This window comes from Alteromonas sp. KS69, assembly GCF_003989595.1.
GTDB lineage: Bacteria > Pseudomonadota > Gammaproteobacteria > Enterobacterales > Alteromonadaceae > Alteromonas > Alteromonas naphthalenivorans.
The window spans coordinates 173,015-230,685 of record NZ_PYHU01000008.1 but is presented as its reverse complement, the minus strand read 5'-3'; the positions used below and the strand labels follow the sequence as shown (position 1 = coordinate 230,685).

At 43.4% G+C, this 57,671-nt stretch carries 51 protein-coding genes and 1 other RNA gene (1 of these 52 cut by a window edge); 26 read left to right on the top strand and 26 right to left on the bottom strand.

The genetic code is table 11. The features are described from left to right. The 5 genes from C7Y69_RS08170 to C7Y69_RS08145 form a co-directional block, all read right to left on the bottom strand. On the bottom strand, positions 1-1,749 hold the 5' portion of the coding sequence (locus tag C7Y69_RS08170; protein ID WP_126872363.1) for a TonB-dependent receptor domain-containing protein. 1,092 nt of this gene lie to the left of the window's left edge; 1,749 of the gene's 2,841 nt are visible here — the first part of the coding sequence; its start codon is at positions 1,747-1,749; its stop codon lies beyond the left edge, outside the window. A 1,098-nt stretch (positions 1,750-2,847) separates the two neighbouring features. Further along, on the bottom strand, positions 2,848-3,309 hold the full coding sequence (locus C7Y69_RS08165) for a hypothetical protein (protein ID WP_013783870.1): 462 nt from the start codon (positions 3,307-3,309) through the stop codon (positions 2,848-2,850). Between the two features lie 3 nt (positions 3,310-3,312). After that, a complete protein-coding gene (locus C7Y69_RS08160; RefSeq protein ID WP_013783871.1) occupies positions 3,313-3,789 on the bottom strand; it encodes a type II toxin-antitoxin system HicB family antitoxin in 477 nt (158 codons plus the stop codon). Between the two features lie 376 nt (positions 3,790-4,165). After that, positions 4,166-5,230 (bottom strand): tyrosine recombinase XerC, encoded by a 1,065-nt coding sequence (xerC, locus tag C7Y69_RS08150; RefSeq protein ID WP_013783872.1) that lies wholly within the window; start codon positions 5,228-5,230, stop codon positions 4,166-4,168. Positions 5,231-5,234: 4 nt separating this feature from the next. Further along, positions 5,235-5,411 (bottom strand): hypothetical protein, encoded by a 177-nt coding sequence (locus C7Y69_RS08145; RefSeq protein WP_013783873.1) that lies wholly within the window; start codon positions 5,409-5,411, stop codon positions 5,235-5,237. Between the two features lie 93 nt (positions 5,412-5,504). On the opposite strand from C7Y69_RS08145, the gene C7Y69_RS08140 reads away from it, so the two are divergent. Then, on the top strand, positions 5,505-6,443 hold the full coding sequence (locus C7Y69_RS08140; protein WP_126872362.1) for a hypothetical protein: 939 nt from the start codon (positions 5,505-5,507) through the stop codon (positions 6,441-6,443). A 47-nt stretch (positions 6,444-6,490) separates the two neighbouring features. On the opposite strand, the gene C7Y69_RS21710 is transcribed toward C7Y69_RS08140, so the two are convergent. From C7Y69_RS21710 to ssrA, 3 genes are all read right to left on the bottom strand, one after another. Continuing rightward, complete coding sequence (locus C7Y69_RS21710) at positions 6,491-6,892, bottom strand: SEC-C metal-binding domain-containing protein (protein ID WP_083820139.1); 402 nt, start codon at positions 6,890-6,892, stop codon at positions 6,491-6,493. A gap of 31 nt (positions 6,893-6,923) precedes the next feature. Further along, positions 6,924-8,561 (bottom strand): replication endonuclease, encoded by a 1,638-nt coding sequence (locus C7Y69_RS08130; RefSeq protein ID WP_126872361.1) that lies wholly within the window; start codon positions 8,559-8,561, stop codon positions 6,924-6,926. Between the two features lie 167 nt (positions 8,562-8,728). Next, positions 8,729-9,086: a transfer-messenger RNA gene (gene ssrA, locus C7Y69_RS08125) on the bottom strand. A 130-nt stretch (positions 9,087-9,216) separates the two neighbouring features. On the opposite strand from ssrA, the gene C7Y69_RS08120 reads away from it, so the two are divergent. Then, complete coding sequence (locus C7Y69_RS08120; RefSeq protein WP_244360232.1) at positions 9,217-10,548, top strand: NADH:flavin oxidoreductase/NADH oxidase family protein; 1,332 nt, start codon at positions 9,217-9,219, stop codon at positions 10,546-10,548. A gap of 51 nt (positions 10,549-10,599) precedes the next feature. On the opposite strand, the gene smpB is transcribed toward C7Y69_RS08120, so the two are convergent. Further along, positions 10,600-11,079 carry an SsrA-binding protein SmpB gene (gene smpB, locus C7Y69_RS08115; RefSeq protein WP_013783878.1) on the bottom strand — a complete coding sequence of 160 codons (480 nt, stop codon included), beginning with the start codon at positions 11,077-11,079 and terminating at the stop codon, positions 10,600-10,602. A 213-nt stretch (positions 11,080-11,292) separates the two neighbouring features. On the opposite strand from smpB, the gene C7Y69_RS08110 reads away from it, so the two are divergent. Both C7Y69_RS08110 and C7Y69_RS08105 read left to right on the top strand, forming a co-directional pair. After that, positions 11,293-11,724, top strand: a complete 432-nt coding sequence (locus C7Y69_RS08110) for a type II toxin-antitoxin system RatA family toxin (RefSeq protein ID WP_013783879.1) — start codon at positions 11,293-11,295, stop codon at positions 11,722-11,724. Next, the gene (locus C7Y69_RS08105; RefSeq protein ID WP_126872359.1) at positions 11,721-12,080 is read left to right on the top strand and encodes an RnfH family protein; all 360 of its coding nucleotides are present in this window, start codon (positions 11,721-11,723) and stop codon (positions 12,078-12,080) included. Before C7Y69_RS08110 ends, C7Y69_RS08105 begins: the two co-directional genes overlap by 4 nt. 154 nt (positions 12,081-12,234) lie before the next feature. Here C7Y69_RS08105 and C7Y69_RS08100 read toward each other — a convergent pair whose 3' ends face one another. Then, a complete protein-coding gene (locus C7Y69_RS08100) occupies positions 12,235-12,714 on the bottom strand; it encodes a MarR family winged helix-turn-helix transcriptional regulator (protein ID WP_057791558.1) in 480 nt (159 codons plus the stop codon). A gap of 34 nt (positions 12,715-12,748) precedes the next feature. Next, entirely contained in the window at positions 12,749-14,719 is a 1,971-nt protein-coding gene (locus C7Y69_RS08095; RefSeq protein WP_126872358.1) for a BCCT family transporter, read from the bottom strand. A gap of 297 nt (positions 14,720-15,016) precedes the next feature. Here C7Y69_RS08095 and C7Y69_RS08090 point away from each other — a divergent pair, with 297 nt between their 5' ends. Together C7Y69_RS08090 and C7Y69_RS08085 are read left to right on the top strand one after the other, a co-directional pair. Further along, positions 15,017-17,725: a TonB-dependent receptor gene (locus tag C7Y69_RS08090; protein WP_126872357.1), complete on the top strand. Its 2,709-nt coding sequence runs from the start codon at positions 15,017-15,019 to the stop codon at positions 17,723-17,725. Between the two features lie 119 nt (positions 17,726-17,844). Beyond that, positions 17,845-19,815 (top strand): tetratricopeptide repeat-containing sulfotransferase family protein, encoded by a 1,971-nt coding sequence (locus tag C7Y69_RS08085; protein WP_126872356.1) that lies wholly within the window; start codon positions 17,845-17,847, stop codon positions 19,813-19,815. A 6-nt stretch (positions 19,816-19,821) separates the two neighbouring features. Here the strand turns inward: C7Y69_RS08085 and C7Y69_RS08080 are convergent, their stop codons facing one another. From C7Y69_RS08080 to atpD, 9 genes are all read right to left on the bottom strand, one after another. Beyond that, positions 19,822-20,739: a F0F1 ATP synthase subunit gamma gene (locus tag C7Y69_RS08080; RefSeq protein WP_013783885.1), complete on the bottom strand. Its 918-nt coding sequence runs from the start codon at positions 20,737-20,739 to the stop codon at positions 19,822-19,824. Positions 20,740-20,833: 94 nt separating this feature from the next. After that, positions 20,834-22,402: an alternate F1F0 ATPase, F1 subunit alpha gene (locus C7Y69_RS08075; RefSeq protein WP_013783886.1), complete on the bottom strand. Its 1,569-nt coding sequence runs from the start codon at positions 22,400-22,402 to the stop codon at positions 20,834-20,836. A 9-nt stretch (positions 22,403-22,411) separates the two neighbouring features. After that, complete coding sequence (locus C7Y69_RS08070) at positions 22,412-23,278, bottom strand: F0F1 ATP synthase subunit B (RefSeq protein ID WP_126872355.1); 867 nt, start codon at positions 23,276-23,278, stop codon at positions 22,412-22,414. Positions 23,279-23,281: 3 nt separating this feature from the next. After that, positions 23,282-23,560 (bottom strand): F0F1 ATP synthase subunit C, encoded by a 279-nt coding sequence (locus C7Y69_RS08065; protein ID WP_013783888.1) that lies wholly within the window; start codon positions 23,558-23,560, stop codon positions 23,282-23,284. After that, positions 23,560-24,270 carry a F0F1 ATP synthase subunit A gene (locus C7Y69_RS08060; protein ID WP_126872354.1) on the bottom strand — a complete coding sequence of 237 codons (711 nt, stop codon included), beginning with the start codon at positions 24,268-24,270 and terminating at the stop codon, positions 23,560-23,562. The genes C7Y69_RS08065 and C7Y69_RS08060 overlap by 1 nt, the downstream gene beginning before the upstream one ends. Then, positions 24,260-24,586: an ATP synthase subunit I gene (locus C7Y69_RS08055; protein ID WP_013783890.1), complete on the bottom strand. Its 327-nt coding sequence runs from the start codon at positions 24,584-24,586 to the stop codon at positions 24,260-24,262. The genes C7Y69_RS08060 and C7Y69_RS08055 overlap by 11 nt, the downstream gene beginning before the upstream one ends. Positions 24,587-24,600: 14 nt before the next feature. Next, the gene (locus tag C7Y69_RS08050; RefSeq protein ID WP_013783891.1) at positions 24,601-25,011 is read right to left on the bottom strand and encodes an AtpZ/AtpI family protein; all 411 of its coding nucleotides are present in this window, start codon (positions 25,009-25,011) and stop codon (positions 24,601-24,603) included. 4 nt (positions 25,012-25,015) lie between these two features. Further along, a complete protein-coding gene (locus C7Y69_RS08045) occupies positions 25,016-25,405 on the bottom strand; it encodes a F0F1 ATP synthase subunit epsilon (RefSeq protein ID WP_013783892.1) in 390 nt (129 codons plus the stop codon). Beyond that, positions 25,395-26,804, bottom strand: coding sequence for a F0F1 ATP synthase subunit beta (gene atpD, locus C7Y69_RS08040; RefSeq protein ID WP_041452513.1), 1,410 nt, complete (start codon positions 26,802-26,804; stop codon positions 25,395-25,397). The genes C7Y69_RS08045 and atpD overlap by 11 nt, the downstream gene beginning before the upstream one ends. Positions 26,805-27,264: 460 nt before the next feature. Between atpD and C7Y69_RS08035 the strand changes: the two genes are divergently transcribed. The 4 genes from C7Y69_RS08035 to C7Y69_RS08020 all read left to right on the top strand — a co-directional run bounded on the left by C7Y69_RS08035 (position 27,265) and on the right by C7Y69_RS08020 (position 28,928). Continuing rightward, positions 27,265-27,591, top strand: a complete 327-nt coding sequence (locus tag C7Y69_RS08035) for a YceK/YidQ family lipoprotein (RefSeq protein ID WP_013783894.1) — start codon at positions 27,265-27,267, stop codon at positions 27,589-27,591. Between the two features lie 135 nt (positions 27,592-27,726). Further along, positions 27,727-27,936: a hypothetical protein gene (locus C7Y69_RS08030; protein ID WP_126872353.1), complete on the top strand. Its 210-nt coding sequence runs from the start codon at positions 27,727-27,729 to the stop codon at positions 27,934-27,936. A 287-nt stretch (positions 27,937-28,223) separates the two neighbouring features. Beyond that, positions 28,224-28,526 carry a hypothetical protein gene (locus C7Y69_RS08025; protein WP_013783896.1) on the top strand — a complete coding sequence of 101 codons (303 nt, stop codon included), beginning with the start codon at positions 28,224-28,226 and terminating at the stop codon, positions 28,524-28,526. Between the two features lie 117 nt (positions 28,527-28,643). Continuing rightward, positions 28,644-28,928: a hypothetical protein gene (locus C7Y69_RS08020; RefSeq protein ID WP_126872352.1), complete on the top strand. Its 285-nt coding sequence runs from the start codon at positions 28,644-28,646 to the stop codon at positions 28,926-28,928. Between the two features lie 146 nt (positions 28,929-29,074). On the opposite strand, the gene C7Y69_RS08015 is transcribed toward C7Y69_RS08020, so the two are convergent. Continuing rightward, positions 29,075-30,268, bottom strand: a complete 1,194-nt coding sequence (locus tag C7Y69_RS08015) for an MFS transporter (RefSeq protein WP_013783898.1) — start codon at positions 30,266-30,268, stop codon at positions 29,075-29,077. Between the two features lie 217 nt (positions 30,269-30,485). Beyond that, positions 30,486-31,589 carry an NADH:flavin oxidoreductase gene (locus C7Y69_RS08010; RefSeq protein ID WP_013783899.1) on the bottom strand — a complete coding sequence of 368 codons (1,104 nt, stop codon included), beginning with the start codon at positions 31,587-31,589 and terminating at the stop codon, positions 30,486-30,488. A 390-nt stretch (positions 31,590-31,979) separates the two neighbouring features. Here C7Y69_RS08010 and C7Y69_RS08005 point away from each other — a divergent pair, with 390 nt between their 5' ends. The 3 genes from C7Y69_RS08005 to C7Y69_RS07995 are packed head-to-tail and all read left to right on the top strand — an operon-like array spanning position 31,980 to position 33,860. Further along, positions 31,980-32,630: an energy transducer TonB gene (locus C7Y69_RS08005; RefSeq protein WP_126872351.1), complete on the top strand. Its 651-nt coding sequence runs from the start codon at positions 31,980-31,982 to the stop codon at positions 32,628-32,630. 52 nt (positions 32,631-32,682) lie between these two features. Further along, positions 32,683-33,249, top strand: a complete 567-nt coding sequence (locus C7Y69_RS08000; protein ID WP_260563453.1) for a sigma-70 family RNA polymerase sigma factor — start codon at positions 32,683-32,685, stop codon at positions 33,247-33,249. Then, a complete protein-coding gene (locus C7Y69_RS07995) occupies positions 33,246-33,860 on the top strand; it encodes a hypothetical protein (RefSeq protein ID WP_126872350.1) in 615 nt (204 codons plus the stop codon). The genes C7Y69_RS08000 and C7Y69_RS07995 overlap by 4 nt, the downstream gene beginning before the upstream one ends. A 176-nt stretch (positions 33,861-34,036) precedes the next feature. Here the strand turns inward: C7Y69_RS07995 and cdd are convergent, their stop codons facing one another. Then, positions 34,037-34,444: a cytidine deaminase gene (gene cdd / locus C7Y69_RS07990; protein WP_126872349.1), complete on the bottom strand. Its 408-nt coding sequence runs from the start codon at positions 34,442-34,444 to the stop codon at positions 34,037-34,039. A gap of 128 nt (positions 34,445-34,572) precedes the next feature. On the opposite strand from cdd, the gene nlpI reads away from it, so the two are divergent. Further along, the gene (gene nlpI / locus C7Y69_RS07985; RefSeq protein WP_126872348.1) at positions 34,573-35,466 is read left to right on the top strand and encodes a lipoprotein NlpI; all 894 of its coding nucleotides are present in this window, start codon (positions 34,573-34,575) and stop codon (positions 35,464-35,466) included. A 13-nt stretch (positions 35,467-35,479) separates the two neighbouring features. Beyond that, positions 35,480-37,300 (top strand): tetratricopeptide repeat protein, encoded by a 1,821-nt coding sequence (locus C7Y69_RS07980; RefSeq protein ID WP_260563451.1) that lies wholly within the window; start codon positions 35,480-35,482, stop codon positions 37,298-37,300. Here C7Y69_RS07980 and cysZ read toward each other — a convergent pair. Beyond that, on the bottom strand, positions 37,245-37,994 hold the full coding sequence (gene cysZ, locus C7Y69_RS07975; protein ID WP_126872387.1) for a sulfate transporter CysZ: 750 nt from the start codon (positions 37,992-37,994) through the stop codon (positions 37,245-37,247). The genes C7Y69_RS07980 and cysZ overlap by 56 nt on opposite strands. Positions 37,995-38,263: 269 nt before the next feature. Between cysZ and smc the strand changes: the two genes are divergently transcribed. From smc to ligA, 3 genes are all read left to right on the top strand, one after another. After that, complete coding sequence (gene smc, locus C7Y69_RS07970; RefSeq protein ID WP_126872347.1) at positions 38,264-41,731, top strand: chromosome segregation protein SMC; 3,468 nt, start codon at positions 38,264-38,266, stop codon at positions 41,729-41,731. Between the two features lie 19 nt (positions 41,732-41,750). Then, a complete protein-coding gene (gene zipA / locus C7Y69_RS07965; RefSeq protein WP_126872346.1) occupies positions 41,751-43,340 on the top strand; it encodes a cell division protein ZipA in 1,590 nt (529 codons plus the stop codon). Between the two features lie 191 nt (positions 43,341-43,531). Then, a complete protein-coding gene (ligA, locus tag C7Y69_RS07960) occupies positions 43,532-45,574 on the top strand; it encodes an NAD-dependent DNA ligase LigA (protein ID WP_126872345.1) in 2,043 nt (680 codons plus the stop codon). 191 nt (positions 45,575-45,765) lie between these two features. Here ligA and C7Y69_RS07955 read toward each other — a convergent pair whose 3' ends face one another. Then, positions 45,766-46,302 (bottom strand): DUF2062 domain-containing protein, encoded by a 537-nt coding sequence (locus C7Y69_RS07955; RefSeq protein ID WP_057791593.1) that lies wholly within the window; start codon positions 46,300-46,302, stop codon positions 45,766-45,768. A 69-nt stretch (positions 46,303-46,371) separates the two neighbouring features. On the opposite strand from C7Y69_RS07955, the gene C7Y69_RS07950 reads away from it, so the two are divergent. From C7Y69_RS07950 to C7Y69_RS07925, 6 genes are all read left to right on the top strand, one after another. Beyond that, on the top strand, positions 46,372-48,927 hold the full coding sequence (locus tag C7Y69_RS07950) for a DNA internalization-related competence protein ComEC/Rec2 (protein ID WP_126872344.1): 2,556 nt from the start codon (positions 46,372-46,374) through the stop codon (positions 48,925-48,927). Positions 48,928-49,019: 92 nt separating this feature from the next. Then, positions 49,020-50,765 carry a lipid A export permease/ATP-binding protein MsbA gene (gene msbA / locus C7Y69_RS07945; protein WP_126872343.1) on the top strand — a complete coding sequence of 582 codons (1,746 nt, stop codon included), beginning with the start codon at positions 49,020-49,022 and terminating at the stop codon, positions 50,763-50,765. A 9-nt stretch (positions 50,766-50,774) separates the two neighbouring features. After that, positions 50,775-51,776 carry a tetraacyldisaccharide 4'-kinase gene (gene lpxK, locus C7Y69_RS07940; protein WP_126872386.1) on the top strand — a complete coding sequence of 334 codons (1,002 nt, stop codon included), beginning with the start codon at positions 50,775-50,777 and terminating at the stop codon, positions 51,774-51,776. A 16-nt stretch (positions 51,777-51,792) separates the two neighbouring features. Further along, on the top strand, positions 51,793-51,987 hold the full coding sequence (locus tag C7Y69_RS07935) for a Trm112 family protein (protein ID WP_013783967.1): 195 nt from the start codon (positions 51,793-51,795) through the stop codon (positions 51,985-51,987). 7 nt (positions 51,988-51,994) lie between these two features. Next, positions 51,995-52,744 (top strand): 3-deoxy-manno-octulosonate cytidylyltransferase, encoded by a 750-nt coding sequence (gene kdsB / locus C7Y69_RS07930; RefSeq protein ID WP_126872342.1) that lies wholly within the window; start codon positions 51,995-51,997, stop codon positions 52,742-52,744. A gap of 249 nt (positions 52,745-52,993) precedes the next feature. Next, positions 52,994-53,653: an SDR family oxidoreductase gene (locus C7Y69_RS07925; protein WP_126872341.1), complete on the top strand. Its 660-nt coding sequence runs from the start codon at positions 52,994-52,996 to the stop codon at positions 53,651-53,653. Positions 53,654-53,797: 144 nt separating this feature from the next. Here C7Y69_RS07925 and rimO read toward each other — a convergent pair whose 3' ends face one another. Then, on the bottom strand, positions 53,798-55,240 hold the full coding sequence (gene rimO / locus C7Y69_RS07920; RefSeq protein WP_126872340.1) for a 30S ribosomal protein S12 methylthiotransferase RimO: 1,443 nt from the start codon (positions 55,238-55,240) through the stop codon (positions 53,798-53,800). Positions 55,241-55,433: 193 nt separating this feature from the next. Here rimO and C7Y69_RS07915 point away from each other — a divergent pair, with 193 nt between their 5' ends. Continuing rightward, positions 55,434-57,068 (top strand): esterase/lipase family protein, encoded by a 1,635-nt coding sequence (locus tag C7Y69_RS07915; RefSeq protein WP_126872339.1) that lies wholly within the window; start codon positions 55,434-55,436, stop codon positions 57,066-57,068. A 107-nt stretch (positions 57,069-57,175) separates the two neighbouring features. Beyond that, positions 57,176-57,649, top strand: a complete 474-nt coding sequence (locus C7Y69_RS07910; RefSeq protein ID WP_013783972.1) for a DUF2919 family protein — start codon at positions 57,176-57,178, stop codon at positions 57,647-57,649. The last annotated feature ends 22 nt before the right edge of the window (positions 57,650-57,671 follow it).

Here is a 57,671-nt window from a genome sequence, read left to right as displayed (position 1 = left end):
GCCTGGAAGGCCTTCAAGTAGCGGTATAGTAAGTTCTGTAAATACTTCAGATACGTCATACTCACCTTTGTCTTCGCCAAGAACATTGAAGAAGGTGCCAACTGCATTATTAGGCTCTTCAATTTCGCTTTTCTCTTTGCGATATTCTACACCTGCGGCAAAACCTACGTAGCCCGCTGGTAACTCATAAATACCAGAGTTCGCAATCGTTGCGCCAGCGTTGTACTGTTCAATTGTGCTGTTACCCACAGAGGTGGTATTCACATAATCAATAGCTTCTTGTGAAGGCTGACCGTAACCCATAATGTTAAGCGGAACACAGCCATCTGCACTGCCTGATGCACAAACAATGTTACCATTGTCGTCTTCAATAGCGTCTATTGCGTTATAGAAGTTCTGAAGAATCAGGTTGTTGCGGTTCTCACGCTCTAGCTCAGTTTTACCGTAGTTTACGAATGCTTCGTAGTTCCACTCATCATTGATGTAACCTTCAACACCAAGTACGTAGCGATAAGTTTCACGCTCGTCCGCCTCTGTACGACGACCTAAGTCGGTCATCATGCGGTTTAGCACGATACTATCAAGATCGTTTGCGTCCATGTACTCAGCAACGCTGTCGTCTAGGAATGCGTTGTTTCGAGAGATAGTCGTTTCATCGCTATAGAAGAAGAAAGCAGGCTGCCCCATAGAAATGGCGCGAGTACGGGCGTATTTAGCTTGCGCGTAAACGGTGGTGTCGTCGTTTAGTGTGTAGTTACCTTTAACATTTACGTTAGTACGGTCAAACTCAGGCTGTAGTTGCGTGAACTGGCCAAGGTTGAAAAAATCGCAGTTAGCGCAGAAAACGCCGTCTACTTGCTCGCCAATATAAATGTCTTTAAGTGAACCGTCAGCGTTGAAAGTTTTGGTTCCATCACCGAACACACCTGCGTTATTTAACACGTAGTAACCGGCGTTAGCCGTGTAGATATCATCAGGGTATGCGGTTGAATCTAGTTGGTCTTCACTGCGCTCGTAACCCATGATGCTTTCAAAACTCATGTTACGATAAGACGTGGCAGTCCACGGGTTGTCTAGCGCATCTAACGATTCTTGTGAGCTATATTCAGCTGCAAAAGCGATGTTACCGCGGTCGTTGTCGAAGTTGAAACCGTAAGACGCTTGATACTTATCGTTCTTATAGCCGTTTTCCTGCGCAAAACCTTGGGTTGCGCTAATGTCGAACCCTTCAATATTCTTTTTAAGAATGAAGTTAACTACACCGGTAACCGCGTCGGCACCGTAAACAGCAGATGCACCACCAGTTACAATTTCAACACGCTCAATCCATGAAGTTGGAATCGTGTTCGTATCAACTGCGGCTGTGCCTGCTGATGAAGATACGTGGCGTTTGCCGTCGACCAACACTAATGTGCGGTCTGTACCCATACCGCGAAGATCTAAAATGTTTAGCCCCGCAGTACCAATAAATTGTCCTGAGTTACCAAGCGAGAACGTGTTAGCTAAAGAGGGCAGTTCATTAAGCACCTCACCAATGTTCATCGCACCTGAGTTAAGCAGTGACTCGCCAGAAATAGCGGTAACCGGCGAAGGTGCAATTGCGCCCTGACGAGAAATACGTGAACCTGTAACTTGAATTTTTTCGACATCGGCGCCACTGGTCGCAGAGTCTTGCGCCAATACGTTGGCGGAGGTCAACGCGACGCTTCCAGCCAATGCTAACCGAACAGCAGTTGCAATATTTTTCATGTGTGTTCCTGGTAAATTAAATTTTCGTGCTTGTTATCAAATAAGGCCAAATTTTAGGCAAGCCTTAAAAGGTTATTTTGTGTTCAAAGTTATACTTGTGTCTAAGAGGGCGCGCATTCTAATGAGCATGAGCAGACGAAATCAATTTTTTACGAAGAAATGAATAACCCTTTTGGGAGTATTAACTTATTGTTGATTTTTATTTAAACATTAGGTTTTTGTTATATGCGGGATTTTTGGTTGAAAAATGAAAAATCTTTAGGTGTTAATTAAACTGGCGGTCAAATTTTGTTTATTTTGCGTAATTTTCATGCAGTAATTTCAGGTGTAAAACTTCAGAAATCCATCTTCTGAATCGGATAAGCTAATATTTAAATTGTTAGTGCGATATTTAACCTGCTTAAGATTAGTTCTGCATTTCATCTTAATACTTGGGCTGCTCATCGCATGGGGAGGAATGTTAATTGAGTTGTTATTAGTTGTTTAAAAAAGAAGGTTTAAATAAGAAGGTTTAAATAAGAAGGTTTAAATAAGAAGGTATAAATAAGAAGGTTTAAATAGGAAGGTTAAGATTACGCTAAAATTATCAGATTGATCATTCTCGTATCGTTCTCTAGTAGGAGAACTAATAAGGCTCAATTAGTAATACCGACCAATGTGTCATTCATAATTTTTCTCATTCTGGTTACTGGGATGATGCTTAAAGTGTATTGTATTTTGGCCGGTTTTTAGAGCCTGGTTATTTCAATCGTCACGTCTACATCTGGGCTCTCATCCCATGAATAGGTATCGGTATTCTCGTACTAACACTTAATAAAACCTTGGAACGTTTAACCGAGTGATAGCACTAATGCCACGAGCTTGGCTATGAAATTTAGTAAATTGAAAAGAGTATAAATAGTTTAATCTTCGTCGAGGGCAGTAAGCGCTTTATCTTTTCTGATTTTGTTAGTGAGGTAATAGTGGGGGGAATTCTGCTACAGCTTTAGGATATAGTGGGCTAGATAGCAAAAAGCCCCTAAAATAGGGGCTTAATACGAATTGGTGGAGCTGGCGGGATTTGAACCCGTAACTATTTTCATGATTTCAATTGCTTAGCTAACTCTCGTCACTGCTAATGTCACCAGAATATTGAGCCGGTACACTACTAAACTTAGTTGACCTTAACAATTGTCCCGCCTGTTCAATGTGAAATTGCTTACATGCCGCCATAACTAGATATCTGACATAGTCGGTTTCAACTAAGGATTGAACAGTATTCTCTACATCCTTTGAAACAGAAGTTATATCAACAGTGAATGAAGAAACTGCCTCGAGAGTTAAGGAGAACGCAATCTCTGAGTCTTCTAAATCATGACCAACAAATCCAGTTAATTCGGATTTAGACTCAAAATGTAATTCGATCACATTATTTTCCGAGTCTTCAGTAGTATCGATTTCTTCAAAATTAATTGCTAAAGAACTTTTAACTAAGCCTTTTTTGTTAGAGACATCTAATCTTTTATCATCGAATGATGAATGTAAGAGCTTTGATCTCAGTAAATCTAATTGAATGTTCATTAGTTAATGGCAGTCCTTTGAATCATAATCAACATTCTTGGCTGAGATTGATTTATTAGCATAACTAAAGGTAGCTTCTTCTCCAAATACTACGTCTTGAGTAGTAGAAGTCCTTGTGATGTGCGTAACATTCAAATTGATCACATCTCTAGTTATCAATTTTTCCTCGCAGGCTTTTTTGATAAAGTCATTAATTTTAATGCCCATCCTTTCGGATTGATAAGCAACCTGCCTGTGCAAGTCATTACCAAGCCGAACATTGAGTGAACCTTTAAATGTTTTATCTGGTTCAGCTCCTAATTCTTCACAAATTATCAAATAATCATCAACAGCACTTTTAAACTCTGCTTCTAGTTCCAATACTGTATCACCTGAAAAGGTAACTAGATCGTTAATATATAATATTTTCCCATAAAGATTTTTCTTATGAAGACACGTTTCTATTGAGCCTATGTACCCTTTATAATCTAAAACGTTCATATCGCACCTCTACAAATATCCATATTCTTTCAACTTCTGTACAACATCATTAAGTGCACTTTGACAAACGGGATCACTGCCGTGCGGCTTATGAAGGATAATTTTATTCATTGATTCATCGAAGAAAATAATCCTACTCCCGCTGGTTTTCCCTCTATTGTGTAATGTAAAACCGAGATTTTGTAAAAAGCTACTGAGTTTAGAAAATCTGCAGTCGCTCGGTACCGGTATTCTTTGTATGTAAATCTTGAATTTGTCTTGACTTCCCACTTCCGTACTCGCATCGGTTCCATGTGATAATAGTGCAACTAAAAAATAGTTGCAAAGAATTTGTTGTGTTCTTGTGCCGAATCGTACAAGAAATACGACTAAATAACTAAGACTCGTTTATCCATCTTCCATAAACTTTTCGAATCATTCCCCAATCAGCATGACCCATTTGCTTTGCAACCCACATAGGATTTTTGCCAGATGATAGCATCATTGATGCATAAGTATGCCTACATTGGTAAGGGTAACGATAAGGAATATTTAGCTTTTTAAGAGCAGGTTTCCAAGTGTATTTACGTAACCCGTCAGCATATTTGTACTCTTTCATAGTCTTTGGGTCAATAAATACTCTTTTCGAATTAAAGAACTTTGATGATTCTATTGATGTAAGAGCCTGTAATGCCAAGCAGTGCAATTCTATAGTTCGAATGCTTCCAGCAGTTTTAGGTACTTTCTCTTTTCCAGAAGTAATATTAACCCGTATGTGTGCCAAACGTTTTTCTATATCAACGTCTTCCCAACGAAGTCCAAGTAATTCACCAGTCCGCAAGCCTGTATAAAATGCAAATTGAAAAAACTCTTTATAGGGGGACTGTAACGCATTAAGTATTTTTTTGATCTCAGACTTATTGAAGGGCTTTGGTTCATTAATTTTTTGTTTGTACCTTTCAATGCGTTCGACTGGATTTGAGTCGATTACACCATCAAAGTATGCACGCTTGAAGATCTGACTAAGCACATTGCGAGTTTCATTAATTGATTTACCAGAGAGTAAGCATTCAGATGCCCATTCATCAAACATACTAGCTTTAAACTCATTTAAAATCAGGTGTCCCCAATTAGGCTTAATGTATGAATTGTATTTTTGTGTATAGCCCCGAATAGTTGTATGTGACCAGTTTCGCTGCTTTTGTTTAAACCAAATGTTTGAATAATCGTGAATAGTGTAAGTACAGCCATTATCAAAAGCTTTTTGCATTATCTTGCTGTTGGGAAAGCGACTCGCAATTGCTTTGTCGTTTAGTGAAATCGCCATCTTGTAAATAGCTTCTTGTTCCTCAATTCTTTTTGCAGCGGTTTTATTATGTGGGGCGGGTATCGTTTCTCTGAATCTTTCATGGTTAAGAGTGAAGTCTATTACATATCCGCCGTTTACAGCTTTAACACTCATTTTGTTATTCTCCTTTCATCCATTGGTAAATCATTTCAACGATAAAAATCAATCTGCCATCAGGCGCTTTTAGATAATGCCGCTGTTTTATCCAAACACCTTTTTTCACCTTCATTCGAATTGCTTCTTTTGAATATCCTGTCATTTCAGAAAGTTTGTCTGTTGTTACTAATCCGCTCATAAATTTGTACTCCCGTATAAACGAAGTACTAGATTGGTCTTGATTGGTCTGCTAAAACAGGGGGCATACGGGTTACATACGGGTAGTGAAAATATGGAAGTTGTTGAAAAACAGGATGTTGAAGATCTAGAGAAGTCGTTAGACGTAGCGTTGCAGTTTTTTAGTGTTCACCTACCGAACATAGTTGGTGAAGAAATTGGGGCTTTTCTAATAGAACAAACTCATCGATTGATTCGACAAAATGCGGCTGATGAATCCCATTTTTACTTTACTGCTGCAGAAATATATAAGTCTATGAATGGGCAAGACGATTCAGAGAAAGCAAGACGCTGGATGAAAGGGCATGAAGAAAAACTCTCAAAGCTTTTTGCTCAAACATCTTCATTGAACGCATTACTTACAGAAAAAAATTTAAGCCCACTTAGACTAGAGCGCGTGAATTCGAAAGGTGGCATTCCTACGAAGTGGAGAATTCGCACTGGTTCTGTGAAATCGACTGGTACAGGAAATTCAAATGCCCTAAAGGTGCGGTACGTCGTCACACATATTGATGATGCATTGCCATGGGCTAAACCTTTTTCCAATCTGATTCTAACTCCAAGAAAGCTTATATTAGTTGCAATAGGTTTACTGACGTCGATTGTACTAACACTCTACACGCTTATTGGATTGGTAGAGTGGGGCAGCAAGACGACTAATACATGTGTGGTTATTTTTGGCATAGTTGCAGGTATCATTTTCAAGACGCTGCACGAGTTACTTAATAAAGGGATAACGACATATCCTGCATTTTGGTCTAAAAAATTAGCAAAAAATAAGCTACTAACGATTAACGCGACAGGACAAACTAACGCACCTATATGCATGAAAGCAGTTACGATTGAAGCGAAATGCTCAGTTTGTGGGGAAGACCTACTAATTGAAAAGAGCAGAGAGTTTCATAATAGGTTCGTTGGAAAGTGCAGGGTGGCACCGTCAGAACATGTGTTTTCTTTTGACCATATAACGAAGGAGGGAACATTCCTTCGTTAAAAACAAGACCGTATTTTTAAAGATCATTATGAATAATGCGTTGCGGTTTATATGAATTCGGGTTTGCTGTGGAATCTGATAGCGCCATGCTCGATACGTGAATATTCAAAAGCCTCATCTAATGAACCGAACGGTCCAGCCATTTGCACATTAGAGCATTCACCAGAAGTAACGATAACCATGCCGCTAATAAAGGCGTCAGTGTTATGCATTTCATTCAGTGTATTTGCTTTTCGGCTATCTAATGTCATTACTAAACAGCAGAGGCCATCTGTAGATAAATCAAATGGTGACTCTTCGGGCAAGCGTTCTCGTGAATAACCGAGAAATTGCTGCTCTGACATAGATAGCGGAGTACTGCTTTCCCGAGTAACATTTTTATTAGCGCAGCAATGCTTGTATTTCTTGTTGCTCCCACATGGGCATTTATCATTTCTACCAATTTTCATATTTGTCTCTAGTTTGTTTTGTTCAGTACAGTTATTTACACAAGTCCAAGATGCCTTCGGCTTTTGGGGCTTTCCCCTCACGGGAAATCCCCAGTCGCCTTCGGCTACCCCCTGAGCCTTCGTCGACAGCCCGTCCTTCCCGTTGGGAGGGCGGGCTGTCAACTCGTTCAGCGGGTGACGAAAAGAGCTGCCAGTTTTTATCTGGTATAGCGTATGTGCCTTCAGTGAAACGGATGTGTTTTGGCTTTTGGTTGTAAGCGTGTTTTGAAAGGGTGCTTAATTCACAATGTTGATACTGCGTTTTAATTTGATTTTCATACTCGAGGGAGAAAGGGCGTTCTATACGCTTCACGTTTGCGCCACCCATCATTATTAAATAAGAAAGCCAATCAGATTCATCTGCCGCTTTTTGAAGCTTTCCTAATGGTGTGTCACTACTTTCTAATTCTAACTTTCTTAACTGTCGCCATAACGTAACCGAAGGCAGCCCTAAAAATTGAAACTGCCTTATATTGTATAGTGATGCCCAAGCAGTGATTTTTGATGCAGACTGTTTCGCATCGTTGCCGTAGTTGTCGGTATCTAGAAATTCACCATCAATATTTTTACAAATGTATTTAGCGATATAGTCTTGCGCTGAACCCTTTTCAGGATCTATTGGCTCTGCTTTGAATCTATTTTTGTCCGCGCCGGATTCGTCGGCATCATCTTCCATTGCATAATGCCTTAAAATGCTTGTTACACGTGCCAACTGTTCTGGCGGTGTGAATAGCAATAAATGCCAATGTGGTGTGCCGTCATGGTGTGGCTCAACAACACGCAAGCCGAACACTTCTATTCCTTCGCGATGGAACTGTGCTCTAGCTTTGCGCCATTGGGCATTAAGATACTCATTAGCATCTTTAACAGAATAATTTAAATATTTAGGGTTCGGCTTACCCGATTGGTAGTGTGAATGGAACTTGGATGGTGTGGTGATGGTATAAAAGCACCCCACATGGTTTAGCAGTTTAGAATACTCTTCCGTTCCCTTTATTCGAACCATCAATTCGGCTCTTCTTACTTCAGGATTAGATACGTTTGCCTGATAAGCATCCAGCATAGAAATAAACTCACCATCAGCACTGCAGAACCATTTAGATTTCATAAACTCAAGGGCTTGCTCTTTTTCCCACTTAAATTGGCGCAATCGGTCACTACTGCAATAAGCACTTTTTTTCTGATTCACTAAATCTAACTGTCGACGTATTTCTTCTACTTTTTGGCTGGCAATTCGTTTCAGCTTGTTGAACCAAAATTTCTCTGAACGCGCTTGAATAATGCCCTCAGTGGCTGAAATGTCGTCAGGAAGACTGATGTTGTATTTAAGTAGTTTGGCTTTGCATAGACAGAGTGCGTGGGCTTCACTTAAATCGGCGGTATCGCGCAAGCATTCCATAGCTTTCGATTTAGCAAAGGCTTTGAGTTCTTTGATGTCAGAAGTTAGGTTTAGATCTGCTAAGTGAAGGTGTTTATTTAGGCTGGAAAGGAAGCGGTTGGCTTGTACATAGTCATGTTGTTTAGAAAGCTTGAGGTACTTATGCGCAGCGTCATAAGCAAGAGGGGATATGAAATCGAATATTTTTTTGCGAAAAAGGTGACATTCACGTGTACCAATACCACTTGTCAATTCATTAGGGCAGGTGACAGTCTCGCGACAGTCGAGTACAGATTCACGACACTTTTGAGCCCTATTTAGACCCTGAGAGACCGAATTAGTAGAAAGTGATGATTCGCTGGAAGCAGCGTTATTAGAGGGATAGAGCGGTCTAGAAGGTTCTAGACCGCATCTGGAATTGGTGGAGCTGGCGGGATTTGAACCCGCGTCCAGAAAATGTCTACCTTTGGTACTACATGCTTAGTTTGTCTTTTCTTTAACTACTTTAGACCCCGACAAACAGGGTTCTTGGTAGCTGTCCCGATACTATTTCGCGGTTCAACCTCAGGAGAGTTTCCCTCGCTAGTTTGCTTGGATGACCTTCCGAATCCACGCTAGCAAACAAAGCTGTGGTGGAAGGGCCTATACCGGTTATTAAGCGGCTAGTGCGTAGTTTTCGTCGTTTGCGACTATTTGTATGCGGCTTTTTTAAGAGGCCAGCCGCACCTCTGCATGCACCTCCGGCTTCCAAGATCCTGTCGAATCCTAATCAGCCCCGAGTGTGAAAGCGCAGTATAACATAACTTGCTTGCGGTTAAATGATTTCTTTATATTTTGCTTTCAAAAGATGCATTTATCGGCGATAACCATTAAAGTGTACCGGCTTAAAATTACAATTGATGTGCCAATGCCTTCAGACTCAATAATATATACCCCTTATACCTTACCTTGCGGGGTAGTGGTACGTAATCGTCTCGTAAAAGCGGCGATGGAAGAGAACATGTCGAGTGCGGGCAGTCTTCCTGGTAGTGCGCTGTATACCCTTTATCGGTACTGGGCGCATGGGAACTTGGGCATGGTTATTACGGGCAACGTGATGGTCGATCGCGAGTCGATGACAGGCCCAGGTGGTGTTGTACTAGATAAAAACTCTCCCTTAGAGCCGTTCGAGCGCTGGGCTAAAATTATCAAATCCAATGGCGCGTTAGCGGTGATGCAAATTAATCACCCTGGTCGTCAGGTATTTAAAGCCATGCAGGGTAAAGCCATTGCGCCCTCGGCTGTACCTCTTAAGATGGGTAAACACTCAAAACTGTTTGCCGTTCCAAAAGAAATGACTTGCCAAGACATTCACGATGTGTGCAAACGCTTTGTTGAAACGGCAGTGCAAGCGCAAAAAGCGGGTTTTGATGGCGTTGAAATTCACGCGGCCCATGGTTATCTACTCACCCAATTTTTATCGCCACTAACCAATCAGCGACAAGACGAGTGGGGCGGTTCTATTATTAATCGTGCACGTTTACTGATTAATATTGTTAGCCAAATTCGCGCGGTATGCCCAAGTGGCTTTATTGTTATGGTTAAACTTAATTCTGCTGATTTTCAGCGCAATGGGTTTAGTTTTGATGATGCCTGTGAAGTGGTACGCCGTTTAGAGGCGCTAGGTGTTGATGTGGTGGAATTGTCAGGCGGTAGTTATGAAGCGCCAGCCATGCAAGGGCAAACTCGAGACGATACTACCCTTGCTCGTGAAGCATATTTTCTTGAATTTGCGCACACCCTTGAAACCAAAACCGATATTCCGTTAATGACAACGGGCGGTATAAAGCGGGCTGAAGTTGCTGAAAAAGTGATTCAGCAAGGTTGTTCTTTGGTGGGGTTAGCCAGTGCGTTGGCCATTACGCCTGATTTAGCCAAGAAGTGGCAGCAAGAATGGCGTTATTCGGGTGTTATTCCGCACTGTACGTGGAAAGATAAGTCATTAGCAAGTTTAGCAAACATGGCTATGGTTCGCCGTCAGTTAAGGCGTTTAGGTAATAACTTAACAACTCTGCGTTCGCCTTCGCCATTGTGGAGCTTGGTACTTGATATGATGCATCGCAAGTCGATGACTAAGCGTGATGTTAATGCTAAAAATGGTAGTGTTCAGCTTACTAGTCAAGAAAGCAGTAATGACAAAAATGTTACCGCTAGTTCAGCTAGTGCAAGTAATGTTAGTGCAGACCAGTCCAGTAAATAGCCCAATAACTAATCCAATAGATAGAGGGGCAGCTAAAAGAAAAACACAGCGTTAAACGCTGTGTTTCATCATTCTTTCTTTCTGACGTTGCCAGTCTTGATCTTTCAATGAGTCTCGTTTGTCTCGCTCATGCTTACCTTTGGCAAGATTGATTTCTAACTTAACCCAGCATTTCTTCCAATACATGGCCGTGGCTACAATAGAGTAACCTTGTCTGTCTCTTGCACCCATTAGTCGGTCTAGTTCGCGCTTTTTCAATAACAATTTACGCGCACGTTCGGGTTCACACACAACGTGAGTAGATGCTTGGTTTAACGGGCTTATGCGACAACCTACCAAATAAGCTTCGGCATTTTGAATAATCACATAGCAATCGGAAATGTTAACTTTACCTGAGCGGATACTTTTTATTTCCCAGCCTTGAAGCTGAATACCTGCTTCAAATTTGTCCTCTAGGAAATAGTCGTGGCGCGCTTTTTTATTTTGCGCGATGGTACCGGTGGTGTTTTTGTTGGCTTTATTCTTTTTCATGCTCGCTATTATACTGATTGTCGTAAGAATGTCTGTATACCTATAGCAATATTTATTAGTTCATTTACTAATATTAATTAGTGCAAAAAGGTATTGTGACCTTACATAACGATGTGGGGGCGAAACGGGAAAAGCGAAGACGAGAGAAGGGTTTTTTCTGTGGTATTTTTTCTATGGTATAATGCGCCTTTCGGTATTTATATAGTGAAGTACATGGCGAGTATACAACGCAGTGCATTGGTAGCACACAGCGCCCAGGCTATGTTCGACTTGGTAAATGATGTTGCGGCTTACCCGCAGTTCTTACCAGGTTGTCGAGACAGCAAGGTTTTAGAAGCATCTGGTGAAAACATGAAAGCCTCATTGTTAGTGGCAAAAGCAGGCATTAAGCAGTGGTTCACTACCCATAACGAACTTGAACCAGGTAAGCGTATTGATATGCAGCTTGTCGATGGGCCGTTTCGCTATTTAACCGGCGGTTGGACGTTTTCAGCGTTATCTGACGAAGCCTGTAAAATAGAGTTAAACCTTGAATTTGAATTTACCAATAAGTTAGTAGAAATGGCGTTTGGCAAAATCTTCAATAACTTGGCAGCGAATATGGTTGTTGCGTTCACTGAACGTGCTAGGAGTGTTTACGCGTGAGTGAAGGCTTAATGCATATTGAAGTGGCTTATGCACTTCCTACTAAGCAGTCTTTGGTTGATGTGTCGATAGAAGAGGGGGCAACCGTAGAAGAGGTGATTCAAGCTTCAAATCTGTTAAATGAATACCCAGATATCGATTTATCGAGCACCAAAGTAGGCATTTGGAGCCGCGTGGTTAAATTGCGCGACACGGTCAAAGATGGCGACAGAATAGAAATTTACCGCCCACTTATTGCCGACCCGAAAGAAATTAGAAAACGCCGCGCTGAAAAAGCCAAAGAAGAAGGCCGCGCCGATAAAGTGACTGGCGGCAGGGTTAATCCTCTGAAAGCTGCGGATAAAAATACTGACTAAAGCGTTAGTCACAACCCTTGGTTGGAAACTGAGGGTATGGGCACTAAAGGTTTTAAATGTTTCCGTGAGTACAAATAAAAACAGCCGGCATATGCCGGCTGTTTTGTTTTTGTTTATCGCAAATGTGCTTAAGCGAAATAACCTATTAACGATTTTAGTTAGGTTTTTCCGAAATACTACCAAGCTCAAGAAATGGTGATGCGTCAATATCTTCTGCATCCATCATGCTCGCAATTCGCTGAACAGTAGCAACCATTTGGCTTTGCTCCCATTCTTTAAGCTGCGAAAAACGTTCCACAAAGTGTTCTTGAAGTGGGCGAGGAGCATTCACAACTGCTACCTTTCCTTTCTCAGTAAGGAATACGCCAACTTTGCGCTTATCCTGTGTACTTCGAATACGGGTTGCTAAATCTCTGCCTTCTAGGCGATCAAGAATATTGGTAATGGTCGCAGGGCTCAGGTTTATGTTTTCAGCGATTTCTCGCACCATAATACCCGGCTTCTCTTGAATATTTTGCATTACCAATAATTGTGGGCCTGTTAGCCCAACATGCTTGCTCAATTGCTTGCTGCGTAGGTCTACGGCGCGGATCACGCGCCGTAGAGCAACTAACAATTCTTCTTCTTTTCGCATTTTATTCCTAATAAATCTGCAACCCTCACCCAAACTAGTTAAGCAAATGGATAAAGTGTTGATGCTTTTGAAATTGATCAATAACGTCATTAATAACTGAGATCTTCGACCATCCCATAATGTCGTAGTTTTGACCACCTTCACTTAAATGAACTTCTGCGCGATAGTACGTGGGCTTTTCGCCTTCGTCTACCTCTGGCATGTCACTCGGGCCAAATTCTGGCTGATGAGTAACCGAAGGGTACACTGCGTATACAAAATCAGGATCGCTTCCCATAGTGACGGTTAACATTAACGCCTCTTCGGTTTCATCAATCACGATTTCAAATTGCTGTGTTTCGAACTCTTTCCCAACTTCAGTCATTGCGGGTTTCACAATTTTCTGTAAATAGCGCCTAACTGCCGCTTCATCGGGAAAGGTCACTATGTTTTCTAATCGGTCTTTCCAGTTTTTATCACCGTCATTATGCTGCGGCGTTCCGGCAAGCACTTGTAAACTTTCACGCTTATAGGCTTCAACCCGTAGCGCTTTCAATAGCCCCGCTATCGCTATGAGTAACACGATTGCAAAGGGCAACGCCGAGGCAATTGTCATGGTTTGAAGTGCCCCCAAACCACCCGCATAAAGTAAAACCGCACTTATCACACCTACACCAACAGCCCAGTAAATTCGCTGCCACAACGGTGTGTCGTTTCGACCATGCGAACATAGCATGTCTACTACCATTGCCCCAGAATCGCACGATGTTACAAAGAACACGATTACCATTATTACGGCAATAAAGCTTAATATCGATGAGAACGGGAACTGCTCTAAGAATACAAATAGCGCGACAGCACTATCCTCGTTGACCATGGTGGCTAATATGTCCTTACCATGCACTAGTACTTGGTCGATAGCACCATTACCAAATACAGTCATCCAGAAAAGCGTGAAGGCAGATGGGATGAGTAACACACCCAAGATAAATTCTCGAATAGTACGGCCGTATGATATACGCGCAATAAACAAGCCTACGAAAGGTGCCCAGGCTAACCACCAGCCCCAGTAGAAGATGGTCCAGCCACCAATCCAATCGGTTTTATCATAGGCAAATAAGTTGAACGTATTTCTAACTAAATCAGATAAGTACGCCCCCGTATTTTGCATATAGGCTTGTAGTAAAAATACGGTTGGGCCCAATACTAGAACAATAAGAAGCAGTAAAATGGCTAAAACCATATTGGTTTCAGACAGAATACGAATACCTTTATCTAGTCCTGTTGCTACAGAGATGACGGCTAAGCCGATAACCGCTGCCATAATTATTATTTGAACAGTGGTATTTGAAGGTAAGCCGAATAAGTAATTAAAGCCTGCATTAACTTGTGATGCGCCTAACCCTAGTGATGTTGAAACACCAAACACGGTAGAGGTAACGGCAAAAATATCGACAACATGGCCTGGCCATCCGTAAATTCTGTCACCAATTAACGGGTACAGGGCAGAACGTAAGGTTAGCGGTAAGTTCTGTCGATACGCAAAATAGGCCAATATTAAAGCCACCACAGCATAAATTGCCCAAGCATGCACACCCCAATGGAAAAAGGTCGTTTTCATTGCTTCGCGCACAGCATCAATACTCTCAGCTTGCGCCGTCGGTGGGGCTAAAAAGTGCATTAGGGGCTCGGCGACGCCAAAAAACATAAGTCCAATACCCATACCCGCAGCAAAAAGCATAGATAGCCAAGTAGTGAACTTAAATTCTGGTAAGGCGTGGTCGGGGCCTAGTTTTATATCGCCATAGCGAGACATGCCCAGATAAACCACAAATAACAATACAATGGCAACAGTCAGTACATAGAACCAACTGCCGTTTGTCACTATGACTGCTTGAATCGTTTTGAAAAGTGAATCTGCAGTTTCAGGCAAAGCTGCTGCAAAAATGAGCAGGCAAGCTATGATTATAGAAGACGTGTAAAACACGGGTTTATTTAAAGGTGATGTGTTCTCAGTTTCGCTCACGCTAGTACTAGTCCTTTCTCTTATCTGTCGACTTAGAGTTAATACGCAGAAATATACAGCATGGAACAACTTTTATAAACTTTGATTGTAATTATTAGAGCTGATTCTTTAACTGATTGGCGCTTTTATAATTACACGTTATAGAACGGGGGATAACTAAAGTATAAGTGAATAAATAATAGTTAGAGTAGAAATTAATCTTGGATTGTGGGTTAATAGATAAGTTATTTTTGATAAGTGTTTTAAGTAAACACAGCTCAAAGAATAAAAAATCACCTAATAGGGAAAACACACATTATGCGTAAAACTCAGCTTAGCTGTGCAATTGTCGCTGCATTGGCATCTACACCGTTGCTCGCTCAAGAATCTGAAGCGCCAGCGAAACTCGAAACCATAGAAGTTACTGCCACTAAACGCGCCGAATCTATCCAAAATGTACCTGTCGCCGTTACTGCACTTAGTGGAAAAGCACTCGAAAATTTAGGCATTGATAATTTTCAAGACTACGTTGAATTCCTTCCGAACGTAGTGTTTCAGGGCACAGGCCCGGGCCAAAACGAAATTTATATTCGTGGCGCGGCAACTACCCAATCAAACATCATGTTATCTTCAGTTCAAGCATTACAGCCGTCTGTTGCTTTCTATGTAGATGAACAACCGGTATCCATGGCTGGCCGTAACCTAGACGTTTACGCCACTGATGTTGCGCGTGTTGAAGTGTTACCTGGGCCACAAGGTACTTTGTTCGGTGCAAGCTCTCAGGCAGGTACAATTCGTTTGATCACGAATAAACCCGATTTAAACAGTTTTGGTGCTGGTTTTGATACCAACATTGGTTTCACCAAAGGCGGTGAAATGAGTAACTCGGTAACGGCTTACTTCAATATGCCACTTACCGATAAGCTTGGTTTCCGCGTTGCGGCGTATAACGATAAGCAGGGCGGCTGGATTGATAACGTAATGAACGTGCCAGGTGAAGGTGGATACATTGGCAGTGCGGTAGTTATCGACCGTATTTCTGGTGGCCCACTTGCCGATCCTGTTGCTATGGACGCTAATCGTGTAACTAGCCCTGGCGTTAACTCGAATGAAGAAGCCTCTGTAGTATCGCCTCAGAATGATGCATTAGTAGAAGATGACTTCAACGATGCGTTGTACACAGGTGCTCGTTTTGGTTTGTTGTATGAATTTAACGATGATTGGGATTTGCTAGTTCAGCACACCCAACAAACGTTAGATACAGAAGGTGTATTTGCTTACGACCCAACTCTAGAAGGCGAAAGTTCAGCTATTCGTTTTGCTCAAGAAGAAAACAAAGATGAGTTCGGCTTAACGACGTGGACACTAGAAGGTCGTTTAGAAAAACTAGACCTTGTGTACACAGGTGGTTATTTAGATCGTGAAATCGATACATTAGCTGATTACACAGGCTACACCAATGGTGGTGCTTTCGCCGCGTATTACGTGTGTAACCACTATGAGTCGGGTGTTGAAGCTGAAGATCAGCGCTGTCTAGATCCTACTAAGTATTTTAGAGAAGACACAACGACAACGCGTTCAACTCACGAGCTTCGTTTTGTAACTACCATGGATACGCCTTGGCGTGTAACAGCTGGTTTGTTCTATGATGACCAAGAAGTAGCAACAGTAGGGCAGTTCAAAATTGCCAATACCGATGGTGAGCTAACACAATACGGCTTCAATAACCTACAAAAAACCCTAGTAGGTACTGATGGCATTAATAGCGATGGCGGACCGTTCCCATCTGAAATCAGCTTTGTTAACGATATTACTCATACCGTTGAACAAATTGCCGTATTTGGTCAGTTTGAATACGACATTACTGATTCACTAACCGCGAGTGTTGGTGCCCGTTGGTATCAAATTGATGATAAGTACACAGGTTCTACTACAACAGTAGATGTAACCCGTCGTGTACAAGCCTTTGGTTCACTTGACCCAGATGAGTTAGCCGCAGTTGGTTTAGATCCAGATGCAGTAAATGCTGCTATTGCCAGTGGCCAGCTAGAAACTGATTTGTTAGGTAGCGATGGTGTACTTACCGTTGACGATACTATCTTCAAGTTCTCATTAGATTGGAAGGTAAACGATGATGTTCTATTGTTTGCTAACTATTCAGAAGGTTTCCGTCCGCCAGTAACTAACCGTGTTGGTGGTGGTTTGGCGAAAAACCAAAGTGGCGCATTTGAAAACTTCCGTATTCCAGTGTATTCAACCACAGATACCCTCGATAACTACGAGCTAGGTGTGAAGGGTGACTTCTTAGACGGTATTCTGCGTGTAAACGCTACAGCGTATTACTCTGAAATTACTGATTTACAAACGTCACGTTTCGACCCAACTAACATCTCTTTCTTAGTCTTTACCGACAACGTTGGTGATGCAGAGATTCAAGGTTTAGATGCTGATATTACGTGGTTAGCCACAGACGATTTAGTCATTAACGCTGCATTCAGTTTGCTAAGTACTGAATTAACTAGCGTAAATTCTGAGCTTGAAGGTATTGCCGCGGGTGTAGGTTCTGAACTGCCTTACTCTGCAGGCTTCTCGGGTAACATTAACGCGCGTTATTTCTTCGAGCTAGAAGGTGACAAGCGTGGTTATGTTAACGGCTCTGTAAGCTACACGGGTGACCGTTATGCTGGCATGGTAATGGACGCTTACGTAATGGAAGATGCAACGCAACTTATTTACGGCACAGGTTCTGGCCTTAAAATTGAAAAGCATGCTGATGTTTACGAAGGGGTAACCTATGCCGACTCTAACGGTGACGTATTTGAAGGTGGCCGTTACGTACAAGAGTCTTACATGCTAGCTAACCTAGCCGTTGGTGTGACTAACGATGTTTGGAAAGCCGAGCTTTATGTTGATAACGTGTTTGATGAAAGCGCGATATTAAATATTGATACTCAGCAGTTTACACCTAAGGTAGTAACGAATCGTCCACGCACTATTGGTGTTCGTTTCTCTTACGATTACTACTAAGCCCATTGGGTGTAATCTGACTTTGGTGTAATTTGAGTTTGATGTAACATGTTACACCTACCTAAAACGGCATTCCTTAGGGTATGCCGTTTTTTTATGTTTTTAGGCATGCTGTATTTATGAATTCACAAGAACAACAAACCCTTTCTGCGTTAAAACAAAGTTTGATGCAGTCTAATCATCAGCATGTTATTGCGCAGAGTAAGCAGTTTCTTGATGCTAAACCCAGCGAAGATGCAACCCGCGAAGCCATGTATGTCATGGCAGTGGCGTACCGACTATCCGGAAATATCAAAAATGCTATTACTACGCTTTCACAGTTAGTCGGTTTGTTCCCTGATTATGGTAGAGGCTTTCAAGAGTTGGGCTACTGCTATGTTCGTGACAATGCCCACAGCGAAGCCGCCAATGCTTTTTATCAAGCAACCCGTTTTAATCCAGCGTTATTAGCTGCATGGCAGCAACTTGAAGCGATATACAAGCGTGACAATCAACCCCAAGCCCTTCTATTAGCGCAGCAGCACATCAGTTTCCTGCAAAGCTTGCCCAAACCCTTGCTTGGCGCACACGACCTTATGCACGAAGGTCAATTGCATAAAGCAGAGCAGGTCTGTCGTCAGTTTTTAGCCAAAAACAAACATCACCCTGAAGCCATGATGCTACTGGCAGAGTTAGGCGTGCAGCTAAAGGTGTATCACGACGCTGAATTTTTACTAGAAAGCTGTGTTGCACTTTACCCTGAAAACGATAAAGCCCAAGCGGCTTATCAAGGGCTACTGGCAAAACTAGGTAAATTTCCGCAAGCCGCTAAAGTTGCACAAGCACGCTTAGCGCAACAGCCAGAAAGCTTTTCCATAAAAGTTAGCTTGGCCCACGCGTTAGTGGGGGTTGGTGAGTTGGAAGAAGCGATTGGTATTTACCATAGCTTACTGGCCGATAAACAAGATCGCCCCGCACTGTGGGTAGCCCTGGGTCATGCGTTAAAAGCGAAGGGAGACGTGAAAGAGGCCATTGCTTCTTATGAAAAAGCCGCCGCGTTCGCACCTGATTTCGGCGATGCGTATTGGAGCCTAGCCAACACAAAAACTTATCGATTTGATGATAACGCCTTGGCGGTTATGCAACTTCAAGAAGCGTTAGAAACGACAAAGCTAGACGACAGAATTCACCTTTGCTTTGCACTAGGGAAAGGCTTTGAAGATGCCAAGCAGGCCGACAAAGCGTTTGACTATTATGCCAAAGGTAACAGCCTTAAAAAGCGCACGCATCGATTCGACATTACCCGCACAGAAGCGGCACTTGAAGCGCAAGCATTGGCCTGCGATGCCGAATTAATGAGTGAATTTAGTGGTTGTGATGCACCAGATCCTATTTTTATTGTCGGCTTGCCAAGGGCGGGCTCTACGTTGCTAGAGCAAATTTTGGCGTCTCACTCTATGATAGATGGCACCATGGAGCTACATGATATTTTAGGCATTGCCTCTAGTTTAAGTAATCAAAAGAAAACGTACCCGTATAATCTTGCCGATTTATCTGATGAAGCGTGCATTGCCCTTGGCGAAAAATACATGGCGCAAACCCAGGCTTATCGTCAATCAGCTCCTTTCTTTATTGATAAAATGCCGAATAACTTTGTGCATATTGGGCTTATTAAACGCATTTTGCCCAACACAAAGATTATTGATGCTAGACGTGACCCCATGGATTGTTGTTTTAGTGGCTTTAAGCAGCTATTCGGGGAAGGGCAGGAGTTTAGCTATTCATTAGATGATATTGGCCGTTATTATTGCGCTTATGAGAAGCTAATGAACCACTGGCATACCGTATTGCCCGACCACATCCTTACCGTGCAGCACGAAGATGTGCTTGAAGATTTAGAAGGTCAGGTACATCGTATTCTTGATTATTGTGGCTTGCCATTTGAACCTGCTTGTTTGTCTTTCTATGAAACCAAAAGGGTAATTAAAACCCCCAGTTCAGAACAAGTACGCCAGCCTATATATAAAACGGGTATGCAGCAGTGGAAGCCTTTTGAAGGCTACTTAGATGAACTTAAAGTGGCATTAACAAAGCGACCGGACGTGTCTTAGGGAATTTTATGGCCGGGCTTTCACACTTGGCTTAAACGACAGGGCTTCAAATCCGCTTACTAAATCGGAAAGCTCTTCATCAATGCCTTGCTGCCGTTGGCGGTGAAATTGTCGGGAAAGTTCGGTTTGAAGTTCTTCTATGTTTTTTTCGGCTCGTTGCATGGCCGTTAATCTACTTGCGTTTTCACTGGCCAATGATTCAGTGCATGCTTTATACAAGGTAGTAAATAAATACTCGCCAATTAACGCACTAAACGTTCTCTTTGTATCAGTAAGCAACTGAGGTAAACAGCGGGAAGGCCAACGCGTTACTGTTAGCTTTTGTTGCCATTCGCTATCAAGCGGCAATACCTTCTGAGTACATGTCTCGTATTTTGCGTTGGGTAAACTACGATTAAATACAATGTGTAGTGCACATAGTTCATTTGTTTGCTGTAGTGCTTCTATTTCTTGCAGCAATGAAGTGACCAACCCTGTTACTGCATTAATTGAATTAGGGAGCGCAAATGGCTGCTCTAGAGGTATCTTCAAACTACTTAAGTGAGTTTGAATACGTTCACCAATAGCCCACACCCGCTTTTCGCCTGGCAGCGACTTCATAGTGTTTAGCAGATGAGAAACCAAGGCATCGTTGAATTTACCGACTAGTCCCTGATCAGAACCAATGGCGATGAACCCTACCTTGCCTAAAGACGTTGTTTTGTTCACTGTTGAATAGTTTACTGCTTTGCTATTTATCTGATTACTATGAAAATAAGCTACTAATCCGAGCTGTACAGTTTTGTAATAATCATCAAGTGCTGACACCGCCGTTTCATACTGGCTAATATTCGCTGCTGCCATGGCCTTCATGGTTCTCACCACCGATTTCAAGTCGGTGGCGCTATTAATTTTGCGTTGTAAACCGCTGCTTAGCTCTCCCATGTTAGCTCTTCCATGTTAGCTCGCCCATATTAACTCGCCCATTCTAGCGCTGTAGTTTGGTTTACTCATTGGCTCTGCCATAGTAGCTCCCACGTCAGCGCTCCGTGCCAGTTGTCGTTTTAGTATCTGCTGTTGATGCCACACTTGCCAGTTTTGTCTTTATCATCGTCATTACAGTGTCGCTTTCTTCATCGGATAATGGCTGTGCTGACGCTAATTTTTCATACAATGCTGGGGCTAGCGTACCAAGCCCATCAATGATTGAATCTTGCGCGCTATCAATTACGTTAAGTGGAATGGTGTCAAGTAACCCCTTTGTTAGGGCGAGTAAAATGGCAATTTGTGCGGCTACTGAAAAGGGATGAGATTCCGCTTGTTTCATACAAGCTCGAATGCGTAGCCCGTGTTCAATAGCCAAAAGACTATCGGAGTCTAGTCGTGCACCAAAGCGTGCAAAGGTTTCTAGTTCTTCGAATTGGGCATACGCTAACTTTAGGGCACCTGAAACCTTTCTAAACGCTGGTTTCTGTGCTTTGCCGCCAACACGAGATACCGATTTCCCTACATCTATTGCGGGTAGCACACCAAGAGAAAACAACGTAGGCGATAAGTATATTTGCCCATCAGTAATAGAGATTAAATTAGTCGGTATATAAGCCGACATATTTTGCTCTTCAGTTTCAATGATAGGCAGGGCGGTGAGTGAGCCGCCACCTAGTGCTTCGTTTAAGTGTGTGGATCGCTCTAGAAGCCGTGAATGCAGATAAAAAATATCTCCAGGAAAGGCTTCTCGTCCAGGTGGTCTGCGAAGGAGTAATGATAGTTCACGATAAGAGCGAGCATGCTGCGTTAAGTCATCGTAAACAATAAGAACATCTTTACCTTGTTGCGTGAAATACTCAGCAATACTGGTTGCCGCATAAGGTGCAATGTAATCGAGCCCGGGGGGATCATTTCCTTCTGTGACCATAACCACCGTGTATTCCATGGCACTGTTGCGTTGTAATGTAGTGATGGTTTTGGCTACAGACGCCGACTTTTGACCTATGGCGCAATAAACGCAAAGTACGTTTTTGTCTTTTTGATTTAAAATAGTGTCGATAGCTATTGCTGTTTTGCCCGTTTGACGGTCGCCCAAAATTAATTCACGTTGGCCACGACCAATGGGTAATAAAGCATCCAATGCTTTTACCCCGGTTTGTAAAGGCTCTGTAACAGGGGAACGTGACATAATGTCTGGCGCAGGTCGTTCAATAGGAAACCGCTCCCGAGTAACAATATTACCTTTAGCGTCTAGCGCATTGCCTAATGGATCGATAACTCTGCCTATCAGCCCGTTGCCCACGGCTATATCCATTACGCGGCCGGTGCGTTTAACTTCATCACCCGCATGCAGCGCAGTGTAGTCACCTAGCATAATGACGCCAATCTCATGCTCATCAATATTAAATGCTATACCGTAAATATCGTTTGGAAAAAGCAGTAATTCTTCAAAGCCAGCCCCGAATAAGCCTGACACAATAGCAATGCCAGCGGATACGCTTTCAACGGTGCCCATCTCTTGTAAGCTGACATCCGGAATATGCGATTCTCGAATATACTCAAGTTGATTGAACACATATTGATAGCGTTTTTTTAAGGCATTGTTGTTAGCGTCGTTCATGTTATGACCTTAACGGTTAGCGCTTAACGAATGGTGTTCGTTGTCGGCGGGCATATTTGCGCGATTTTCTTCATACTGAGCATCAATAGACAGCGCTACCTCGTACTGCAATGCACTCAACAATTCATTAGCGCTCCAACTGAGTTTCCAACCGCCAAAGCTAAGTGCTAAACCCGCAATTAACTGAGGGTCTACCTCTAAGTTGAGGGTTATAGTCAGGCTATCGCCGCCAGTCTGTTCCGTAGCCCGTTGGGAGGGTTGGTCAGTTAGTATGTCTTCTAAACATGCTTTTAGGTGCTCACATTGTGGTTGTGATAAAGGGGCGATACTACGTACTGTGGCTTGCCCTTGGTTTTTTTTGATAGCTAGGCATAACTCATGGTGTTGCGCTTCGTTAAGGGCCTTAAGGTGCGATAAAAGCTTGTCGAACATTTTATCTTGAAGTTGTAGGTCTGCGAGTTCACTTATTACCTTATGACTAAGGGCAAACACTTCTTTCACGCTTTTATCAATCACTTCGTTTTGTAACATTTGAATTTCAGTATTCAGCGCATTGGTGCGTTTTATTGATAATGCATCTGCTTGTGCTTTTGCATCTTGTAAGGCGGCTAAGGTTGCTTTGTGTGCTTCTGCTTTGGCTAATTCAATAATGGTTGAACGTTCAGCATCTATATTGGTTAGTTTTTCTTTATATTGAGCTTCAAGGTTCTCTGCGTGTTTCTTTTGGGTCTCGGCATTAGATAGAACACTAGCAATTTTATGTTCACGGGCATCAATGCCATCAAGAATAGGCCGGTATAAAAAGCGCTTAAGCAGCCACACTAATATCAAAAAATTGATAATTTGTGCAATAACAGTAAACCAATCGATAGGCATGGTTTAGCCTCCATTTTGGGCAATAAAATAATTCCAAAACGGGTTACTGAATAACACAATCATTGAGACTACAAAGCAATAGATAGCAGTTGACTCAATCATGGCGAGCCCTACAAATAAAGTACGGGTAATGGTGGGGGACGCATCGGGCTGTTGGGCAAGCGCGTTTAGCGCACTGGCAACTGCTTTTCCTTCTGCAAGCGATGGCCCCAGCACACCAATACCTATGGTAAGACCTGCGGTGATAATTGAGCAAATTGCTATTAACGTAAGACTGTCCATTATTCTGCCTTTTGTTGTGGTGGCGTTAGGGTAAGGGAGGCTTTCGCACTAACCGTGCTGGCAGCGGCAATGTAAACCGATGCCAATACAAAAAAGATATAGGCTTGAACCATACCGGTTAGCAGGCCAAGCAGTGACATAACAACAGGAAAAATTAGCGGCGAAATAACCAGTAGAATGGCTAAGATCATGGCGCCACTCATCATGTTTCCAAACAAGCGTACGGCAAGGGCTAGGGTGCGTGACAACTCGCCTACAATATTGAAGGGCAACATGAAATACGTGGGTTCCGTGTAAGAAAGTAGATATTGTTTCACCCCTTTGTTTTTTATTCCGTAAAAAGGCACAGATACAAATACACAAAAAGCCAGCGCAAGGGTGGTGGATAAGGAGCTACTAGGCGGCTCAAATCCAGGGAAAATAGTCAGTAGATTTGCCATTGCAATGATCAAAAACAATGTGCCCAGAAACCCCATGTAGCGTCGCGGCTTATCTAAGCCTGCATCTGAAATTTGGTCATTGATGGTGATGACTATTATTTCTAAGGCATTTTGCCAGCGTGAGCGGTGATTCTTTTTATTGAGGTTACGAGTGATAAAATAGGCGCTAACCACCAGTATCGCCATAATGACCCACGTAAAAACAAGCGTAGCGCTCATTTTAATTACGCCATATTGCCAATAAATAATTTCATCCGGGCTAAGGTGCATGATGTAGCGCTCCTTTCTCTGCGCCGGTAGGATTGGCGTTATTAGTGATTTTAGTCATTAATATTCTGCCTATCACAAAACCCGCCAAGCAGGCTGATAGACGCCAAATATCATTATTACCCACCCAGTAAAAAACACTGATTGCCGTCCCCATGCGTAGCAATAAGCTACTTAAGAACCATAGCGCTGGATGCGTGGCATTCATGCCTTTTTTTACGGTAAACCACAGGGCATAGAAAAAACAGCAACCTAGCATTGTGCCTATTAGAAAAGGCAAAATAAGTGAGGTTAAACTTAAATTGTCGATGGGTATCATTGCTAAGTAGCTCCTTATTCGTTTTCTTTACTTGTTTTCGTTTTGGGCACAGTGTTTGCCTTAGTGGGAGCTTTAGTGTTGGCCTTCATGTTGACGGTAGGGCTATGCATTGCTGCATACTCTTTGCTAACCCAATTCCACGCAATAAAGCAGCCTAACGTTAACCCTGCCAGCAAAAATATAAGCGTATAAGCGCGAGAATCACTAATACTGGCGTCAAGCCAAATGCCTAATGCAATACCCAACAGCGTGGGAAGTGCCACAGACCAACCCACAACCCCCATTAATCCCAACCCAAACCATACGCCTGGGTGTTTATGGCGCTTAGCATGTAACTTTAATGCCACCTTCTTATTTACATGATGAGACATGCTGTGTGAGCGGCGCGGTGTAGTGTTTTTAGCATTGACAGTTGGTTTATCCATTAAGCTACTGCTTAGACAGTGACGAAAATTGTTTAAGAAACCCGGTTTCCAACTTAGCTAACACAGCCCGCAGGGCTTGTTGCTCTTCATCCAGATGAATAAATTCTTGGGTAACCGCCTGCTGCAAAGTTTCAAGGGATTGCCCACTTATTGCTCTTCTAACGGAAATAGAGACTTGCTTTCCCGTTTTCACTAACACCCCTTGATCAATAGCAACAAATTGAGGCGCTTGGTTATTACATTGATAAGTTAAAATTCCGGGCACCAATGGGGTGATACAATCTAAACGGTGAGGCAGAATGCCAAAACTTCCTGAAGGGGTTTCAACAATCAGATTGCTGATGCCTGAAAGCTGGGCAAATATTTGATTGGGTAAAAGAATATTAACCTGCATGATGTGCCTCATCTGATGCTGTTTTAGGTGCTTTATGACCGCTAATCGCGTCATTAATATCGCCAATCATGTACAACGCGCTTTCGGGATGCTCGTCAAATTCACCGCTTAAAATGCGTTCGCAACCTTCTAATGCTTGTTCGATAGTCACGAACTTTCCTTGCATGCCAGTAAATTGCTCGGTAGTGAAAAATGGTTGAGTAAAAAAGCGCTCTAATCGACGGGCTCTTGCCACAACATTTCGGTCTTTTTTAGATAACTGTTCTAACCCCAACATGGCAATGATGTCTTTTAATTCGTTGTACTGGGCGAGAATATGACGAACCTGTTGTGCTACTTGATAATGTCTATCACCAACCACATTAGGCGTAGCTAGTTTTGAACTTGACTGCAACGGATCGACGGCAGGATAAAAGCCTTCACTAGCGCGTTTGCGTGATAGTACTAAGGTTGCTGATAGGTGAGAAAAAGTATGCACCGCTGCTGGATCGGTAAAGTCATCAGCAGGTACATAGACTGCTTGAATAGACGTAATGGCACCGTTTTGTGTATTGGCGATACGTTCTTCTAAACTTGATAATTCAGTGCCGAGGGTGGGTTGGTAACCCATTCGTGATGGCATTTGGCCCATTAGGCCAGACACTTCAGAACCCGCTTGAATAAATCGAAATATGTTGTCGATGAGTAATAGCACATCTTTCTTTTCGTCATCACGAAAGTACTCAGCCATGGTTAGCGCGCTGTGACCTATTCTAAAGCGGCTTCCAGGAGGTTCGTTCATTTGCCCGAATAGCATAACCATGTTGTCTAACACTCCAGCCTGTTTCATCTCGCGATAAAGCTCTTCACCTTCTCTGCAGCGTTCGCCTATACCGCAAAATATACTTACGCCTTGTTGGTGGCTTACCATGTTGTGGATCATTTCGGTAAGCAAAACGGTTTTGCCCACGCCAGCGCCACCAAATAGACCCGCTTTTCCGCCTCGCTCAAGCGGACACAGAACATCAACGATTTTGATGCCGGTTTCAAATATCTGTAGCTGGCTGGAAATACTAACAAGGGGAGGAGGGGATTGATGAACGCTGCGCCGCTCTGTGTTATTAATAAAGGGTTTGCCATCAATAGCTTCACCAAACACATTGAACATTCTGGTGAGTATTGAAGGACCAACGGGCACTTTTAACGGGCCTTGTGAACTTTTCACTACCATACCGCGAGCTAAACCCTGGGTAGGTGTTAGCGCAATAGTGCGTACTTTTTCTGCCGAGAGTTGAGAAGCCACTTCTAACGTTATTTTACCGTCATTAGCGTAAATGATGGTGTGGATGTCTGGCAGTTGATTAGTAAAACGGATATCAACAATACTCCCTCTTACCGCCACAATAACGCCAACATGCATCGCATCTATTTGTTCTTTGGTTGAATGTGTCACTTGATGCTCGCTCAATAAAAGATGCTATCACACCAATAGAATACGCCGTTTATTTATTGAACAATTTGACCTTTATCAAACATTTTGAATGTTTGATTTAAATTCACACCCATTCAAATATAAATCTACATTGAATTTGAGTATGAACTTCAGGCGGTGGTAACATAAGACAATAAGTATGGCTCATGCCTTTGTCGTGAATTTTAGTCGGGTATCTTAATCGGGTATTGGGCCGGGCAATGATACCCCTCATTACCGTTCGCTACTGTGATCGGTGATTAATAGTATCGGTGAACAATGGACCCGTTGTTGGATGGAATCGCTGATGAATGGTACCGTTGATGGATAAAACCGTTGATCAATGAAACTCTTGATGAAATCAGCATTAGTTTGATAATGCTTACTTAATAAATGGAATTAGTAGTATATGAAAGTTTTACCTCTCGTCATCTTATCTTTAGCGTGTTGCTCTTGTGCGACTGTGAAAACAATTTCTCCTGACAACAACCATGTTCAAATTGAACATCAAGGTAAGAAAAGTTACTGCGAAGAAATACCTCGTGTATATAGTGGTTTTTCATACAATATATGTTTGTTAAACGGTGAACCAAGCCGACGTGAAAATATCGGTTCTACGTTTGGGAATGTCCCTTTCTTTGTTATTGATGCAGCGTTTTCTATTGTGGCTGACACTATTGTTATTCCATACACCGCAGTACAACAGATAGATAAAGGCAGCATTAACGTTAACTAAACTACACTTTCACTCGCTTCTTTATCGTTTAGCTCCTCGTGTAAAAATATTCAACTTTACGTAAAGGCGATGGTAAGACGTCCATCGCCTCCGCTAAGGTTGATTTTACCAAGATGATAAAATGGAACGCTTGTTATGAATATTAATGCGACATTGTTTGGGCAAGTTATTGTTGTATTTGCTTTACTCATGGCTGCGCTTGGCTATTACTTAGGGAAGCGAAAAACCCGATCGCCTAATCTTACCGCAGTCGTAGCGTTCTTTTCTGCACTCGTGCCGCCGTTAGCAATTATATTGCTAATCGTACTGGTACTAAAAAACGATGTGAAAACGTCAAAAACATAACCTTGGATTAACGAAGCATGCCCGCTAAAGCTTTCGTTTAGCGCAATTTAGTAGCACCAACTTATACGCCCATTTCTGAGCTTCTAGATTACGCCTAGAAAGACTACGCCTAGAAAGACTACACCTAGAAAGGCACGCAACATATCTCGTTACACCTCACTCTTTGTCAGCAAAGCAGTTATTGTCTATTCTGCTTTTAAGCTAATTGCACCGGGCGTGTCGCTTTCAATTCACCTAGAAGCATCTATAAGCGGCTCAAACTGCGTCACATACACGTGGGAATGATGATGGAAGAAGTTATTGTAGGGGAAGTAGCCAAAGGTCTCTTCAGGGCAGCTGGTTACCTAATTATTGAATTGTTTTTTTGGACCGTTTGCTATTGGGTAGGTTGGCCTATTTGCAAAGCGGTCACGTTTGGCGGATACCCAAAACAAAATAATCTACGGCGCTCAGAAAGTGAGAACGGACGGGAAAGTGAAGGCCGAAATTTTGGTGGCCGTAGTAGTAATCAGCACAGTAATGCATGGTGTGCATTGGTGGGTCTTGCCGTCGTTGTATCAGCTTTCTTGTTCATAATAACCCACTTTTAATAGCCAACAGTTATGCCAGTTACCGTGAATTAGGTATTTATAAGTAAATAACCTGCGACATTGAACAGGTTACATGTAATGCTTTGAACATTAGAACAATGACCTACCAGAGCTATTATGAATTTAGATAAATCGACAAAACGCATTGCTAAAAGGGTAAAGAAAGGATTTCAAGGCTACCCACAAATTACTTTAACGTATTATGGCGAAACGCCTGATTGCGCAAACGAAGTAGTGATGGGATTTATTGCCGAAGAAGGCGTTGCTCCACAAAAGCAGAAGTTTGCCAGCAAGACTGATGCAAGAACCGATGAAACTATTCAAACTACATTACTTAAAGTTATTGAACGGGCCGACGCAAAAACGGTAACAGAAGCCGAAGAGATTGTGGTCAGAAAATAGCGCCTGTTTAGCAACGCTGCAGTTTATTGAGAGCCTTACATAGACGTTAGTAAAACGATTTAAGTAGAAAGTCACCAATATAATTCACCATGATAATTCACAAATAGCAGCAAGCAGCGAGCCCACTTAATGGCATTCACTATTTTTTAATGGCGTGTTTTAAATTTTAGCGTAAAGAAAAACACCAATAAATAACAGCTGAACGAAAACCAGTAGGGCAGTGAGGCATCTATAGCATAAAGATATGAGCCTAAAAGCGGGCCTACTGCGAACCCCAAAGGCGGGCAGGCGCCAGCGATGCCTGCTACCGCACCTTGTTCATCTGATGATACCGCTACCGATACCCCAGCCATAAACCCTGGCCCCGCTATGCCTAACCCCAAACCCAATACGCACATGGCTGACATAAATTGAAGTTTAGTTTCACCAGAGGCTAAGATAGCAAACGCTATCATCATGATGGGCATTGAGAGCCGTAATAAGGTGAAAGGGCGAAGCTTTAATCGAGGAATAACCAGCATTTGAACCAACAACGCAGATGCGGCAGAAATCATTAAACTGAAGCCTACAATTTTGGCGGTATCGGTGCTGTTTAGTCCGAAGGTGTCTTGAAACCGAAAGGCTATAGTTTGCTGAACGATGGCAAAGCCCATAAACAACAATACGCCTGCTACTATTAATGGGAATATTCTAGGATCAGTGTATTTAAGCTTCTTGGGTGCTGAAGTATGTGTAGGCTTAGGCAATACGGGCAAAGAGTACATGGCTAATACCGCGACGGCAACGGTTACACCCACAGAAAAATAAAGCGGCGTAAGTAAACTTATACTGGCCAACAACCCACCAATGGCAGGCCCCAAAATTGAGCCAATATTGGTTGCAGCGCCTAGCGCGCCCATCCCCTTTACTCGCTCTTCTACCGTAGTGATATCTGCCATGTAGGCACTTGCTGAAGGCGATACAGCAGCCATTACCGTGGCATTGCCCACTCGCGTAATGATAAGTAAGACAAGCGCTGCTAAAGGAGCTAGCAGGCCTAATAGTGCAGCTTGGAATACACCCGCGAAAACCAAAGTACCCGCAGAATAACCAAACAATCCTATTAAGAGTACTATTCGTCTACCCCAGCGATCGCTAGCACGCCCCCACAAAGGGCTGATTAAAAATAATGTGAGAGATGAGCAAGAAATAATAGCGCCAATTTGCACTTCTATTAGGCCAATTTCTCTACCTAGCGGTGCTAAAATTGCGAACAGAACGGTTTGCGCAAATCCAATGGCAGCTGCGGCTAATAGCAGTGTATTTTTAGCTAACTTATTAGACGGCATGGGTTGTGTCATAGTGAAGATTACTGCTTGGTTGTACGGTCAATGATGAGCGTAGTGTTGTCAGCCATTCTGGATGTTGCCACTCAAATAATCCCATGTGCGTTTGCAAACATTTTAGTAAGCAAGTTAGCCAGATCATTAGCGAATTTATTGAGTGAACGTGCAAAGGTTCCACAAGCATTAATATAAATGCCTATGGAACTGCCTATGCACGAGCTTGTATAACTGCTTATGTAAGCGACGCGAGGGCTTTCCCTGAGAATTCCTCTAATTCATCAAGCTGGTTGTTTTTGATTTTATTTGCCCAATTGGCATCTTGGAGTAGGGCGCGGCCTACGGCTACCAAATCAAACTCGCCTTTTTCTAAACGTTCAATCAAATCATCGATAGCACGCGTGTTCGAACCTTTCCCGGTGAAGGCACCAAAGAAATCATCGTTAAGACCTACTGAGCCTACGGTAATTGTTGGCTTGCCAGTAAGCTTTTTCGTCCATCCTGCTAGGTTTAAATCGCTACCTTCGAATTCATTTTCCCAGTAACGGCGCTGTGAACAATGGAATATGTCTACACCTGCATCACTAAGCGGGGCTAAAAATTCTTCAAGTAATTGCGGTGTTTCCGCGAGGCGCGCTGTGTAATCTTGTTGTTTCCATTGTGAATAACGCAGCACAATGGGGAAGTCAGGCGACGTAGCGGCGCGGATCGCTTTAATAATTTCTACCGCAAAGCGACCACGGTTCGCCATGCTGCCACCCCAATCATCGGTGCGCTCGTTAGTGCCGCTCCAGAAAAACTGGTCAATCAAATAGCCGTGTGCCCCGTGAATTTCAATACCATCAAAACCAATGCGTTTAGCATCTGCCGCAGCGGTTGCGAAAGCACCGATTACAGACTCAATATGTTGTTGAGTCATTGGCTCTGCGCCTTGCTTACCAGGCTTAAATAAGCCTGAAGGCCCTGCACTAGGCAGTTCCGGGAAAGGGGCTTTTTCAGCAACACGAGCCATTCCTACGTGCCAAAGCTGAGGCATAATTTTACCACCAACACTGTGCACGGCCTTTACCGTTTCTTCCCAACCGGCAAGTGCCTTGTCACCGTGAAAAACAGGAATGCGATGGCTCATATTAGCTACCGGATCGTTTACCGTAGTGCCTTCTGTGATAATTAATCCTGTTCCACCTTCAGCGCGGCGGCGATAGTAATCAGCAACCTCTGTGGTAGGAATACCTTCAGGAGAAAATTCACGCGTCATCGGTGCCATTACAATTCTGTTGTCTACCGAAAGCCCTTTATGTTCGAAAGGGGTAAATAAGGCTTGAGTTTTAGTGGTCATGGGTAGTTATATTCCATATATAGTGCGCAAAATGTGCTTAAAAACGCGTTAGGCTTTTAAACGAACATTCAACGCAACAAAATTCATTTGGGAAACGTTAGTAGGCCGCTTTATCGTTTTCGTATCTTTTTATTCGAGCTTATCGATACTGGCTTTTCGATACGAGCTCATCGATACAGGCTTATTAAAACGAGCTCTATGATAAGCGTACGCTGCTTAGGTTTCACCGGTCTACGAGACTGAATATAGTATTAGCAGATGACGAAGAGTCAATTTATCAATCTGAATGGTCATACCAGTGGTTGCCCGCATGCAGTTTTAATTTAATCGTAAAAATAAATCACCCCTATTGCCATCTTGTTTCGTTATGTAAGAAAACAGGAGAGCAATATGAACGCATTTACAGAACATGATGTACTTCGCCCCTTCAGCGTTAAGCCACTTATTTATATAGCAATGAGTGTAGTTATCACCTTTGCTTTGTTTGCCGTTATGGCTAAATTGATAGAGAACGATCAGGTTGGGGGTAAAGTGTCGGAGTATCAAACTGTTGGGCCGGTTGTACTGGCGTTGGACGACCCTAAAGTGATTGTACGTACGCCTATAAAACCCATGGAGAAGCCTGTAGCACAGCCGCCTATGGAAATACCCAAAGCAGATCCTACGCCCAATGACACCGATACAACGTTTAAGTTTACCCCTCAATTTACCAACAATACGGTAAATATAAATCCTAATTTTCAAAATGGACAAAAGGATATGCAAGCTTCTCCGCAATTTCGAGTAGATCCCTCTTTTCCCCAAGAAGCGTTGCGAGATGGTATAGAAGGGTGGGTGAAGTTAGGTTTTACGGTAGCCTCAAATGGTACGGTACAAGATATTCATATTATTAGCGCCGAGCCCAAGCGAGTGTTCGACCGTGCAGCACGTAGAGCCTTGTCTAAATGGAAATATAAACCAAAAATAGAAAATGGTGTGCCAGTGGCTCAACATGATATGTTTGTTGTATTAGATTTTCGTTTTGAATCCGCACGGCAATAGTATGTTTTGATTGTTTTTTACTTAGTTCTTCAAGGTGAATAAGGGAGCGCGTATGAGTTATGCCAGAGCAGGGCTGCTGATATCGGTAAAAGATTGGTTCAGTGCACCCTTAAGCGATGAAAGCTTAATGGAACGATATGCGCGTACGGGGGAACCTAAAGCGTTATCTCGTTTATACGATCAACATAGCAATGCTCTTTATTACTATTTGCTGGTCATGAGTAATGCTGATATGGCGGCAGATATAACCCAAAAAACCTGGCTAAAGGTAATAGAAAAAAAGCACTTGTATCACCAGGAAGGAAAATTTCTGGGCTGGCTTTTCACCCTTGGGCGCAACACCCTGCTAGATGAACTTAGAAAACAATATCAACAAAGTAACCATTGTAATCAGGTTGAAAGCTTGGTGTCTGATAGTAATCCGTTAGATGAGGTACCGGACTTTCACCAACTATTAAAGCGGTTACCTTTCGAGCAGAAAGAAGCATTTTCCTTGCAGCAAGAAGGGTTCAGCGTACACGAGATAAGTACAATTTGTTGTGTCCCTCATGAGACAGTCAAAACACGTCTTCGTTATGCAAGGGAAAAGCTTAAAAAAGCATTGGAGTCACAATCATGAACGACGAAAATGAACAATTCCATCAGGCATATCAGCACAGTAAAAACCAACGCAAAGTGCCAAGTCGCATAAAACGTAACGTGATAAATAATGCAAAACACCATGAATATTCACGTTTTGGGCAAGGCTCACGCTTTTGGCAACTTGTAGGCGGTTGGCATAAAGACTGGTTTGCATTTGGTGCGGCCGCTTTTGTATTGGTGATATTGGTAGGTATTTATGATTTTAAAAGCCAGGTAAGCAATACTGTAGATATTGCCACTATAGATGTTGAATTTGAAGTACACGGTTTTACCGATGAAATAGCCGATGTAGATAGTAACGATTACAGCAAAAAATATAAGGCTTATAGTAGAGCTTACGAACAACAGTTGGCCACGTTGAATGCAGTAAGAACAAGCGTAGCGACACTGACGAACATCAATAATCAATGGACGTTAGTAGATTGCTCGTCAAAGCAAATAACCCTATCTGATAATCTTGTCGCGAGTATGAGAGCGCATCAGCGTATTGCCACAGGCATTGAAATTGGTGATCAAGTAGCATTAGCCTTCAATCAAAATGGACTGATCTTAAATATTACTCGTTCTGCTGCGCCGAAAATGTGCTGATAAGACCTAGTCATTAAAAAGCACTTGGGTTGAGCGTGAATTAAGCAATGCATAAAAATAAAAAGGGGGAAAGAAACATAGAATATCGCGGGTGAAAAGCGTAAGCCTTACGCGGGTTTATAAACTGTAAAATAACCACGTAAGACCTCATCCCTAAATATCAAGCCTAAACCTTACTACTTGCCTAAATCGTGTGCTCTAAACGCATTAGGCAGTAATTCACCAATGGTGGTTTCGTGGGTTTCACCCGATTTAGTGACCATCACCACAGGGGTATCGTCTGGGGCAAATTCTGCAATTTTTTGTCGACAGCCTCCGCAAGGAAAGCAAAATTCGTCATTTTGACTCGCCACCACAATAGAATGAATGCGTTTGTGGCCGTGGCTAACCATATTTCCAATGGCGCTGGCTTCAGCACATTGGCTAAGTGGGTAAGCGGCACTTTCGACATTACAGCCTGCAAAAATATCACCTGACTCGGTAAGTACAGCTGCACCCACTTTAAAATCAGAATAAGGTGAGTGCGAGTGTTGTTGAACTTCTTGTGCTTGTTCTATTAGCTTTTTTATCTTTTTATTATCCATAACTACCTACATTCTCCCGACTTATAACTTTACTTTTTACACTAAATGCGAGAAAGTTGGCGGCATATAAAGCCGCTTACGCATCTGTAACGCGGGATGTTTTTCTTACTTAAGAATGCTTTTTTACCATGCGTCGAAACGTTAGTCTCATCTTTTTTTTCATATTTGTTGGTATTTTAGGCGGTTGTGCACAAACTCCAGAAGTTTCTCGCCAACCACAAATGGGTAATTTACTGTTAGCAGAGCCAGCGCCAGTTAATCCTCGCTCTGAAATGGCTATTGCCCGTTACAATCAAATTTTGGGTAGCAGCGCCTTGTCTGATGAAGACAAAGCAGAACTTCACCTACAGCGCGGAATGCTATACGACAGCGTTGGGTTAGGTGGATTAGCACAGTTTGATTACAGTCAGGCCATTAACCTTAAGCCTGATTTTGCAGAAGCCTACAATTCAATGGGTATTCATTACATTCAGCAAAGTGATTTTATTCAAGCCTACGATTCTTTCGATTCTACGCTGGAAATTAACCCTGAATATGACTTCGCCTTTTTAAACCGTGGCATTGCCTTGTATTACGGCGGTAGATCGGAATTGGCTATAGAAGACTTAGGCTGGTTTTTACAAAAGGATAATTCTGACCCGTTTCGTGCCTTGTGGGCGTATTTTGCCCATTACGATTTATCGCCAGAAGAAGGTCAGGCTTATTTAGCGGCTATTCGGCCAGAATTAAATAATGAACACTGGGCCACCACACTAACCGATTTATTTTTAGGCGTGGTTGATGAAAACGCAGTGCTTAATTCGCTACTTGACGGTGTAAAGAGTCAAAAAGCATTAACCGATAGGCTGTGTGAAGCGTACTTTTATTTAGGCAAGTACCATAGCCAAGATGGCAACAATGGTATCGCTTCTAACTATTTTAAGTTGGCGCTGAGCACCAACGTCTTTGATTATGTTGAACATCGTTACGCTCGTATGGAGCTTAACCGTCTTCGTCAACGTTCGTCAGACGCTGAAGAGTAACAGCGCCTAAACAATGCGTGGATTAACACTAGCGATAATAGCGCTGTTGCTAATAGCGGGCGACAGCGGCCGTTACACGCAGCAGTTAGTGCGTAATGCTACCTCGGCAATACATGCTTACGATAAGCAATTCCTCTTAGCCGAGCCTCTTTCAACCGAGCCTGATTTATCTGATGCATTGGCACCCGAACAAGCCGGTTCTGATCCACTTAGCTCTAATTCAGCCAGCGCTGATTCAACTGCTAGCGCTCCCGCGAGTAACCCACTTTCGTCAAATAAAGCTCGGCCGTTAAAGCAAAGCGTTTACGCGCTGCTATGGCTTGCGGCGCAAAATCATGAACAATCTGGTACAAGTCAGGGCAACGACAATGCCAGCGAAGAAGCACAACACCTTCTTATCAATGTAGCAACTAAAAATAATGCCCAATATTGGCTTGAGCAGTTAGCCTCAATTAATAATGCTGACGCAGCATGGGCGTTGTACCAATTACTTGGTGAAGAGGCCGCTTCAGATCGGCTTGTTCGTTTAGCTGCCCTTGGTAATGTCGCCGAAGCGCAACTCGCCTTTGCCATGGCGACTGAGAATCCAGAAAAACGAGAGAAATGGTTAATTAGAGCGGCTGAACAAGGCTATATGCCTGCTCAAGCTGCACTCGCTGATTGGTATCTATTACACGCTCAACCAGAATTAGCAAAACCTTGGCTTCAGAAAACGGCCATGGATGATATGCAAAGTGCTTTTAAGTACGGCAGGTTATTGTGGGATGAAAATAATCGTGACGACGCAAAAGTATTTATTCAGCGCGCCGCTAAGGAAGGTCATAAATTAGCGCAGCAGATAGCATCTGTTATTAAACGGTATAGGCCAACAACACCTACTGCTGTGTCTCAATATTCATGGCAATCAAATACAATGTGCCATCAGCGAATACAACTTGTCGCTACCTCATTGGCCACGATTGCTCGTGCTGATAAGTTATACAAAGACTATGTGAACGATGAGCGGTTGAGTGAACTTCCGCTATGTATTGCGCCGCCTTTATGGCTTGAAAATAATGTGCTCGATTGTAACGCTAATTTTCAAGGGCAAGGTAATCTTGCCTGCAACGTGAAGCCACTGGCGCCAATTGTTAAGGCACGGGATGTTACCCATGCCATCGTGGTATCGGAGCAGGGCAAAGCTAATGTCCAAAATGGGGTGATGTACTTAGATATAAGCGATGCTTACTCGGTGATGGTACACGAGCTGGCGCACTTCGCGGGTTTTATTGACGAATATGCGTTGTCACGCAACGCCGCGAGGCGATACTGCTCTAACGAAGGGTTAAATACATTTGCTCCGCCTAATCTTACTATGGACGGTGCCATTGCTTATCATCCTCAAAACACCGTAAATCACTGGGAAACCAAAGCCAAAGAAGCGTTTTTACCTTTACGGGTAGGCACTGCGAAAACCTGTGGTGCAATAAACGTCACCAGCTACAAACCTAGTCGTGTTATCACGTTTATGGAACACCATGATAGTGGGGTCATACCCGATTTGTACCTGTCTTTGTGGCAAGACCAGTTAGCAAATCCCGCGGCGCAGCGACCTATTTCAATGAACCTGTTTCAGGCTTTTCATAAAAGCGGACAACCCCAAGAGGCCGGGCAATGGCTTGCGGCCTACGAAAGCCACAAAGCGAGTGGTGAAATAAATGCGGGTGAGGCGGCAGCAGATGCTGCTACCACTGCCGATGCTAAAACAGACGCTAAAAACAATACCGAAGAATTAAGCATTAAACCCGGTTTCTTAATGCCTCGTCACGTAGTTCACTTACCCACATTGATGTAGCGCCACAGATGGCGACTGGCATAACGATAAAGTTCACCACGGGAATAAGTGAAAAGATATTCACCATAATGCCAAAGGACATCGATTTGCCTTTATGCTGCGACAGGTGATTTTGCATGCGTTTGAAGTCAATTTTGTGGTTATCGTAAGGGTAATCGCAGTATTGAATTGCCATCATCCAGGCTGAAAATAAGAACCACAGAATTTGCCCGAATACAGGCACAAATATAAACAGTATCAAGAAGCCTATAGCGCGAGGGATATACCAAAAGAGCTTGGTAAATTCTCGGCCCAAGGTGCGTGGAATGTCTTTTACAAGGTCGAGTAATCCATCGTCACCCATCGCTTGCCCTGTTAAGTGGCGCTCAACTTTTTCTGACAATACACCGTTAAAAGGCGCAGCAATCCAGTTTGCAAGTGTGCCAAATATTAGGGCAAATATAAGCAGTACACTTAACACCGCTAACGGCCATAAAAAGAAATTTACTGCCGTTTTGATCCAACCCAGCCATTCAGGTACTAGGTTTATTACATAGCTTATGCCGTATTCAATTTGGCCAAATAGAAAATAGAATGCGGCGGAAAAAAGCAGAATGTTGATAGCTAAAGGAACAAAAACAAAGCGTTTTAAGCCTTTAGTTTTAATTAATGAAAACCCTTCAAAAAAATAATGTATACCACTTCGCGAACTCATCATTACTCCAGTGCTCGGTTTTGCTACGATGGTTTTAATAACACTTTTACTAAAACAAAATTACTTACCCATTATACGTAACACCCTAACGCAAACGAAATGGTAATTGTTACAAGCTGTTAGATTTGGTAAAGTTCAAGCATAATAAAAACCATAAAAATGTGCTTCCTAATGCACTTAGCCAATACGCTAAATATTTCTTTTATAACGTTTAACCCATATCAACGGGGCGCATCTTGTTACGTAGCTTTAGTGCGTAAGGTATTGTTGTGCGTTTAAAAAAGATCAAACTAGCGGGCTTTAAGTCCTTTGTAGACCCAACCACAATTCCTTTTCCTAGTGAAATGACAGCTGTAGTCGGCCCAAATGGGTGCGGAAAGTCGAACGTAATCGATGCCGTACGATGGGTGCTAGGGGAGAGTTCTGCTAAGAACTTACGGGGCGATGCCATGACCGACGTTATCTTCAACGGCTCTAGCGCTCGTAAACCTGTGGGGCAGTGCAGTGTTGAGTTGTTTTTTGATAACAGTGCAGGGCGAATTGGTGGCGAATATGCGACTTACAGCGAATTATCAGTAAGACGATTAGTCACCCGCGATGCCCAATCTACCTATTTTTTAAACGGCACCAAGTGCCGTCGTCGTGATGTCACCGATTTGTTTTTGGGTACAGGGTTAGGGCCTCGCTCTTACGCCATTATTGAACAAGGTATGATTTCTCGGCTAATAGAATCTAAGCCACAAGAGCTGCGAGTTTTCATCGAAGAAGCTGCCGGTATTTCCAAGTACAAAGAAAGAAGGCGGGAAACTGAAAATCGTATTCGCCACACGCAAGATAACCTAGCAAGGTTAAATGATGTGCGTGATGAACTTGGTCAACAACTCGAAAAGCTTCAGCGCCAAGCCGCGGCTGCAACCCGTTATAAGATGTTGCGTGAGAAAGTGCGTGAACTCAAGGGGCAATTAGCGGGTATCCGCTTTTTAAAAAATAACGAACAAACTGAAAACTTGCAGCAAGTGCTGCAAGGTCACCAGCAAGCACTTGATGCATTAGTGTTACGGCAACATGGTGATGAAGCGGGCATGCTCACCTACAAAGAGCAACTGGCGCAAAACAAACAAGCTGCAGACGATGTACAGCAGCAGCTATTTACCACCAGTAACGCCATTACTCGTATTGAACAAAACGAATTACATAGTCAGCAGCGCAAACAACAGATTGAGGCCGAACTCGTCACCTTGAACGAGCAAACGAATTTGTTGGTCGCTGGGTTAGAAGAAGCTAATCAAGCGTTAGCCACCTCTAAATCGGGTTTAGACACCTTGTTACCCCAGCAAGCATTGAATGATGAAGCTTTGGCACAAGCCAAAGACATGTTTGATGATGCCGAGCAAGAACGCCGTGATTTCAGTGCACAAAGCCGCGAGCACGAACAAATTTATCATCGTTTAAAGCAAGAAGTACAAACCTGTCATAGTCAAATTCAGTCGACGATGAACATGCAGCTTCGTACTTCACAGCGTATCAGTGAACTGAACGATGAGCTTAGCCAGCTCGATACCGATGATATTACCGATCGGATTTCGATGTTGAGCGCGCAAATTGATGAAGCCGAAGTTCAGGTAAGCGAGGCGTTGGAGCAATACAACGACACCAAAGAAGCCCTTAAAGGCAGTCAGCAAGCCCTAGCACAAGTAGAAACAATGCATAGAGAGCTAGATGGCGAACGACAATCTTTGCAATCTACCATTGCAGCACTATCAGCACTGCAAGATGATGCTGCTACTGGCTATGCCGAGGTGCATAGCGACTTACAATTGTTGTGGCAGCAGTTGAATGTGCCAGAAAATTTGAATGACTGTGTGGAAACCGTATTGCGCTATTGGCATCAACCTTATATTGCCAGTTCTCTTGAAATAAACGACTTAGTTAATCATATACCGCTTTTACCCATGGGGGAGCGGGTGTTTGCCCAATCAGCTTTCACCGATGTAAAACAACCCAACACCTTGGCTGCGGCTTTACAAAACAAACGGGTGCCAGAAGCGTTCAATCATATTCTACTGTGTAAAACCAACGCTGATGCACTGGATATGGTCGGCACCCTTCAAAACACAATGTCTGTACTTTCAGAAGAAGGTCTTTGGTGTGCTAAAGATTGGATAGTGCGGGGCGGTGAGGTTGAAAACAGCGTGTTACATAGAGCATCAAAACTGGCTGATTTGAGTGAAAAGCTTAACCACATTGAAGACAATATAGCATTAGCCCAGGCAAAAGTAGAAGAAGCTAACGTGCTGGTTAGTCGTAATGCCGAGCAAAGTGACCATGCCAAACTCACTTATGAGAACCTTAAAAATACCCTAGTTCAGCATACCAATGCCATGTCTGTGTTGGTGATGCAAAACGAACAATTAGCGGCGCGAAGCGCAAAACTTAAAGACGAATTAAGCAAGCAAAACGTCATGTTAAGTAAAGAAGAAGCGCAGCTCGTTACTTTATCCGGACAGCTTGAAATTCATGAAGCGCAGTTATCGGAATACGAAGCGCGCGTTAGCGAAGCGCAAAATAACCGAGAACAATTTGATAATAAGGTGGCGCAACTTCGCAGCAAGGTAGAGTCGTTAACACATCAGGCTCATGAGATGGCATTAAAAGTACAGCAATTGGAAAGTCATCAAAATTTATATGCACAACAGGTAACGCGTAACCAACAGCAGCTCACCGATTATCAATCGAGACGGGATACGCTAAGCAAAGAGCTTACAGACTTGTCAGCGCCACAGGCGGTTCAAAAAGTTCAATTACAAGAACTGCTTACACAAAAAAGTGAACTTGAAAGCAAGCGTTCCGAGTACCAATCTAAGCATGATGAAATAGAGCAAATGCTGCGTGAGTCTGAAAAAGGTCAACAGGCGTTGGCGAAAGATATTCAAGAGCGCACGAGCAACATCGAAAAGCTAAATATCGAGATTGAAGGGTTTAAAGTGCGTGCTACTGCCATTTTGGAGCAATTAGAAGATAGCAAGTTGTCGCTAAAATCTATTCTCGAAACATTGCCAGACGAGGCAGATGAAACAAAATGGCAGAAAGAACTTGAAAGCACGCAAGGAAGTTTGTCTCGCTTGGGGGCGGTGAATTTGGCAGCGGTAGAAGAATTCGAAACCCAATCGGAACGAAAGTTACACCTTGATACTCAATACCATGATTTGACCGATGCATTGGAAACATTGCAAAGCGCGATACGTAAAATAGATAAAGAAACCCGTACCCGTTTTTCTACTACGTTTGAGCAAGTGAACCAAGATTTGAAAACCCTGTTTCCAAAAGTGTTTGGAGGAGGCTCTGCTTATTTAGCCTTAACCGACGATGACTTGCTAGAAACTGGGGTGACTATCATGGCGCGCCCTCCTGGTAAGAAAAATAGCACAATTCACCTTTTAAGCGGTGGAGAAAAAGCGTTAACCGCTTTATCATTGGTATTTGCGATATTTAGGCTTAATCCAGCACCATTTTGTTTGCTGGATGAAGTTGATGCACCATTGGATGATGCTAACGTTGGGCGTTTTTGTAACTTGGTTTCAGAAATGTCGCAAACGGTACAGTTTATTTATATCACCCACAATAAGATTGCGATGGAAATGGCAAGTCATTTAACCGGTGTTACCATGGCAGAACCTGGTGTGTCTAGGATGGTAGCGGTTGATGTTGAACAAGCAATGGCTTTCGCAGAAGCATAACAAAGGGCGACGAAGCTAAATGGAAGATGAATTACGTCTATCACTATTGTTTGCAGGTACCTGCTTTATAATTGCAGTGCTTGCTCACGGTATTTGGAAAATTCGCAAAAACGGAAAGGCGAGCAGTAAACCTCGAGTTGAACCCCGTCAGTGGGCAGATACCGGTGAGGAAGAAGGTTCGCAATCAGAAGGATTTGATGAATTAGGTATTGGCCAGGTTCGCGTGGTGAGTTCTGGCAATGCACAAGAAAATGCGCAAGACAGTTTCGATACAAGCGATGAACAAGACCTAGGTGATTCACATAGCAGTACCAATCACACAGCGGCGAGTGCCTCCAAAGCAAAAAGCTTTTATGGTAACGATAGCACCGCTGATAGCGATGTTAGCGATGTCAGTGTTCAGCATGATGTTAATAATGCATCGGATAAATCATCGGGTGAAAATGAAACGGTTGATCATTTAGCTGCTACTGCGCAGAAAGAAGCTAATGGCGCTAGTCGTGGAGTGAGTGCTGAAGATTCCGCTTCCAAGACTAATACACCGAAAGAAAAGGTAGCCGATAAACCTAAGCTTTATGGTTCGGTAGTGTCTAATCCAAAGCCGCATCTTCAGAGCACTTCAGTCCCTGCAAATGTAGATGACGGATTGAGTGCAGATTCCTTCCCAGAACCTCCTGGGTTTCTATTACGTGAAGGCGATGATGAACCTGCTAGCGAAGTTGAAACTGCCGCTATCAACAAGCCTTCTGTAAGTTATAGTGCGGTAGACAGTACACCAGTGTCTCCTGATGCGGGCAATAGCCAACCAACGCCTGAACACAACTCACCAGAAATCGATGATTTCAGTTTGGACTCACCGGCAACACAATCTGTGTCGGGTAATACCGCGCAAACAGGCTACAAAGAGACCCAAAATCAGGCAAGCGAAGGTGCTGAGGTCGTAAGTGCCAGCGGCTTAGGTGAACAAGCTAAACGCTTTATGAAAGGCAAGCGCAGTAAGCCTATTTCTCGTAAGCGCCAAGAGCCTAAATTTGGCGATGATCAAATGCGTATCGATTTTGACGATAGTGCAGCCAATGCAGCCAATGCAGAAAGCGCCAGTACAGACAGCCAAGATAACAGTATGCAAACTGCTTCAGGCAGTCGCACCCAAAATGAGGGCGCTTCTGAGCAAGTTGAACAAGAAGTACTCGTACTCAACGTTAAAGCCCCCGAGGACGACCCAATATCTGGCGCAGCTTTGTTGCCAATGTTACTAACGCTTGGCTTTAAGTTTGGCGACCAAGATATTTTCCATCGCCACGTTAATTCCAATGGTAAAGGACCAGTGTTATTTAGCTTGGCTAATATGTTTAAGCCTGGAATTTTCGATATTGATAACCTTGAAACGTTTAACACACAGGGAGTTTCTTTGTTTATGATCCTGCCCATTGAGGGCGACCCTCATCAAGTGTTCAATATGATGCACAACGCCGCACGTAAGTTGGCGGATGAGTTCGGTGCTCAAGTGCTTGATGGACGTCGTAGTGTGCTAACTAAACAAGGTTTACAGCAATACATGGAAAAAATACGTGAGTTTGAACGCAAACGTATGATTGCCCGCCAGTAGTCAATTCCTATAAATTAGCATAAAGGGCCTGACTTTTTAGCGGCCCTTTTTTGTTTTCTCATGCTACCATTAGGACAATTATTTGGCGTTAAGTACAGTCACCAATTAGCATTGAGTGAGCGTGCTGCCTCTGTTTTAGTTAGCAGAGTGAAACCGCCATTTCTTTTAAAAAATTACACGCAAGTATCATCATGTCAGACACGTTAGAACAAGCAAAAGCCCGCGCCGAATCACTTCGTGGGCAGATAAACGAATACAACTATCAATACTATGTGCTCGATGCCCCTACAGTGCCCGATGCGCAATATGATAGAGATATGCAGGAACTCATCAGCATCGAAAAGCAATTCCCTGAATTGCAGAGTGTAAGTTCGCCAAGTCAAAAAGTGGGGGGCTCTGCGCTTTCTGCTTTCGAGCAAGTTACCCATGAAGTGCCTATGTTATCACTTGATAACGCGTTTGATGATGTGTCGCTATTGGCGTTTGAAAAACGTATTTACGATCGCTTAAAAGACAATAAAGAACTTGGTTTTAGTTGCGAACCAAAGCTTGATGGATTAGCGGTTAGTATTCTTTATGAAAATGGCGAAATGGTACGTGCAGCGACTCGGGGTGATGGCCAAGTTGGTGAGAACATTACTACCAATGTTCGCACCATTGCTAACGTTCCGCTTAAATTACGCGGCGAAAACTACCCGTCTCGATTAGAAGTTCGCGGCGAAGTATTTATGCCTAAAAAGGGCTTTGAAGCGCTTAATGATTATCAGCGTGCTAACGACGGTAAAGTTTTCGCTAACCCGCGTAATGCTGCCGCTGGAAGTCTTAGACAGCTTGATTCAAAAGTAACAGCAAAACGCCCGTTAATGTTTTACGCCTATTCATTGGGTGTGGTTACGCCTGAGGATTTTGAGCTGCCACATCATCATAGTGCGCGATTAGCGCAGTTAGGTGAGTGGGGTATTCCCTTATGCCCTGATATCGACACCGCAGAGGGAGGCAAAGGCTGCTTAGCGTATTATCAGCGTATATTGACCCTTCGTGACGACTTACCTTACGATATTGATGGCGTAGTGTTTAAAGTTGATGATATTAGCGTACAACAAGCATTAGGCTTTGTTGCACGCGCGCCGCGCTGGGCCATTGCACAGAAATTTCCTGCCCAAGAAGAAATAACCAAACTGTTAGATGTTGAGTTTCAAGTAGGACGTACCGGTGCAATAACGCCAGTGGCAAGATTAGAGCCCGTATTTGTAGGCGGTGTTACTGTGTCAAACGCCACGCTACATAATCAAGATGAAATTGACCGACTAGGGGTGAAAGTAGGCGACTACGTTATTATTCGACGCGCGGGTGACGTTATTCCCCAAGTGGTTTCTGTGGTACAAGCCAAAAGAGATGACAACGTTAAAGACATCGTTTTTCCTACAGACTGCCCAGTTTGTGGTTCTAATGTAGAAAAACTGGAAGACGAAGCGGTTGCTCGTTGTACCGGTGGCCTTATTTGTGCGGCGCAGCGCAAGCAAGCGTTAAAGCATTTTGCCTCACGAAAAGCATTTGATATCGACGGTTTAGGCGATAAGTTGGTCGATCAACTCGTTGATGCCGATTTAGTGCATAGCCCTGCAGATTTCTTTAATCTTAAATTGGGCGATGTGGTTGGCCTTGAACGTATGGCCGAAAAGTCTGCAGCCAAATTGTTACTCTCACTTGAGGCGTCGAAAGCCACCACATTGGCGAAGTTTTTATATGCGTTAGGTATTCGAGAAGTCGGTGAGGCCACGGCAGCGAACCTCGCTTTGCACTTTGAAACCCTTGAGGCAATTCGTAACGCCAGCGAAGATGAACTCATTGAAGTGCAAGATGTAGGCGGTATTGTTGCGGCGCATTTGCATAACTTTTTCAACGAACCTCACAATACCGATGTTATCGACGCCTTACTAGAGGCGGGTATTAATTGGCCTGCAATTGAGAAAAAACCACAAAGTGCGTTACCGCTTGATGGAAAAACCTGTGTAGTCACAGGAACATTAAGTGAAATGGGCCGCTCTGATGTAAAGGCGAAACTGCAATTGTTAGGGGCTAAAGTGGCAGGCTCGGTATCGAAAAATACCTCGTTTTTGGTCGCTGGTGAAAAAGCGGGCTCTAAGTTAACTAAAGCACAAGAGCTAAATGTTGAAGTGTGGGATGAAGCTAAGTTACTCGCCTTTTTAGCAGAGCATGACTCGCTTTTTTAGCAGAGCATGACTAGCCTTTATAATTAGCACAGTTTGAGCAGTCAGTATTAATAGAACGCAAACCATACAAATGAAAAAAGGCGCCTTAAGAGCGCCTTTTTCATGTCTGCGTGTGTATGATTTGATGTACTTAGGCACGTACTAAGAACTCGTAGCCTAAGCGTCCGCCTGCCTATGGTAGGGGGAGCTGGCTACTGTGCTTGTACTTTGGCTTTCGCACGAGCCAATCTTCTGCGTTCCCAAGCCTTTTTAACCTGAAAACGCCAAATCCAGTTTAGGGTGAAATACCCCACGGCACTGGCGATGATGGAACAAATTGCGCAACCAACCAAAAATGCAGGGCCAATAGTGCTGATGCTTTCCACCACCCATTGCCAACTGAATTGGAATTCAAAGTGTTCCGGCTTGGTCCCAAGTACAGTAGAACCAATTTTATAAGCAGCATAAAATATGGGCGGTATGGTGAAAGGATTGGTAACCCATACCGTGGCTACCGATAGCGGTAAATTCGCACGAAAAGGAATGGCGACGCCCGCAGAAAGCCACATTTGAAAGGGCACAGGCCAAAACGCAAAAAACAGCCCGATACAAAATCCGCCTGCCGCTGAACGTCTGTTTAAATGCCATAAATTAGGTTCGTGCAAAACGCTGCCAAACACGCGCAGAATTTTGTTGTTCTTTACAGCCTGCGGTTCAGGCAGGAAACGTCTAATAAATTTCTTAGGCATAACACTCGTTCGTTAACTATCAACATATGGGCTACATTCAGCCATCTATATTTATTGCTACGTAAAACAATGGTAAATCGTATCACAATTTGGTGTGGCAGTTTTTGTGTTAGCGCAACAACCGCTGTTTTATGGCCCGAGTTGCCATCGCTAAACCTAGTGATGACGCTTGCCATAGGTGGTGGTGTACTGCTGTTCCTATCAAAGTGCAATTTTTACCTTTATTCAATAAGCGGCGGTAAACAAACGTCTTGGATGAAGTTTGTACTTATTGCAGTAAGTGGCGCATTAATAGGTGCTACATGGATGGCGAGTTTAGGGTATTGGCACCTATCTTGGCAACTACCACAGAGCAAAATTCAACAAGATGTCACAATTAATGCGACGGTTGACCGGGGAGGCTGTCTAAGTGGTCAAAAAAGCGTCGTGAGTAGTCAAGAAAATAGAGTAAATACACAAAATTTGGAAAATATCGACAGTGTAGCAAACGCAGGGTATGAAAAAGATGAACCGCGATTTATGTCGTATGTCGTCAACGTCAACGGCATAGACGATATAGCATTGAAGTTCACTCGAAAAATGACATTGAGCCATCGCCTGACGAGTACCTGTTTACACAACGGGGACAAATTCACTGCCACGGTGAAATTAAAACCGGCCTACGGCACGCTGAACCCAGTAGGCTTCAATCGACAACAATACCTTGCCAGCCAAGAAATTGTGGCTACGGGTTATATCAAACATTTACACAGTGAAGCCGTGGTTCACAACCATAGTGTTCGTCATAACATATCCGTTTTTATAACTACGCTGCCACTTGATCAAATGCGTTGGTTTCAGGCGTTATTGATTGGTGAACGTAGTCTGTTAACCAAAGACGACTGGCACACGATTGGGCAAACCGGTACCGCGCACATTTTCAGTATATCGGGAATGCATTTATCCATTATCGCCCTGACGGTATTTTATGCGTGTAGCGCGTTTATTTTTGTTGCCAGTAGCATGATAAAAAGGAAGAACGCTTTCATAAACCTAAGGCGCTACGTATTAATGACTTTGGTTTGTAGTACTGCGCTGTATGTGATGTTAAGCGGGATGGCATTGCCAGTAGTCAGAGCTTTCGTTTTATTGGTGGTGGGTATTGGCTTTGCGGTATTTAATAGTGTGTTACGGCCATTTCACATGGGCGTTTTCATGTTGTTTACTTGTATTGTGTTGTTTCCCTTGTCGTTGCTGCAGGCCAGTTTTTATTTAAGCATAGGCGCGGTGATAAGTATTTGGCTGCTTAATTGGCGATTTCGATTCCAAGCAATGCCGTGGTACAAAGCTTTATTTTGCATTCAATTAGGGGTAAGCGTTGTGATGGCGCCTATCACGCTATTGTGGTTTGGTACGGCTAGCACTATCGGCATTATCGCTAACCTTTTTGTATTGCCTGTTATTACGCTTGTTCTTCCTGTGGCACTGCTTGCGGTAATGGCGGGGTACTATATTCCTACAAGCTTAGACTTTGCTATTTGGGTGCTACTTAAAATAGATAAGGTATTAGGCTGGCTTTTAACCTGTTTAAGCGACGCGGCATCTTGGCCAATAAGTGCAATTCACTTCTATCCCACCACGGGTTCAATACTGTGCCTGCTTTTCGCCATGTTATTAGCCATTTTACCCAGGTGGCGATATAAATGGGCCTGTGTATCATTGCTAATACTGCCAGTTACCCTCACTTTTATTCATTCTTCTCCAACTCGATGGTTTGTTAATGTGTTTGATGCTGGCCAAGGAACTGCTATCGCGTTAACCAAAGGGGAACATGCCATCATTGTTGATACAGGGCCTATGTATAACGCTGAAGCGCCATTAGCGAGTCAGGTTATACCTGCATTCCTGAAGCAAAATAACAGCGAACACGTAGATATGGTCATTCACAGTCATGGTGATACTGATCATGCAGGAGGAAAAGCCGCGTTGAGTGCCTGGTTAGACACCAAAGGTATTAAACCCGCATGGATAAGCCCGATAGACGGATGTGAGCGAGGAAAGGTAATTAACTGGCAAGGGTTAACGCTTACCTTTCTATGGCCTGAAAAAGGGAATCTAGAAGACAGTAATGCTATGTCTTGCGTGATTAAAATTGATGATGGATTCCACAGTGTTCTGATTCCTGGTGATATTGAACGAGCCAGTGAGTACGCCATACTACATGCAGAAAAAAAGCGAATGGCAGCGGGAATTGAAGGGAGAACAAACGGTACTCAAGAAAATAAAAGCAACGTTGAACAAACAGCTGTGCGTGCTGATGTGTTAATTGCACCTCATCATGGCAGTAAAACTTCATCTACCGACATATGGATTCAACGCGTCTCTCCTGATGTGGTTCTTTATACCCAAGGATATGAAAATAGGTGGAAATTTCCAAGCCAATCCGTCTTTTCTCGCTATCAGAAATATGGCGTTCGCCAATTTACCACCAGCGAATTTGGTTTCATTCGACTTGAGTTCACAGAAGGTGGCTATATAGTTAGGTCAGAACGAAAAGACGCCCAAAACCGTTGGTATTTGCCAAGTTACACGCCTAGGCACCTTGTTTCTTCAGAATCTGAAGTGAAGAAAGAGGAAAATTTTTAATCAAAGCATGGGGTTGATTAGGGAAATGACTCAAGTACTAGTACAATAGCGAGGGTGAAAGTAATGAATAACGAACAGGTTAAAACACTTTGATGCAACAAACCGATCCGTCGGCCTTCCAGGTTAAACGCTTTTTACGCTATCTGCGTGAATTTAAACTCCCTTTCTTCGTTGCCGTTATTGGCATGGTGGGCTACTCCGCGGTAGATACTTTCGTATTTGCACAATTGCAGCCCATGATTGACGAGTCACTAGGGAAAAATGATCAGGCGTACTTACGATTAGCTGCGTATGCGATAGTCCCGTTGTTTTTATTAAGGGGTCTATTTAACTTTCTTGGTACCTACACACTAACGTGGATTGGGGCGCAGGTCGTCATGCGCATGCGACAACAGTTGTTCGATAAATATATCCATTTGCCGGTGTCTTTCCACGATACCCAAGCGGTGGGCGCGTTAATTAGTAAAGTGACCTATGACACAGAACAAGTTGCCAATGCTTCTGGTAAAGCCTTGTTAACCTTGGTACGGGAAGGGGCGCTTGTTATTGGATTACTCGCGGTCATGTTTTATTACTCATGGCAGTTATCTCTTATTTTCTTGTTAATTGGTCCCTTGGTTGCCGTTATTGTCTCATTCGTGAGTAAGCGCTTTAGAGTGGTCAGTCGAAACATTCAACAAGCGATGGGCAATTTAACCTCTGCGGTAGAGCAGGCGGTAAAAGGCCATAAAGTGGTCATTATGTTTGGTGGGCAAACCATCGAACAAAAACGCTTCGAGCAGAAAAATAATAATAACCGCCAACAAACCATGAAGCTTGCGGTTACCCAAATTTTAAGTGTGTCGTCTATTCAGGTTATTGCGTCTGTGGCGTTAGCTGTAGTGCTCTATATTGCCAGTACGCCTGGCATGGTTGAAAAGCTCTCTGCGGGAGTGTTTATTAACGTGGTGTTTTGTATGGTGATGCTACTAAAACCTTTAAAACAACTGACGACGATCAATAATGAATTTCAAAAAGGCATGACTGCCTGCGTAAGCGTGTTTGAAATTCTAGATAGAGAAAACGAAGCTGATTCAGGCGACATAAAACTAGAGCGTGCAGTCGGTAAAATTGAATTCGATGATGTGACCTTTACTTACCCTGGCAAGCATTCACCTGCGTTAACGAACGTGTCGTTTACCGCAGAACCTGGCCACTCTGTTGCTTTGGTAGGGCGTTCTGGAAGCGGAAAGTCGACCATTTCGTCGCTGCTTACCCGGTTCTATTCCCCGCAAAGTGGGCAAGTTAGGTTGGATGACAACCCTTTAGACAGTATCGATTTAAAATCACTACGGGCGCAGTTTGCGGTAGTGTCGCAAAACGTAACATTGTTTAACGATTCTATTGCCAATAACATTGCTTATGGTGCAAAAGAAACCGTGTCGCAGGCCAAAATTGAGCAAGCCTGCAAAATGGCTCACATCGATGAGTTTTTGGGTAATTTACCTGAAGGTATCGATACTGTTATTGGTGAAAATGGTCTTATGTTATCTGGCGGCCAACGTCAGCGTATCGCTATTGCCCGCGCTATTTTAGCCGATGCGCCTATTCTGATTTTAGACGAAGCGACCTCGGCGCTAGATACGGAATCGGAAAGGCTTATTCAAGATGCACTAGAAACATTGCAAAAACGTTGTACCAGTATTGTGGTAGCACACAGGTTATCGACGATTGAAAATGCCGACACTATCATGGTGGTTGAGCAAGGTCGCATTATTGAAAGTGGTAAGCATCAGGAGCTACTTGAAAAAGGTGGGCATTATGCTCAGCTTCACGCGCTGCAGTTTGGTGATAACTAAGTGAGTCGTATGGTGAAGCGCTGGTACGCTGGTCACCCGCTAGTGTGGCTGTTATCGCCACTTGCGATACTTTTCTGGCTGTTATCAGCTTTTCGAAGGTTTTTATTCTCTACCGGTCTGAAAAAGGTGTATCGAGGCCGTGCTAAAGTTATTGTCGTAGGCAATATTTCGGTTGGCGGTAACGGTAAAACACCTGTGGTACTTGCACTTGCGCAGTATTATCGCGAAAAAGGTGTTCGAGTTGGTATTTTAAGTAGAGGGTATGGGGGGAAGTCTAGCTATTATCCTCGTCAAGTCACCGCTAATGATGATGCCAGTGAAGTAGGGGATGAACCTCGACTACTGGCCATTCGAAGTCAAGTACCCGTGGTGATTGACCCTATACGTAGGCGGGGCGCAGATTATCTTTCAAGTGATCTTAATTGCGACCTTATTATCTGTGATGATGGCCTTCAACATTATGCGTTAGCAAGAGATGTTGAAGTGGTGGTAATGGACGAACGTTTAACCGGCAGTGGCTTTTTAATACCAATGGGGCCGCTTAGGGAAGGTCACTGGCGGCTGGCAACAGTAGATGCCATTGTGCATAACCGTGCTGACAATACGTTACCAGACCTTACAGCAGGCCAGACACCTCAGTATCTTATGAAGTTGGTAGCCGGTGAATTGTGCTCTGTTACAAACCCCACCGAGCAGGCTGAACTGACTAGCTTGCGCAGTAAAAATATTACTGCCATGGCAGGTATTGGTGCGCCTGAACGTTTTTTCTCGCAGTTAAAGAGTATGGGGTTAAACTTGTCCAGCACATTACCGTTTCCCGATCATCATCAATTTACTGCAGATGATATCCCATCGGGCGTTGTGCTAATGACCGAAAAAGATGCAGTGAAGTTAAGTGATATCGCTCACAGCGATTGTTGGTATTTGCCCGTTTCAGCAAGTATCGATAAGAAGTTTTTCACACAAATAGATAACAAGCTGGTTAATGCTGGCTTAACAATGACGCCTTAGCAAGCAAGGAAATACAATGGCATTTGATAACAAATTATTAGAAGTACTGGCATGCCCAGTGTGCAAAGGCAAGTTGGTGCTTAATGATGAAAAAGATAAGCTAATTTGCCGCTTTGACCGTTTAGCTTACGATATTAAAGACGGGATTCCGGTGCTTATAGAAAGTAAAGCAACGGTAATGACACTCGATGAAGTAGACGCAACGCGATAGGTGTGTGATGGCATTTACAGTAGTTATTCCCGCACGATATGGCTCTAGCCGCTTTCCAGGTAAACCTCTGGCTGATATTAACGGCAAGCCCATGATTCAGCATGTGGTAGAACGTGCCACTGAAGCGGGGGCTGAGCGAATTATTGTCGCCACTGACGACATGCGCATTGCCGATGTTGCTAATGAATTTTCTCATGTATGTATGACCGCCGATACACATCAGTCTGGCACCGAACGTATTGCCGAGGTAATTGATAAAGAAAACATTGCCGCTGATAGCATTGTGGTTAATGTACAAGGCGATGAACCTTTCATTCCTGCTGCAAACATTAAGCAAGTGGCGAGTAATTTATCGAATGCACCTCAATGTGTGATGGCTACCTTGTCTACGCCTATTTTAGAAAGCGACGATGTATTTAACCCTAATATGGTTAAAGTACAGGTAAATGCACATAAAGAAGCGATGTATTTTTCTCGTTCCGCTATCCCGTTTGAACGTGATCGTATGATGGAAAACCGTCAAAGTGCTGATCCTAAATTGTATTTTCGACATATAGGCATTTATGCGTACCGTGCACAATACGTGCAGCAGTATGTTAGTTATCAGCCCAGTGCCCTTGAGCAAATTGAATCTCTCGAGCAGCTTAGGGCATTGTGGTATGGCGACAAAATCCATTGCGACGTAGCAGATGCTAAACCACCCGTTGGCATAGACACGCCTGAGGATCTTGCGCGTTTGCTGGCATCGTTAGGGTAAGCCGCGCTTTTTATTCGCTTTTTTAGCGGCTCAAAAAAACGAGTAATCATCAAAAAAAGCCAAAAGATATTCCGGTATTCAAATGCAAAAATGATTAGCCTGCTGAAAGGCTAATTAAGCGTTGCCAATAAATGGTTAACGCAGGGTTTTCATTGTGAATGCATGCCATCGACTTTTTTCGGCATAGCACTGGTATTTGTATTTGTATTTATATTTGTAGCGTGCAGCATATAAATAGGGAGCGTTAAAATGAACGTAGTCATTACAGGGGGCAACCGCGGTATTGGTCTAGCCCTGGTTAAGCAATATAAAGCGAAAGGCGCGACGGTGTACGCCACCTGTCGCAATAGTTGTGATGAGCTTAATTCATCTGGCGTTAAAGTGATCACGGGTGTTGATGTATCGCAGCCAGATACGCTGGCTGATAGTTTAGCGGAGCTAGCAGACGTTAAGATTGATTTGCTCATTAATAACGCAGGTGTGTTAGGCAAAGAAACCTTAGACGACTGGGAACCTCATACCATAGATTATCAGTTTAGAGTGAATGCGATGGGGCCTCTGCTTGTCACACAAACTCTTCTTCCATCAATGGCCGACAACAGTAAGATAGCCATGATCACCAGCAGAATGGGCTCTATGACCGATAACACCTCTGGCGGATATTATGGCTATAGAATGTCGAAAGCGGCGTTAAATGCTGCTGGTGTGTCATTAGCGAACGACCTCAAGCCACAAGGAATCGCGGTAGGTTTATTTCACCCAGGGTTTGTGCAAACTGAAATGGTGAATGGAAGCGGTGATATTGATGCAGATACTTCTGCTGAAAGATTGGTCGCTCGCATCGACGAAATGACCCTTGATAGCGCAGGGCGTTTTATACATTCAAATGGTGATGAACTGCCTTGGTAAGTGCGCAGTAACTTCTGTCTGATGTGCTTTCGGCATACTATTAACTAAAAAAACCGGTAGCTCCTTAGGAACTACCGGTTTTTTGTTTATTATATTGTCATTATTTTGAACGACTTTTTGAAAACCTAGTGGCCATTTCTATGATTAATCTTGGCTTTCGTCTTCATCTTGATCTTCAGACAGTACCGCCCACACATCGTGTTCGTTAGCATGAATGACTTCGGCCCACACCCGTTGACCAGGTTTCACGTCATAGACGCCATTAAGGTGAACTAACCCATCAACTTCAGGTGCATCGGCATAGGTTCGCCCTACAGCGCCTTCGCTGTCTACGCTGTCGATAACCACTTGGTATTCATTACCAATGCGCGCTTGTAAACGCTGTGCACTAATTTCACCCTGAACTTCCATGAAGCGCGCTAAACGTTCTTGTTTAACGTCTTCAGGTACTGGATCAGGTAAGTCGTTGGCACGAGCTCCTTCAACAGGTGAGTAAGCAAATGCGCCCACACGGTCTAGCTGTGCTTCACGAATAAAGTCGAGTAACTCTTCAAACTCTTCTTCAGTTTCACCCGGAAAACCTACGATAAAGGTCGAGCGGATAACCAGTGAAGGGCAGGCTTCACGCCATTTCTTAACGCGCTCAAGCGTACGATCTGCACTACCAGGGCGTTTCATTAAGCGTAAAATACGTTTGTTGGCATGCTGAAACGGGATATCAAGGTAAGGTAGAATTTTACCTTCATTCATCAGTGGAATAAGGTCGTCAACGTGCGGGTAGGGGTACACGTAATGTAGACGCACCCAAATGCCCATCTCACCCAGTTTTTCACACAATTGCTGCATGTGTGTTTTAACGGGCATACCATCCCAGAAGCCTGTTCTGTGCTTCACATCAACGCCGTACGCACTGGTGTCTTGTGAAATAACCAATAGCTCTTTAACACCCGCCGCTTTTAAGCGCTTCGCTTCATCAAGCACACTGCCCACCGGACGGCTTACTAGGTCGCCACGCATGGAAGGAATGATGCAGAAGGTACACCTATGGTTACAACCTTCTGATATTTTTAAATACGCGTAATGACGAGGCGTAAGTTTAACACCGTGATCGGGCACTAAATGTTCAAACGGGTTATGTTGAGGCTTAGGTAAATGTTCGTGAACTTGCTCAACTACCGATTCATAAGCGTGAGGGCCGGTAATAGCCAGTACATTAGGGTGTACTTCACGGATTTCATCTTCTTTAATGCCCAAACAGCCAGTTACAATGACTTTGCCGTTTTCTTTAAGCGCTTCACCAATGGTATCAAGTGACTCTTCTACCGCCGCATCAATAAAGCCGCAGGTATTAACAATAACCAAATCAGCATCGTTGTATGTAGGCACAACATCGTAGCCCTCGGTACGCAATTGCGTAAGAATGCGCTCGGAGTCTACCAAGTTTTTTGGGCAGCCTAAGCTGACAAACCCAATGCGGGCGCCGTTGCTTGCACCTGTACTACGATTTTCAGTCAGTGTTTTGACTGGTGTTTCTAAAGTAGTGGTTTTGTTTGCTGCTTTACTTGGATTGAAGGTTTCTACAGTCATCTAAAATATCACCCGGTAAACGACGCTACTTGTGCCTAAAATGGCCGCGGATTATACAGTAAGTATGGCGGGTTCGCAGCTCTTTGAGGTAAAACTTTTTCAACTAAGAACAATACTGCCTATTAGTGGAATACTGAACAAAAATTCATCATACTCTTTTGCTCTTCTCACATAAGTTTCACGGCAGGGCTTCATGGGCAGTTTTAAGTGCAGAAAAACGTTACCCATTCTATTTAGCTTGGTTATGTTTGGCTTAGCATCGTGTTCTTCAGACTATTATAAATCTGAGCCCCCATCACTCACATTGCGCTTGTCTAATGCGCCAGAATTCACCCTTGATTATATTGAGCACACCACCCGTGAGCTTTATTGGAGCTGCGTGACCATATGGCCGCGTTCGACAGAAGGCTTAATTAACAGCTTGTTGTGTACACAAGCGCTACTTGGGCGGGATGATGTCAGTGCTGACGAGCGCCAATTTGCGCTAAAACGTCATCGAGATGCGCTAATGAGTTTGCTGACATTGCGCATGTCGGGAAAAGAAGATGAAGCACATTTTCACACCCATTTAAATTTAGACCAGCCAATCATTTTTGCATCTAGAATGCTGACTTCAGAAGATGCTCTGCAACCCAACATTCTAGGAGAATACGGCGTTGCCGTGGTAGTAAGAGAACAAGCAGCCACAGAAACTGAACAGACCTATTACCCTCAAGAAGGGACTTACAGCAGTTACACATTGATGTTTCAGGGCATTAAGCTAGATGGTAACGAGGTGCACATAACGTTAGATGCTCAGAAAATTCATAGCCGAACCACGGTACGTGTGGGTAATAACGCCTATATGGCTAGGTACTCTCCAAGTGCCAGCTATTTAGCCTTACTAAATGATTCGATAGTCGGAGGGCTTCGCTGGAAAGGCTTTGTGGGTACTAAGCAAGCAAAAGCCCTTAGAGGAATTTACGTTATTGGGGAAATGTCTGACACCAAAATTCCCCTTATTATGATCCATGGACTTAATTCCGACCCCTTGATTTGGCGTTATTTGACTATGGCAGTAATGAATGACGAATGGTTGAACGAACGCTATCAAGTTTGGCATGTGCTTTACCCCTCAGGTCAGCCGCCACTGTATAGCGCCATGAAAATTCGAAGAGAGCTTGATGCGCTACTGGCCACTATTGATAACCCACTAATCACTCGCGAAGCGGTATTTATTGGGCACAGTTTAGGAGGGCTTATAACTAAGTTACTTACAGTATCGCCTGGCGACGCCTTTTGGAATACCACCTTTGCTGTACCTCCTGAACAGCTTGAAGAGGCGATGTCCGAAGATATTCGGGACACCTTTTTCTTTGAACCTAGGTTTACAACGAACACCGTTTTTTATTTAGATACGCCCCATAAGGGGTCGGCGTTAGCGGCGTCGGCAATCGGCTATATTGGTTCATCGTTGGTACAAATACCCTATGAACTCAAAAATATGTTTGTTGAGTTACTCGATGAAAATGGGGTCGACATTGTTCAGTCAGACATGCAAAGCTATTTAACCGACACTAAATTTAAAAGCCTCGACTCATTAAAGCCAGGTCACCCCTTGATGAACACCTTGTATCCTATGCCTATTCAAGGAAAAGCCTATTCCATTATTGGGTCGAAAAAAGAAACCGAATGTGAAAGAAGAGAAGTGTGTTTGTTACTCACTGATGGCGTGGTGACCTATGAAAGTGCCGATATACCAGAGGCCTTAGAAAGACTCATTGTTGTGTCTAAGCACAATTCATTTAAATCACCTGAAGCCGTGTCATTTATATTAGAACATTTATAAATATGCCAAATTGTCTGATATTTTCTTTTAGCGCTTTAAGTTTGCATTATTAGCCCAATAATAACTGGGTTATTAATTATTCTTTGAAGCAAGGCTATTTGTTTTTCATGCTAAAACTGCCATTAAAATATTACGATGAATCTGGCCGAATTTTACCGCCAAAATGGCTGTACGTCATACTGGCGCTATTTAGTTTGGACTGGATTGCGTTTATTTTTTCGCTGGCCTCGCGCTCGCAAACTGAAGCGTTACTTAAGCTGTTTTATCCTCAAAGTGAAAGTTTAGGCTTGGCATTACTAAGCAGTGTACCGATAGTGTTAGGGCTTGTGCTTATATCGCAACGTGAAAGGCTATGGAAAAAGGGGATCACAGGGTGGTCTCGTGCATTGTTGCCACTTATTTTAGTGGGCGTGATAGCGTCGTTGAGTGTGCAGTTTTATCATATTGTGTCGGTACATTGGGGGTTTGAGATGATAACTGCCATTAAGGTGGTGGTGTCTATTATCAGCTTATATTGTATTAGCCGAAGTCGGCATTTGCGCTGGATGATACAAGATTGGAAAAAGCCTCATTGCGAGTAAGTTGCAAGTAAATTGGCAACAA

What these genes read in the sequence shown, in the direction of transcription:
- C7Y69_RS08165 (WP_013783870.1), bottom strand. Translation starts at nt 3,309, where the DNA reads ATGAACATTCAATTAGATTTACTGAGATCAAAGCTCTTACATTCATCA.
- C7Y69_RS08160 (WP_013783871.1), bottom strand. Translation starts at nt 3,789, where the DNA reads ATGAACGTTTTAGATTATAAAGGGTACATAGGCTCAATAGAAACGTGT.
- xerC (WP_013783872.1), bottom strand. Translation starts at nt 5,230, where the DNA reads ATGAGTGTTAAAGCTGTAAACGGCGGATATGTAATAGACTTCACTCTT.
- C7Y69_RS08145 (WP_013783873.1), bottom strand. Translation starts at nt 5,411, where the DNA reads ATGAGCGGATTAGTAACAACAGACAAACTTTCTGAAATGACAGGATAT.
- C7Y69_RS08140 (WP_126872362.1), top strand. Translation starts at nt 5,505, where the DNA reads ATGGAAGTTGTTGAAAAACAGGATGTTGAAGATCTAGAGAAGTCGTTA.
- C7Y69_RS21710 (WP_083820139.1), bottom strand. Translation starts at nt 6,892, where the DNA reads ATGAAAATTGGTAGAAATGATAAATGCCCATGTGGGAGCAACAAGAAA.
- C7Y69_RS08120 (WP_244360232.1), top strand. Translation starts at nt 9,217, where the DNA reads ATGCCTTCAGACTCAATAATATATACCCCTTATACCTTACCTTGCGGG.
- smpB (WP_013783878.1), bottom strand. Translation starts at nt 11,079, where the DNA reads ATGAAAAAGAATAAAGCCAACAAAAACACCACCGGTACCATCGCGCAA.
- C7Y69_RS08110 (WP_013783879.1), top strand. Translation starts at nt 11,293, where the DNA reads ATGGCGAGTATACAACGCAGTGCATTGGTAGCACACAGCGCCCAGGCT.
- C7Y69_RS08100 (WP_057791558.1), bottom strand. Translation starts at nt 12,714, where the DNA reads ATGCGAAAAGAAGAAGAATTGTTAGTTGCTCTACGGCGCGTGATCCGC.
- C7Y69_RS08090 (WP_126872357.1), top strand. Translation starts at nt 15,017, where the DNA reads ATGCGTAAAACTCAGCTTAGCTGTGCAATTGTCGCTGCATTGGCATCT.
- C7Y69_RS08085 (WP_126872356.1), top strand. Translation starts at nt 17,845, where the DNA reads ATGAATTCACAAGAACAACAAACCCTTTCTGCGTTAAAACAAAGTTTG.
- C7Y69_RS08080 (WP_013783885.1), bottom strand. Translation starts at nt 20,739, where the DNA reads ATGGGAGAGCTAAGCAGCGGTTTACAACGCAAAATTAATAGCGCCACC.
- C7Y69_RS08075 (WP_013783886.1), bottom strand. Translation starts at nt 22,402, where the DNA reads ATGAACGACGCTAACAACAATGCCTTAAAAAAACGCTATCAATATGTG.
- C7Y69_RS08070 (WP_126872355.1), bottom strand. Translation starts at nt 23,278, where the DNA reads ATGCCTATCGATTGGTTTACTGTTATTGCACAAATTATCAATTTTTTG.
- C7Y69_RS08065 (WP_013783888.1), bottom strand. Translation starts at nt 23,560, where the DNA reads ATGGACAGTCTTACGTTAATAGCAATTTGCTCAATTATCACCGCAGGT.
- C7Y69_RS08060 (WP_126872354.1), bottom strand. Translation starts at nt 24,270, where the DNA reads ATGCACCTTAGCCCGGATGAAATTATTTATTGGCAATATGGCGTAATT.
- C7Y69_RS08055 (WP_013783890.1), bottom strand. Translation starts at nt 24,586, where the DNA reads ATGATACCCATCGACAATTTAAGTTTAACCTCACTTATTTTGCCTTTT.
- C7Y69_RS08050 (WP_013783891.1), bottom strand. Translation starts at nt 25,011, where the DNA reads ATGGATAAACCAACTGTCAATGCTAAAAACACTACACCGCGCCGCTCA.
- C7Y69_RS08045 (WP_013783892.1), bottom strand. Translation starts at nt 25,405, where the DNA reads ATGCAGGTTAATATTCTTTTACCCAATCAAATATTTGCCCAGCTTTCA.
- atpD (WP_041452513.1), bottom strand. Translation starts at nt 26,804, where the DNA reads ATGCATGTTGGCGTTATTGTGGCGGTAAGAGGGAGTATTGTTGATATC.
- C7Y69_RS08035 (WP_013783894.1), top strand. Translation starts at nt 27,265, where the DNA reads ATGAAAGTTTTACCTCTCGTCATCTTATCTTTAGCGTGTTGCTCTTGT.
- C7Y69_RS08030 (WP_126872353.1), top strand. Translation starts at nt 27,727, where the DNA reads ATGAATATTAATGCGACATTGTTTGGGCAAGTTATTGTTGTATTTGCT.
- C7Y69_RS08025 (WP_013783896.1), top strand. Translation starts at nt 28,224, where the DNA reads ATGGAAGAAGTTATTGTAGGGGAAGTAGCCAAAGGTCTCTTCAGGGCA.
- C7Y69_RS08020 (WP_126872352.1), top strand. Translation starts at nt 28,644, where the DNA reads ATGAATTTAGATAAATCGACAAAACGCATTGCTAAAAGGGTAAAGAAA.
- C7Y69_RS08015 (WP_013783898.1), bottom strand. Translation starts at nt 30,268, where the DNA reads ATGACACAACCCATGCCGTCTAATAAGTTAGCTAAAAATACACTGCTA.
- C7Y69_RS08010 (WP_013783899.1), bottom strand. Translation starts at nt 31,589, where the DNA reads ATGACCACTAAAACTCAAGCCTTATTTACCCCTTTCGAACATAAAGGG.
- C7Y69_RS08005 (WP_126872351.1), top strand. Translation starts at nt 31,980, where the DNA reads ATGAACGCATTTACAGAACATGATGTACTTCGCCCCTTCAGCGTTAAG.
- C7Y69_RS08000 (WP_260563453.1), top strand. Translation starts at nt 32,683, where the DNA reads ATGAGTTATGCCAGAGCAGGGCTGCTGATATCGGTAAAAGATTGGTTC.
- C7Y69_RS07995 (WP_126872350.1), top strand. Translation starts at nt 33,246, where the DNA reads ATGAACGACGAAAATGAACAATTCCATCAGGCATATCAGCACAGTAAA.
- cdd (WP_126872349.1), bottom strand. Translation starts at nt 34,444, where the DNA reads ATGGATAATAAAAAGATAAAAAAGCTAATAGAACAAGCACAAGAAGTT.
- nlpI (WP_126872348.1), top strand. Translation starts at nt 34,573, where the DNA reads ATGCGTCGAAACGTTAGTCTCATCTTTTTTTTCATATTTGTTGGTATT.
- C7Y69_RS07980 (WP_260563451.1), top strand. Translation starts at nt 35,480, where the DNA reads ATGCGTGGATTAACACTAGCGATAATAGCGCTGTTGCTAATAGCGGGC.
- cysZ (WP_126872387.1), bottom strand. Translation starts at nt 37,994, where the DNA reads ATGAGTTCGCGAAGTGGTATACATTATTTTTTTGAAGGGTTTTCATTA.
- zipA (WP_126872346.1), top strand. Translation starts at nt 41,751, where the DNA reads ATGGAAGATGAATTACGTCTATCACTATTGTTTGCAGGTACCTGCTTT.
- ligA (WP_126872345.1), top strand. Translation starts at nt 43,532, where the DNA reads ATGTCAGACACGTTAGAACAAGCAAAAGCCCGCGCCGAATCACTTCGT.
- C7Y69_RS07955 (WP_057791593.1), bottom strand. Translation starts at nt 46,302, where the DNA reads ATGCCTAAGAAATTTATTAGACGTTTCCTGCCTGAACCGCAGGCTGTA.
- C7Y69_RS07950 (WP_126872344.1), top strand. Translation starts at nt 46,372, where the DNA reads ATGGTAAATCGTATCACAATTTGGTGTGGCAGTTTTTGTGTTAGCGCA.
- msbA (WP_126872343.1), top strand. Translation starts at nt 49,020, where the DNA reads ATGCAACAAACCGATCCGTCGGCCTTCCAGGTTAAACGCTTTTTACGC.
- lpxK (WP_126872386.1), top strand. Translation starts at nt 50,775, where the DNA reads ATGGTGAAGCGCTGGTACGCTGGTCACCCGCTAGTGTGGCTGTTATCG.
- C7Y69_RS07935 (WP_013783967.1), top strand. Translation starts at nt 51,793, where the DNA reads ATGGCATTTGATAACAAATTATTAGAAGTACTGGCATGCCCAGTGTGC.
- kdsB (WP_126872342.1), top strand. Translation starts at nt 51,995, where the DNA reads ATGGCATTTACAGTAGTTATTCCCGCACGATATGGCTCTAGCCGCTTT.
- C7Y69_RS07925 (WP_126872341.1), top strand. Translation starts at nt 52,994, where the DNA reads ATGAACGTAGTCATTACAGGGGGCAACCGCGGTATTGGTCTAGCCCTG.
- rimO (WP_126872340.1), bottom strand. Translation starts at nt 55,240, where the DNA reads ATGACTGTAGAAACCTTCAATCCAAGTAAAGCAGCAAACAAAACCACT.
- C7Y69_RS07915 (WP_126872339.1), top strand. Translation starts at nt 55,434, where the DNA reads ATGGGCAGTTTTAAGTGCAGAAAAACGTTACCCATTCTATTTAGCTTG.
- C7Y69_RS07910 (WP_013783972.1), top strand. Translation starts at nt 57,176, where the DNA reads ATGCTAAAACTGCCATTAAAATATTACGATGAATCTGGCCGAATTTTA.